At 67.7% G+C, this 57,671-nt stretch carries 47 protein-coding genes and 1 tRNA gene (1 of these 48 running past the window's edge); 30 read left to right on the top strand and 18 right to left on the bottom strand.

Going from position 1 to position 57,671, the window contains the following annotated elements:
* A protein-coding gene (locus ABD115_RS15275) for a TRAP transporter large permease subunit (RefSeq protein WP_343962440.1) crosses the window boundary here: on the top strand, positions 1-512 show its 3' portion. 817 nt of this gene lie to the left of the window's left edge; only the last 512 of its 1,329 coding nucleotides appear in the window; its start codon lies off the left edge, out of view; its stop codon occupies positions 510-512.
* A gap of 182 nt (positions 513-694) precedes the next feature.
* On the opposite strand, the gene ABD115_RS15270 is transcribed toward ABD115_RS15275, so the two are convergent.
* Together ABD115_RS15270 and ABD115_RS15265 are read right to left on the bottom strand one after the other, a co-directional pair.
* Positions 695-1,492, bottom strand: coding sequence for a response regulator transcription factor (locus ABD115_RS15270; RefSeq protein WP_343962437.1), 798 nt, complete (start codon positions 1,490-1,492; stop codon positions 695-697).
* Complete coding sequence (locus ABD115_RS15265; RefSeq protein WP_343962435.1) at positions 1,489-2,718, bottom strand: ATP-binding protein; 1,230 nt, start codon at positions 2,716-2,718, stop codon at positions 1,489-1,491. The genes ABD115_RS15270 and ABD115_RS15265 overlap by 4 nt, the downstream gene beginning before the upstream one ends.
* 179 nt (positions 2,719-2,897) lie before the next feature.
* On the opposite strand from ABD115_RS15265, the gene ABD115_RS15260 reads away from it, so the two are divergent.
* Genes ABD115_RS15260 through ABD115_RS15250 form a run of 3 tightly spaced genes read left to right on the top strand, consistent with a single transcriptional unit; the run spans position 2,898 to position 6,137 of the window.
* Positions 2,898-3,920: a tripartite tricarboxylate transporter substrate binding protein gene (locus ABD115_RS15260; protein WP_343962433.1), complete on the top strand. Its 1,023-nt coding sequence runs from the start codon at positions 2,898-2,900 to the stop codon at positions 3,918-3,920.
* Positions 3,917-4,576 (top strand): tripartite tricarboxylate transporter TctB family protein, encoded by a 660-nt coding sequence (locus tag ABD115_RS15255; RefSeq protein ID WP_343962431.1) that lies wholly within the window; start codon positions 3,917-3,919, stop codon positions 4,574-4,576. Before ABD115_RS15260 ends, ABD115_RS15255 begins: the two co-directional genes overlap by 4 nt.
* Position 4,577: 1 nt before the next feature.
* On the top strand, positions 4,578-6,137 hold the full coding sequence (locus tag ABD115_RS15250; RefSeq protein WP_343962429.1) for a tripartite tricarboxylate transporter permease: 1,560 nt from the start codon (positions 4,578-4,580) through the stop codon (positions 6,135-6,137).
* A 168-nt stretch (positions 6,138-6,305) separates the two neighbouring features.
* On the opposite strand, the gene ABD115_RS15245 is transcribed toward ABD115_RS15250, so the two are convergent.
* Positions 6,306-6,983 carry a TetR/AcrR family transcriptional regulator gene (locus ABD115_RS15245; protein WP_343962427.1) on the bottom strand — a complete coding sequence of 226 codons (678 nt, stop codon included), beginning with the start codon at positions 6,981-6,983 and terminating at the stop codon, positions 6,306-6,308.
* A 183-nt stretch (positions 6,984-7,166) separates the two neighbouring features.
* Here ABD115_RS15245 and ABD115_RS15240 point away from each other — a divergent pair, with 183 nt between their 5' ends.
* Positions 7,167-8,921, top strand: a complete 1,755-nt coding sequence (locus ABD115_RS15240) for an acyl-CoA dehydrogenase family protein (protein WP_343962425.1) — start codon at positions 7,167-7,169, stop codon at positions 8,919-8,921.
* 904 nt (positions 8,922-9,825) lie between these two features.
* Here the strand turns inward: ABD115_RS15240 and ABD115_RS15235 are convergent.
* Positions 9,826-10,740, bottom strand: coding sequence for a LysR family transcriptional regulator (locus tag ABD115_RS15235; RefSeq protein WP_343962423.1), 915 nt, complete (start codon positions 10,738-10,740; stop codon positions 9,826-9,828).
* A 123-nt stretch (positions 10,741-10,863) separates the two neighbouring features.
* Here ABD115_RS15235 and ABD115_RS15230 point away from each other — a divergent pair, with 123 nt between their 5' ends.
* Positions 10,864-12,384 (top strand): aminotransferase class I/II-fold pyridoxal phosphate-dependent enzyme, encoded by a 1,521-nt coding sequence (locus ABD115_RS15230; RefSeq protein ID WP_343962420.1) that lies wholly within the window; start codon positions 10,864-10,866, stop codon positions 12,382-12,384.
* A gap of 179 nt (positions 12,385-12,563) precedes the next feature.
* Here ABD115_RS15230 and ABD115_RS15225 read toward each other — a convergent pair whose 3' ends face one another.
* Positions 12,564-12,806: a hypothetical protein gene (locus ABD115_RS15225; protein WP_343962418.1), complete on the bottom strand. Its 243-nt coding sequence runs from the start codon at positions 12,804-12,806 to the stop codon at positions 12,564-12,566.
* A gap of 94 nt (positions 12,807-12,900) precedes the next feature.
* Here ABD115_RS15225 and ABD115_RS15220 point away from each other — a divergent pair, with 94 nt between their 5' ends.
* Together ABD115_RS15220 and ABD115_RS15215 are read left to right on the top strand one after the other, a co-directional pair.
* A complete protein-coding gene (locus ABD115_RS15220; protein WP_343962416.1) occupies positions 12,901-14,664 on the top strand; it encodes a DUF885 domain-containing protein in 1,764 nt (587 codons plus the stop codon).
* Positions 14,665-14,690: 26 nt separating this feature from the next.
* Positions 14,691-16,142, top strand: a complete 1,452-nt coding sequence (locus tag ABD115_RS15215) for a purine-cytosine permease family protein (RefSeq protein WP_343962414.1) — start codon at positions 14,691-14,693, stop codon at positions 16,140-16,142.
* Here ABD115_RS15215 and ABD115_RS15210 read toward each other — a convergent pair.
* From ABD115_RS15210 to ABD115_RS15200, 3 genes are all read right to left on the bottom strand, one after another.
* Positions 16,121-16,612: a hypothetical protein gene (locus ABD115_RS15210; protein WP_343962412.1), complete on the bottom strand. Its 492-nt coding sequence runs from the start codon at positions 16,610-16,612 to the stop codon at positions 16,121-16,123. The genes ABD115_RS15215 and ABD115_RS15210 overlap by 22 nt on opposite strands.
* Before the next feature lie 29 nt (positions 16,613-16,641).
* Complete coding sequence (locus ABD115_RS15205; protein WP_343962410.1) at positions 16,642-17,439, bottom strand: DUF4190 domain-containing protein; 798 nt, start codon at positions 17,437-17,439, stop codon at positions 16,642-16,644.
* 384 nt (positions 17,440-17,823) lie between these two features.
* The gene (locus tag ABD115_RS15200; protein WP_343962408.1) at positions 17,824-19,365 is read right to left on the bottom strand and encodes a DEAD/DEAH box helicase; all 1,542 of its coding nucleotides are present in this window, start codon (positions 19,363-19,365) and stop codon (positions 17,824-17,826) included.
* A gap of 239 nt (positions 19,366-19,604) precedes the next feature.
* Here ABD115_RS15200 and ABD115_RS15195 point away from each other — a divergent pair, with 239 nt between their 5' ends.
* Entirely contained in the window at positions 19,605-23,528 is a 3,924-nt protein-coding gene (locus tag ABD115_RS15195; RefSeq protein ID WP_343962406.1) for a TM0106 family RecB-like putative nuclease, read from the top strand.
* Between the two features lie 9 nt (positions 23,529-23,537).
* On the top strand, positions 23,538-24,917 hold the full coding sequence (locus tag ABD115_RS15190) for a pyridoxal phosphate-dependent aminotransferase (RefSeq protein WP_343962404.1): 1,380 nt from the start codon (positions 23,538-23,540) through the stop codon (positions 24,915-24,917).
* A 285-nt stretch (positions 24,918-25,202) separates the two neighbouring features.
* On the opposite strand, the gene ABD115_RS15185 is transcribed toward ABD115_RS15190, so the two are convergent.
* Both ABD115_RS15185 and ald read right to left on the bottom strand, forming a co-directional pair.
* Positions 25,203-25,736 (bottom strand): hypothetical protein, encoded by a 534-nt coding sequence (locus ABD115_RS15185; RefSeq protein ID WP_343962402.1) that lies wholly within the window; start codon positions 25,734-25,736, stop codon positions 25,203-25,205.
* A 71-nt stretch (positions 25,737-25,807) separates the two neighbouring features.
* Positions 25,808-26,935, bottom strand: coding sequence for an alanine dehydrogenase (gene ald, locus ABD115_RS15180; RefSeq protein WP_141885581.1), 1,128 nt, complete (start codon positions 26,933-26,935; stop codon positions 25,808-25,810).
* A 195-nt stretch (positions 26,936-27,130) separates the two neighbouring features.
* Between ald and ABD115_RS15175 the strand changes: the two genes are divergently transcribed.
* Entirely contained in the window at positions 27,131-27,613 is a 483-nt protein-coding gene (locus ABD115_RS15175; protein WP_343962400.1) for an Lrp/AsnC family transcriptional regulator, read from the top strand.
* 190 nt (positions 27,614-27,803) lie between these two features.
* Positions 27,804-28,385, top strand: a complete 582-nt coding sequence (locus ABD115_RS15170; protein ID WP_343962398.1) for an isochorismatase family protein — start codon at positions 27,804-27,806, stop codon at positions 28,383-28,385.
* Between the two features lie 23 nt (positions 28,386-28,408).
* Here ABD115_RS15170 and ABD115_RS15165 read toward each other — a convergent pair whose 3' ends face one another.
* From ABD115_RS15165 to ABD115_RS15150, 4 genes are all read right to left on the bottom strand, one after another.
* Positions 28,409-29,887 (bottom strand): amino acid permease, encoded by a 1,479-nt coding sequence (locus tag ABD115_RS15165; RefSeq protein ID WP_343962396.1) that lies wholly within the window; start codon positions 29,885-29,887, stop codon positions 28,409-28,411.
* 197 nt (positions 29,888-30,084) lie between these two features.
* Entirely contained in the window at positions 30,085-31,821 is a 1,737-nt protein-coding gene (locus ABD115_RS15160) for a cation:proton antiporter (RefSeq protein WP_343962394.1), read from the bottom strand.
* A 104-nt stretch (positions 31,822-31,925) separates the two neighbouring features.
* Positions 31,926-33,236: a winged helix DNA-binding domain-containing protein gene (locus ABD115_RS15155; RefSeq protein WP_343962392.1), complete on the bottom strand. Its 1,311-nt coding sequence runs from the start codon at positions 33,234-33,236 to the stop codon at positions 31,926-31,928.
* A gap of 3 nt (positions 33,237-33,239) precedes the next feature.
* Positions 33,240-34,328: an NADH:flavin oxidoreductase/NADH oxidase gene (locus ABD115_RS15150; RefSeq protein WP_343962390.1), complete on the bottom strand. Its 1,089-nt coding sequence runs from the start codon at positions 34,326-34,328 to the stop codon at positions 33,240-33,242.
* 182 nt (positions 34,329-34,510) lie between these two features.
* Between ABD115_RS15150 and ABD115_RS15145 the strand changes: the two genes are divergently transcribed.
* The 5 genes from ABD115_RS15145 (at position 34,511) to ABD115_RS15125 (ending at position 40,722) form a co-directional block, all read left to right on the top strand.
* The gene (locus ABD115_RS15145) at positions 34,511-35,902 is read left to right on the top strand and encodes a DUF2130 domain-containing protein (protein WP_343962388.1); all 1,392 of its coding nucleotides are present in this window, start codon (positions 34,511-34,513) and stop codon (positions 35,900-35,902) included.
* Positions 35,903-35,955: 53 nt separating this feature from the next.
* Entirely contained in the window at positions 35,956-38,538 is a 2,583-nt protein-coding gene (locus ABD115_RS15140; RefSeq protein WP_382389511.1) for a DEAD/DEAH box helicase, read from the top strand.
* 74 nt (positions 38,539-38,612) lie between these two features.
* Positions 38,613-39,305, top strand: coding sequence for a deoxyribose-phosphate aldolase (gene deoC / locus ABD115_RS15135; RefSeq protein WP_343962385.1), 693 nt, complete (start codon positions 38,613-38,615; stop codon positions 39,303-39,305).
* A gap of 51 nt (positions 39,306-39,356) precedes the next feature.
* Complete coding sequence (locus ABD115_RS15130) at positions 39,357-39,908, top strand: GNAT family N-acetyltransferase (protein ID WP_343962383.1); 552 nt, start codon at positions 39,357-39,359, stop codon at positions 39,906-39,908.
* Entirely contained in the window at positions 39,901-40,722 is an 822-nt protein-coding gene (locus ABD115_RS15125) for a DNA alkylation repair protein (RefSeq protein ID WP_343962381.1), read from the top strand. Before ABD115_RS15130 ends, ABD115_RS15125 begins: the two co-directional genes overlap by 8 nt.
* Positions 40,723-40,774: 52 nt before the next feature.
* On the opposite strand, the gene ABD115_RS15120 is transcribed toward ABD115_RS15125, so the two are convergent.
* The 4 genes from ABD115_RS15120 to ABD115_RS15105 all read right to left on the bottom strand — a co-directional run bounded on the left by ABD115_RS15120 (position 40,775) and on the right by ABD115_RS15105 (position 44,821).
* The gene (locus tag ABD115_RS15120) at positions 40,775-41,557 is read right to left on the bottom strand and encodes an IclR family transcriptional regulator (protein WP_343962379.1); all 783 of its coding nucleotides are present in this window, start codon (positions 41,555-41,557) and stop codon (positions 40,775-40,777) included.
* Between the two features lie 117 nt (positions 41,558-41,674).
* Complete coding sequence (locus ABD115_RS15115) at positions 41,675-42,058, bottom strand: GntR family transcriptional regulator (RefSeq protein ID WP_343962377.1); 384 nt, start codon at positions 42,056-42,058, stop codon at positions 41,675-41,677.
* Positions 42,059-42,230: 172 nt separating this feature from the next.
* The gene (locus ABD115_RS15110; RefSeq protein WP_343962375.1) at positions 42,231-43,658 is read right to left on the bottom strand and encodes an APC family permease; all 1,428 of its coding nucleotides are present in this window, start codon (positions 43,656-43,658) and stop codon (positions 42,231-42,233) included.
* 50 nt (positions 43,659-43,708) lie between these two features.
* Entirely contained in the window at positions 43,709-44,821 is a 1,113-nt protein-coding gene (locus ABD115_RS15105; protein WP_343962373.1) for an alcohol dehydrogenase catalytic domain-containing protein, read from the bottom strand.
* Positions 44,822-44,960: 139 nt separating this feature from the next.
* Between ABD115_RS15105 and ABD115_RS15100 the strand changes: the two genes are divergently transcribed.
* The 13 genes from ABD115_RS15100 (at position 44,961) to ABD115_RS15040 (ending at position 57,524) form a co-directional block, all read left to right on the top strand.
* Positions 44,961-46,403, top strand: a complete 1,443-nt coding sequence (locus ABD115_RS15100; RefSeq protein WP_343962371.1) for a PucR family transcriptional regulator — start codon at positions 44,961-44,963, stop codon at positions 46,401-46,403.
* 19 nt (positions 46,404-46,422) lie between these two features.
* A complete protein-coding gene (locus tag ABD115_RS15095) occupies positions 46,423-47,382 on the top strand; it encodes a Ppx/GppA phosphatase family protein (protein WP_343962369.1) in 960 nt (319 codons plus the stop codon).
* A 200-nt stretch (positions 47,383-47,582) separates the two neighbouring features.
* The gene (locus tag ABD115_RS15090; protein WP_343962366.1) at positions 47,583-47,822 is read left to right on the top strand and encodes an SAV_915 family protein; all 240 of its coding nucleotides are present in this window, start codon (positions 47,583-47,585) and stop codon (positions 47,820-47,822) included.
* Positions 47,819-48,115 (top strand): hypothetical protein, encoded by a 297-nt coding sequence (locus ABD115_RS15085; protein WP_343962364.1) that lies wholly within the window; start codon positions 47,819-47,821, stop codon positions 48,113-48,115. The genes ABD115_RS15090 and ABD115_RS15085 overlap by 4 nt, the downstream gene beginning before the upstream one ends.
* The gene (locus tag ABD115_RS15080; RefSeq protein ID WP_343962362.1) at positions 48,112-49,242 is read left to right on the top strand and encodes a hypothetical protein; all 1,131 of its coding nucleotides are present in this window, start codon (positions 48,112-48,114) and stop codon (positions 49,240-49,242) included. Before ABD115_RS15085 ends, ABD115_RS15080 begins: the two co-directional genes overlap by 4 nt.
* 346 nt (positions 49,243-49,588) lie before the next feature.
* A complete protein-coding gene (locus tag ABD115_RS15075; RefSeq protein ID WP_343962360.1) occupies positions 49,589-49,993 on the top strand; it encodes a hypothetical protein in 405 nt (134 codons plus the stop codon).
* A gap of 259 nt (positions 49,994-50,252) precedes the next feature.
* Positions 50,253-51,356, top strand: a complete 1,104-nt coding sequence (locus ABD115_RS15070) for a BMP family lipoprotein (protein ID WP_343962358.1) — start codon at positions 50,253-50,255, stop codon at positions 51,354-51,356.
* A gap of 120 nt (positions 51,357-51,476) precedes the next feature.
* The gene (locus ABD115_RS15065) at positions 51,477-52,991 is read left to right on the top strand and encodes an ABC transporter ATP-binding protein (protein ID WP_343962356.1); all 1,515 of its coding nucleotides are present in this window, start codon (positions 51,477-51,479) and stop codon (positions 52,989-52,991) included.
* A complete protein-coding gene (locus tag ABD115_RS15060; protein ID WP_343962354.1) occupies positions 52,988-54,244 on the top strand; it encodes an ABC transporter permease in 1,257 nt (418 codons plus the stop codon). The genes ABD115_RS15065 and ABD115_RS15060 overlap by 4 nt, the downstream gene beginning before the upstream one ends.
* Entirely contained in the window at positions 54,241-55,530 is a 1,290-nt protein-coding gene (locus ABD115_RS15055) for an ABC transporter permease (RefSeq protein ID WP_343962352.1), read from the top strand. The genes ABD115_RS15060 and ABD115_RS15055 overlap by 4 nt, the downstream gene beginning before the upstream one ends.
* Positions 55,531-55,534: 4 nt before the next feature.
* On the top strand, positions 55,535-55,960 hold the full coding sequence (locus ABD115_RS15050) for a cytidine deaminase (protein ID WP_343962350.1): 426 nt from the start codon (positions 55,535-55,537) through the stop codon (positions 55,958-55,960).
* A 56-nt stretch (positions 55,961-56,016) separates the two neighbouring features.
* On the top strand, positions 56,017-57,321 hold the full coding sequence (locus ABD115_RS15045) for a thymidine phosphorylase (RefSeq protein ID WP_343962347.1): 1,305 nt from the start codon (positions 56,017-56,019) through the stop codon (positions 57,319-57,321).
* 131 nt (positions 57,322-57,452) lie between these two features.
* Positions 57,453-57,524, top strand: a tRNA-Gln gene (locus ABD115_RS15040).
* Positions 57,525-57,671: the final 147 nt, after the last annotated feature.

Below are 57,671 nucleotides of genomic sequence, written 5' to 3'. Positions count from 1 at the left end.
TCTATCTCGTGCAGCGCCGCATGACGTTTAAAGACGTCGCGGTGCAGGCGTTCGAGGGCATCACCAGCATGGGCTACGTCATCGTGCTGTTCGTGCTCGCGTTCATGGTGCAGCAGATCAACATGGATCTGCTGCTCGCAGACTGGGTCATCGGCGCGACCGAGCCCATCATGAACGGTGCGCTGCTGCCGGCAATCGTGTTTCTCGTGTGCGGGCTCTACGCCTACGCAACGGGCGCGTTCTGGGATCTCGCCGCGGTTATCACACCCGTCGTGCTGCCGCTCGCGATCGCCGTTGGCGTTGACCCCGTGCTCGCGGGGGCCGCGGTGTTCTCTGGGGCTGCCCTCGGCTCGACCACGTGCCTCTACGGCGACGGCATGATTCTCGCGTCGAAGTCGGTCGGCGTGAAGCCGCTGAACCTCATGCTGTCGATTCTGCCCTACGCTGGCCTCGCAGCTGCGCTCTCGTTCGCCGCCTACCTCATCGCGGGCTACGTCTCGTTCGGAGGGTAGTAGGCGGGCCGGTCGCGGATCCGCCCCGCCGCGCCGCGCCCGGCCCCGCGCCAGCCTCGCGCTCAACTTTCTGCACGTAACGCGCGTTTACGCCGCGCCATAACGCGCGTTACGTGCAGAAAGTTTCGGGGTGCGGGCGACCCCGCCCCGGGGCACCGCGCACCCCGGGGCGGGGTCGCGGGCTACGGCGCTGGCGCCGGCACGAGCCGGTACAGCACCTCGGGCCTGCCGCGCTTGCCGTAGCGATGCGAGATGTCGATCGCGCCGGCCGCGACGAGATAGTCGAGATATCGCCTGGCGGTCGCCACCGACACCGTGCACTCGGCAGCGAGCGCGGCAGCGGTGAGGGGCATCACCGGGTCGAGCGCTCCAACGATCTCATCGAGCGTCACGCGGGAGATCCCCTTCGGCAGCGTGGCGCCAGCAGCGCGCGCAGCCCCGGCCGCACGCCACGACGCGCGGGGCTCCGACGACGCCCGGGCCGCTTGCCCCGCCTGCACCTGCACGCGGCCGGTCGAGAGGAGCTGATCGATCTCGCCCTGCGCGAGCGGCACCTCGCGCAGCTCCGGCGTGTGAGCCCGAGATCGGGCCAGGTCGCTCCGGTAGACCTGCAGCCTGCCCGCGAGCGCATCCTCGGTGAACGGTTTCACGAGGTAGCCGACGATGTGCCCGGCGAGCGCCTGGCGCACGGTAACGCGATCTTGCGACGAGCTGATGACGAGCACATCGGGGGAGTCTGGCCCGAGCGTGCGCACCCGGTTGAGTACCTCAACGCCGCTGATGTCGGGGAGCCGCATGTCGAGGAGCACAAGGTCGACCCCGCCGCGCACGATGACCTCGACCGCGGCGCGCCCCGTGCCGACCGCGCCGACGACCGTGAAGCCCGGGGCGTCTGCGAGAAACCTGCTGTGCAGCTTCCGCGCGCCAGCGTCGTCGTCGACGATGAGCACGCGGGTATCAGCCGCGATGGGGGTCGTCATCGCACCTCCATGTCGAAGCGAAACCGCGCGCCGCCGGCCGCCGCTCGGCCCAGCTCGATGGTGCCGTCACGGCTGGTGACGGTGCGGCGCACGAGGTCGAGGCCGATGCCGCGCCCGATGCCCGTCGCGTCGACCTTTGTGGAGACACCCCGGGTGAACACCCGCTCAAACTCGGTCGCGGGAATGCCGCCGCCGTCGTCCGAGACCTCCCCGAAGAACCTACCGTCGCGCTCGGTGAGCTTGCAGTGCACGACAGAGGCGCCGGCTTCCCCGGCATTGCGACACAGATTTGCGAGCACGAGCATCACCTCCTCATCGACCTCGCTTGACACCGAAACCTCGGCCTCGAGCCGTGCGCCGTGCGCGCTGAGCTCGGCGCGGAGGGCGTCAAGGGTCGCCCGCAGCAGCGGCTGTTCGCGCAGCCCCTCACCGTGGGCCGACGAGGATACAGGGGCGATGCTCTCGATGTACCCGAGCGCGTCTGCGGTATCGCCGTGCGAGACGAGGCCGTGCAACACGTGCAGCCGGGTCATGAACTCGTGCGACTGCTCCTGCAGCGCCGCCGCGGTGCGCCGGAGCCCCTCGTGCTCGCGGGCCGCGTCGTCGAGCCTGCGAAACCTTCGTTCGAGCAGCGCCGCGATGCTCGAGCTGGCGAGGGTGCCGACGACGAGCGCTCCGAGCGCCCACGGCAGCAGCTGCCTGAGCGCCTCGGAGGAGTCGGCAGCTATTCGGCTCTCAAGAATGCCGACCGACAGCGCGCCGATGATCTCGCCCTCTGCGTCGCGCACGGGCACCTTTGCGCGCAGCGTGCGCCCGATCGTGCCGGTCTCGGTGCCCAAGAACGTCTCCCCGGCGAGCACCGCTGAATAGTCGGTGGAGAGCACCTGGCCGCGGCGGCTCGGAGTGGGGTGGGTGGCGCGCACGCCGCGTTCGTCAGAAATCACGACGTAGTCGACCCCGGCTGCGCGTTCGATGACGTCGGCGAGGGGCTGCAGCTCCGCGGTCGCCGCGGAGATGTCGGTGTGTACGAGCGCGAGCGCGGTGCGAACCTGCGACAGCTCGGCGAGACTGAGGGCGACACTCGAGACTCGCTCACCGGTCGTCTCACGGATGCTGCGCTCCTGCACCGCATACGCGATCGCAGTGGTGAGCGCGACGGCGGCGACGACGATCACCGTCGGCAGAAAGAGCATCACGAGCCGCATGCTCTTGGCTGTGCGCTTCATCGCCACAGTCGCTACCTCCTTGTTGACGACTCAGTCTAAACCGAGGCGGGATTGCCTGGACACGCGCGCCGTGAGCATCAAAGAGGTTAAATGCGCCCGGTGCCCAGGCCAGCTCGAGACGCTGCCACAGTGAGTGCGAGTCATGGCACACCGCCACCCTCACAAAGGAGTGAACACCAGTGGAAGAACCTGCCAGCGCGGCACCGCCGCGCACACCCCCAAAGCGCTCGCGGCTCGTCTCGCGCGTGGTCGCCGGAGCCGTCGCGGCCTGCGCCATCGGCGTCGCAGCATTCGGATCGATCAGCTCGGCCTCCGCGGGCGGGGACATCACCTCGTCGCTCACCATCGTCGCCCCGGCCGCCGCCGGCGGCGGCTGGGACACCGTCGCGCGCGAGATGCAGCAGGCGCAGCGCGCGAACGGCCTCACCGCCAACGTGCAGGTCGTGAACATGCCGGGAGCCGGCGGCACGATCGCGCTCGGCAACCTGACCCGAATGGAGGGCCGCGCGAACACGATGCTCGTCGGCGGCACCGGCCTGCTCGCGGCAACCATTCAGTACGATTCGGCGGCCACCCTTGACGACGTGACGCCGCTCGCGGTGCTCTTCGACGAGTACGACGTCTTGGTCGTGCCGGCCGATTCGCCGTACGAGACCCTCGACGACCTCGTCGCGGCGTGGCAGGCCGACCCGAAGTCGGTGCCCTGGACGGGCGGCGGGTCGTTCGACCAGCTCGTCGTCACCGACCTCGCGCTCGCCGCCGGCATTGACCCAATCGACACGACCTACATCTCGTCTGACGGTGGCGGTGAGGCCGTCGCGGCCCTCCTCAATGGCACCGCGCAGGCCGCTGCGGGCGGCTACCCCGACAACATTGACCAGATCGAGTCGGGCCGGCTGCGCGCCCTGGCCCTCATCGCCGAGGAGCCTGTTGACGGTATCGACATTCCGACAGCGCGCGAGCAGGGGTACGACGTGACGCTCGCGAACTGGCGCATGCTCGCGGCCCCCGCAGCGATCACCGAGGAGGAGACGGCGCAGCTCACGGCGCTCATCGAGGACTCGGTTGCGACGCCCGAGTGGCAGGCCGCGGTCGGTCGCTACCACTGGAGCGAACACTTCATCGTCGGCGCAAACGTCGCCGAGTTTTTGACCACCGAGCGCGATCGCATTGCGCGGCTCTACGAGGAGATGGGGCAATGAGCTATTCGAACAATCCGACCGCGATGTCGGCGGTGATCGGCGAGGAGATCGTGCTCGCGGGCGGGGCAGATCGGCGCACGGAGCTGCTCAAGCAGCTCATCATGCCGGCGCTGCTCCTCGCCTTCGCGGGCTACCTCGCGATCGGGATGCTGACGATGCGGGTGCCAGAGGGCACCGCGTTTCCCGGGCCGAAGTTCTTCCCGGCGCTCATCGCGAGCGGCATGACGCTGTTTGCGATCCTGCTCGCGGTGCAGGCGGTGCGCGCGCACCGCGCTTCCGCCGCGCTCGCGCGGGCCGAGGCGCTCCGCGGGCTCGACGAGGGGGAGGCGGGGGTCGTGGCGGATCAGACAGCCCCCGGATCCGCCACCGCCACCGGCGACCCCGCGCACGCCGAGCCGGCGCGCAGGGTGGGCGTCGACTGGCGCTCGCTCGCCTGGGTGATCGGCTCGTTCCTCGCCTTCGCACTCGTGCTCCCCACCCTCGGCTGGATCATCGCGGCCGGGCTGCTGTTCTGGGGAGTGGCTCGCGGGTTTGGCGCAGGCAAGCCGCTCACCAGTCTCATCGTCGGGTTCACGCTGAGCTCGTTCGTTTACATCGCATTCGACATGGTGCTCGGGATGTCGCTCCCGTCGGGCATCTTGGGCTGGGGGTTCTGACATGGAAACGCTTCAACTTCTGCTCGACGGTTTTGCCGGCGCGCTCAGCTGGCAGAACCTGCTCTGGGTGCTCATCGGCTGCCTCCTTGGTACCGCTGTCGGCGTGCTGCCTGGCCTCGGCTCCTCGATGGCCGTCGCGCTGCTGTTGCCGGTGACGTTCTCGCTCGAACCCACTGCGGCCTTCATCATGTTCGCTGGCGTCTACTTCGGCGGGCTGTTCGGCGACTCAACCATGGGCATCCTCATGAACACGCCGGGCCAGGCGTCGGCGATCGCGTCGACGTTCGAGGGGCACAAGATGGCGCTCAACGGGCGGGCCGCGCAGGCGCTCGCCACTGCGGCAATTGGTGCGTTCATCGGCGGTTTCGTCGCTTCGATCGTCGTCGTCTTCCTCGCCCCGGTGCTCGCCGACTTCTCGACCAGGTTCGGGCCGGCGGAGTTCTTCGCGCTCGCGGTGTTCGCCTTCGCCGCGACCTCATCGGTCGTGACCGACAGTGCGGTGCGGGGGCTCGCGGCGCTGTTCATCGGGCTCGGGATCGCGGTCATCGGCATCGACGGCGTCTCGGGTGCCCCGCGCTTCACCATGGACTCTCCAAACTTGTTCGACGGGATCTCGCTCGTCACCGTGACCGTGGCAGTCCTCGCGCTCGGCGAGGTGATCTACGTCGCCTGCCTCGAACGGCACGTCACCGGCGGCAAGATCATTCGCCCGAAGGGTCGGCCGTGGCTGTCGCGCGCCGAGATGCGAGAGGCGGCGCCCGCGTGGGCGCGCGGCACCGCGATCGGGCTGCCGTTCGGCATTATCCCGGCCGGCGGATCCGAGATCCCCACCTTCCTCGCCTACGGCGTCGAGAAGCGGCTCGACGCGCGCCGCTCGCGGCCGAAGTTCGGCACGGGCGCGATCCGCGGGCTCGCTGCCCCCGAGGCGGCTGGCAACTCGACGACCGGCATGGCGATGGGCGCGCTGCTCGCGCTCGGGCTGCCAATCTCCGCGACCGCCGCGATCATGCTCGCCGCCTTCCGGCAGTACGGGCTACAGCCGGGGCCGCTGCTGTTCGAGCGCGCGCCTGAACTTGTGTGGGCGCTGCTTGCGAGCTTCTTCATCGCGATGATCATGCTGCTGATCTTGAACCTGCCGTTCGCGATGCTGTGGGCCAAGCTGCTGCTCATCCCGCGGCCGTACCTCTACGCGGGCATCACCGTGTTCTGCGCGTTCGGCATCTACGCGACGTCGGGTTCGGTGTTCGACCTGCTCATGCTGCTCGGCATCGGCATCGTTGGGTTCCTCATGCGGGCGCTCGACTTCCCGATCGCGCCGCTCATCATCGGCATGGTGCTCGGGCCGCTCGCAGAGACGAGCCTGCGCGATGCGACCATGAGCGCCGGCGGTGACTTCTCGGTGCTCGTGCAGGGGCCGATCGTGCTCACCCTCTACGCGCTGCTCGTACTCGTGCTCGGGTTCGCCATTCGTGGGCGGGTTCGTGCGCGCCGGGAGGCGCGCCTGGCTGCGGGCCTGGCTGCGGGTGCCTCGGTGCGCGCTGAGGCTCGCAGCGAGGTGTGAACCGAGGTGTGAACTTTCTGCGCGTAACGCGCGTTATGGGAGCGCTATAACGCGCGTTACCCGCAGAGAGTTGGGGTGCAGGTGCCGGTGCACCCGCACCCCCGGGGCGCGGGGTGCGGGGCGCGGGGTGCGGGGCGCGGGGTGCGGGGCGCGGGGTGTGGGCCCGGGTTAGCCAAGCTGGTCGGTGATCGCGCGCAGCACGTCGTCGGGGGAGGCCCCGGCCTCGAATGCCGCAACGACGACCCGCGAGGCCCCGGCCTCGCCGCCGAACCAGGGGGCAAACTTCGCGAGCAGCGCCGTCAGCTCGCGGGTCAGCCCGCCGAATGCGTGGTCGTCGCCGAGCTTCATCCAGCGGCGCAGCGCGGCGTTGTGCACGGCGACGACAGCGGCGGCTACGGCGATCGGCCCCCAGTCGGGGGTGCCAGGGGCTGCGACCCTGGCGAGGTAGCGCTGAAACATGCGCTCGTAGCGGTGCGTGATGACGAGCTCGCGCTCTCGCAGCAGAGGCGTGCTGCGCAGCAGCTGGGCCCGCATTCGGGCGGTCACGGGGTCGCGGGTGAGCACGCGCGATACCTCGAGGGTGCCGCGGGCGATGGTCTCGGAGGCCGTGAGATCTGAGGTGTCGAGCTGCTCCTGCAGCTGGCTGAGGGCGAGGTCGTGGTCGGCGAACACGACATCCTCTTTGCTGCCGAAGCGGCGAAAGAACGTGCTGCGGCTCATGCCGATCGCGTCGGCGAGGCTGCTCGTGGTGGTCTGCTCGTAGCCATGCTCGGTGAGGTAGCGCACGGCGGTAGCCTGCGGCGATGCTGGCGCGTCGGGGGCAGAGGCTGCAGTGCTGGTGGTCATGGGTGCAAGTTAGCACACGCATGAAACCCGGTGCCGCATATGTTTGCGAGTCACGGCGGAGAATCGCGGCCAGTGAGGCGCATCCCTGACCTTGATTTGAGACTGAGTCTCAGGCATACTCGTGGTGACGCGCGGCAAAGCTTCGAGCCGCGCCCGAGTACGACCAACGATGGAGTGTCGAGTATGGCTATCGCGAATTTTGCCCCCCAGACCGTTGCCGACGCGGGCACCTACGTGCCCCCGGTTGCGGAGTACGCCTTTCTGCTCAAGGAGGCGTTCGGCACCGACGTTGTCGCTCGTGCGACCGGCGGCGCCCTCAGCGCCGACGACGCCGGCGACGCGCTCGAGGCTGCGGGGGAGTTCGCAGCCGAGGTGTTCGCGCCGCTCGACAGGGTCGGCGACCAGGTCGGTGCGCAGCTCGTCGACGGCGGCGTGCGCACCCCCGACGGGTTCAAGGAGGCGTACAAGGCGTTCGCCGAGGCCGGCTGGGTCTCCGCCTCCGTGTCCGAGGAAGCGGGCGGCGACGGCCTGCCCGGCTCGGTCACCGCGGCGCTGTCGGAGTTCTGGAATGCGTCGAACGCGGCGTTCGCTCTCTGCCCAGGGCTCAGCCACGGCGCTATTAGTGCGCTGCAGAAGAACGGCTCAGCGGAACTGCGTTCCAGCTACCTGCCGAAGCTCGTGAGCGGCGAGTGGACGGGCACGATGAACCTCACCGAGCCGCAGGCCGGCAGCGACCTCGGCGCGGTGCGCACGATGGCCCGCGACAACGGCGACGGCAGCTGGGCGGTCAGCGGCCAGAAGATCTTCATCACCTGGGGCGACCACGACGTCGCCGACAACATCGTGCACCTCGTGCTCGCCCGCACCGAGGGCGCTCCCGAGGGCCACCGTGGGCTGTCGCTGTTCCTCGTGCCGAAGTTCAAGCTCGATGCGAACGGCGCCCCCGGCGAGCGCAACTCGGTCGTGACGGTCGGCCTCGAGCACAAGCTCGGCATTCACGCGTCACCGACCTGCGTGCTGCAGTTTGAGGATGCCACCGGCTACCTTGTCGGCGAGCTGCACCAGGGGCTCATCGGCATGTTCGTGATGATGAACGAGGCCCGCGTCGGCATCGGGGTGCAGGGCCTCGGCGTGGCTGATCGCGCGTACCAGCGCGCCTTTGCCTACGCGCACACCCGGCTGCAGGGCTCGGTGCTCGGGCTGCCCGAGGGCACGCCGATCGCCGGGCACCCCGACGTGCGCCGCCTGCTCGTGTCGATGTCGAGCCGCATCTCGGCGATGCGCGCATTCTCGGTGCTCGTTGGTGACGTGCACGATCGTGCTGAGTCCGACGGCACCGGCGCGCTCGCCGAGCTCTTCGTGCCGATCCTCAAGTCGTGGCTCACCGAGCAGGCCGTGCACGTGTCCTCCGACGCCGTGCAGGTGCACGGTGGCATGGGCTTCATCGAAGAGACGGGCGCTGCGCAGCACTTCCGCGACTCGCGCATCCTCCCGATCTACGAGGGCACCACCGCGATCCAGTCGAACGACCTTGTCGGCCGTAAGGTGCTCCGCGACAAGGGCGAGACCGTGTCGCAGGTGTTCGCGCTGATTCGCGAGCATCTCGCCGCGCTGACCGCGACCGGCAACGACGTCGCCAAGCGGCTCGCGGAGCGCACCGAGCGCGCGGTCGCCGCGGCCGAGCGCGCGACGCAGGCGCTCCTTGGCTTCGGTGCGAGCCCGCGCGACGCGTTTGCGGTGTCGGTGCCGTTCCAGGAGCTGCTCGCGACGCTCGTCGGCGGGTGGATGCACGCGACGATCGTGAACGCTGTGCTCGCGCACACCGAGGTTTCGGCAGACGACGAGCGACGGCTTCTCGAGGCCGACTTCTACAGCGCCCACCACCTCGCGCGGGTGCACGCGCTCGCTGAGACGGTCGCGGCTGGCGAGATCGGCTAGCCGAGGGTCGCGTCGGTCGCGGCGGATCGCCGGGCCGGGTACGCGGGAGACCGCGGGGTGCGCGCTAGGCGGTACCCCGCGGCCTCCCTGTTTCGTCGGCCGGTGCTCAGGCGCCGCGCCGCCGCGACAGGCCGCGGGCCAGGAGCGCAGCCCCGGCGGCGCCGGCGACGAGCGCTCCGATTGCCGCGTAGCCCGGGGCGCCGAGGGCACCGGTGCGCGCGAGGGCGTCGGGGAGCTCCGCAGTCGCGCTCGTGCCCGCTGGAGCGGCCTGGAGGCTGCCCGGCGTGGAGATGCGTGGCTGTTGGCGTGGACACCTTCAACCTCACTCAGAGACCTGACACGAGAACAGTCGCTTCCAGATTGTCGCTGGGTTGCCTAGCGCAAGGTGCTCCGCGGGGACTGTGACACAGCATGCTCCGCGCGGATCGTTCCAATTGCGATCCACACTCCAAGCCATGTCAACCCTGCCAAGCAGGCAAAGGGCCACAACGGTGGAGGCGAAATCGCGATTGCCACCGCTGTGCCGAAGAGCCCGTAGCTGCTAATGATGAGCGCCTTGGCGGCTGCCCTCTGTCCGGTCAGCCAGGACCGCTCGGAACGTACAAGGATCCGAGTTCGAAGCCCGGCCCAGCCGTTGCGCCTCAATGTACCGTGTCTGCTAGCCCGTCCCATCCAAAGCATGAAAAAACCAGCAATCACGGCTCCACCGACTATGGCAATCTGTGTGACGACTCCAGCCATGTGGCCCTCCGTTCGCTGCAACTCTAGGTCGCAAGCCACTTACGGGCAAGGCGGGCGTCGACCCAATCCACCTGGTGCTGGCGCCGTGCTCGGTCCGCCGACAGTTCTCTTTTGGGTGGGGCTGCGTTGGAAATAAGGGGCCGCTGTTCGCTCGGAATCGAACCTAGTCGAGCGCGCTGATCGAGCGGCGCACCGCCTCGGCGAGCTGGCGCACGGCGGCGCTGGGGCCGCCCGCGCCCGCGGGGGCCGCGAGAATGAGCTCGCGGGTGAACCGTTCGTCGGCAATCGGCCGCAGCACGACGCCCTCGGGCACGCTGCTGCGCATGAGTGTCGGCACGAGCGCGACCCCCATGTTGGCGGCGATGAGCCCGAGCACCACGGCGTAGTCGTCGGTGCGCACCGGCACCTTCAGCTTCACCTGGGTGCTGTCGAAGAGCTCGCGCACCAGGTCGTCGAGCGTGTCGCCCGGGGTGGATCCCATGACCCAGTTTTCCTCCCCGAGTCGCAGCAGCGTCTGGGCATCGAATTCTTCGACGCCCGCGAGCTCGTGGTGCGCTGGCAGCGCGAGCAGCATCGGGTCGGTGAAGACGTGGGTGGTGTGCACCTCGGAGCGCAGCGGCAGCTCGTAGCCGCCGGCGGCGTAGACGAGTGCGGCGTCGAGGGTGTGCTGGTTGACCCCGCCGACGAGCGGCATCACTTCGGCGAGCGTGGCGTCGAGCTCGATTCCAAGCTCCGTGAGTCGCGCGGCAATGCCGGGGAGAATGCGCGCGGCAGCGGTCGGAAAGATGCCGAAGCGCAGCCGCACGTGGCCGAGCTGCGCGAGGTCGCGCACGTCGGTGAGCGTGCGGTCGGCGAGCCCGAGAATCTCCTCGCCGCGCTCGAGCATGAGCAGCCCAGCGTTCGTGAGCTTCGAGCCCCTGCTGCTGCGAGAGGTGAGCTCGGTGCCGACGAGCCTGTCGAGGTTCTTCAGGTGGTAGTCGACCGTCGGCTGGCTCCAGCCGAGGCGGGTGGCGGCGCGGGCGACCGAGCCCTCGGCTGCGACGGCGCTGAGGGCCTGTAACTGGCGAAGATCGATCACATTGGCTCCCGGAATAGCTGAGGGTGAGGTGCGCGAACGCGCCCGTTGCTCCATAGACTATCTGACCCTAGGGAGGCGAGTCTGGGGTTCACTCAGGCGCGCGGCGGGGCCACTATGGAGGGTATGCCTATCGAGAATCACGTGACCCAGCAAGACGCCCCCTACGCAGCCGCGCTCCAGCGCTACGCTGACGCCGGGCCGCAGAGTCTCATGGTGCCCGGCCACGCCTGCGCGCCCGCAAACGGCGGCGCCCACCTCGCGAAGGTGTTCGGCGATCGGGCAGTGCAGCTCGACGTTCCGCTCATGCTCGACGGCATCGATCTCGGGCCGGGCTCACCGCTCGCGCAGTCGCTCGTGCTCGCGGCCGAGGCGTGGGGCGCGCGGCGCACCTGGTTTCTCACGAACGGGGCATCGCAGGGCAACCGCACCGCGGCGTTCGCGGTGCGCGGGCTCGGGGAGCGCGTGCTCATGCAGCGCAGCTCGCACTCGAGCTTCACCGACGGCGTGCTGCTCGCGGGCCTGATTCCGGCGTTCGTCGCGCCCAACGTTGACCACGATCACGGCATTGCCCACGGCCTCACCCCCGAGCGGCTCGAGGAGGCGCTCGCGACCGAGGCCGAAGCGGGCCGCGCGGTGCAGAGCGTGTATGTCGTCTCACCAAGCTACTTCGGCTCGACCGCCGATGTCGCCGGCCTCGCGCGGGTTGCGCACGACCACGGCGCGGCGCTCATTGTTGACGGCGCCTGGGGCGCTCACTTCGGTTTCCACGAGGATCTGCCGGAGTCGCCCGTTCGCCTCGGGGCGGATCTCGTGATCTCGAGCACCCACAAGCTTGCCGGCTCGTTCACGCAATCAGCGATGCTCCATCTCGGTGAGACCGAGTTTGCCGAGCGTCTCGAGCCGCTCGTGAACCGGTCGTACACGATGACAGCCTCGACGTCGGCCAGCGCGCTGCTCATGGGGTCGCTCGATGCGGCCAGGCATGCGCTCATGAACGGCAAGGAACAGATCGGGCGCTCGATCGAGCTTGCCGAGGAGTTCCGCGAGCGGCTGCGCGCGACCGAGCACTTCACCGTCATCAGCGACGACTTCGGAGACTTCCCAGACATTGTGAGCGTTGACCCGCTCCGCGTGCCGATTGACGTGTCACGCATCGGGCAGAGCGGCCACTGGGTGCGAGATCGCATGATTTCTGATTACGGCGTGTACTTCGAGATGTCGACGGCGACGACCATCGTAGCCGTCATCGGGGCACTCGCGACGCCTGACCTTGACCGGGTCATGGCGGGGCTCGACGAGGTCGCGCAGGAGGCGCTGTCGAACAGGGCGGGGGCCAGCGAACTCGTAGCCTTCCCTGAACTGCCCGAGGCAGGCACCCTGCGCATGCTCCCGCGCGCCGCGTTCTTCGCAGAGAGCGTCGTGATGACGGCGCACCAGGCGATCGGTCAGATTTCGGCAGACACCCTCGCCGCCTACCCGCCGGGTATTCCGAACCTCGTGCCCGGCGAAGAGATCACCGAAGAGACGGTGACCTTCTTGCAGGCGGTTGCCGCCTCGCCGACAGGGTACGTGCGCGGTGCGGTCGATCCGCTTGTGGCGACCTTCCGCGTGGTGCGCGACCCGCTCACCGCGAGCGCGAACTAGCTTCTCGGGCGGCACGGGCCCGCTTGCGCGTCGGGAAGCCTCGCAAGCCGGCTCGGCCGCTGGGAATCTGTCGATTCGGTTGCGCGGCGACCCTGGTCACAGGCCACGAAGCTGGCCCCGGGTACACGAAACGGGCGGGTGCGGCATCAGCCGGCACCCGCCCGTTTCGTGTGTGAGGGCTAGGCCTTCTTCTTGCTCTTCTCGAAGAGGTTGCCGACGAGCGTCGAGGTCAGCAGAATGACACCGAGCAGCACCACGCCGACGATCGAGATCGCGATGACGTCGACCGGCTGGCCTGCCGCCGAGAACGGGGCGTGCGTGTCGACCTTCTCGACGCCCTCAGACGCGAACGCGGGCGCGCTCACCAGAACGGTCGCGACTGCGACAGATACGGCGGTGGCGATGCGGGTGCGGATCTTCACTGTGTCTCCTCAGAAATCTGTGAGCGCGCGGCTACGTGCAGCGCACCCTCCTATTCTGCCCTATTTTCTGGCCGCGCGTGGCTATGCTGAGCATATGAGTCTCGAACGCGAAACGACCCCCATTGACCAGATCGCCGAAGATTGGGTTGACACGCTCACCGAGCTCGACCCGATTACCGGCAGTTACATCGGGCGCGAGAGCGCCCACGCGCGGCTCAACGACTTCTCGCCCGAGGGTGGGGAGCAGGTCGCCCAAGCGATGCGTGCGACGCTTGCCGAGCTGCGCGGGGCGACGCCGGTCGACGAGGTGGATCGGGTCACGCAGCTCGACCTCGCCGCAGAGCTCGAGCTGTCGCTCGCCCGTCACGAGGCCGGAGAGGGCCTGCGCGACCTCAACGTCATCGAGTCACCAAGCCAGCAGGTGCGCGACACGTTCGACATGATGCCGAGCGAGACCGAGGCAGACTGGGCAAACATTGCGGCGCGCATGGCCGCAGTGCCCGAAGCGATGCGCTCGTACCGCGCATCTCTCGATGCCGGCATTCGGCGCGGGCTCGTGCCCTCGATTCGCCAGGTGCGCGAGGTCGCGGCCCAGCTGCGCCGCACTGCAGGCATGTCGCCGCTCATGCGGCCCCGAGGCGGCGCGGGCCGCACCGCTGGCGCCGCTGCCGACGTCGAGTCGCCGAAGGGCTTCTTCACCGAACTCGCTGCCCGCGCGGTCGACACAGTTCCCGCTTCCCTTGGATCTGACCTTGCGAACGCCGCGGCGGAGGCCTCCGAGGCGTACGCGGGGCTCGCGAACTTCCTCGACACCGCGCTGTCGGCGCACGCCGTCGAGGCCGACGCGTTCGGTCGCGAGCGCTACGAACTCGCGTCAGAGGTGTTTCTGGGCGCGAAGGTCGACCTCGACGAGACGTACGAGTGGGGCATCGAAGAGCTCGCTCGCATGGTTGATGAGCAGGAACGCATCGCGGGTGAGATTCTCGGCGAGAAGCCGCGCAAGGGAATAGTCGCCGACGCGATCGCGAAGCTCGAGCAAGACCCGGCGCGCAAGCTCCACGGCACCGATGCGCTGCAGCGGTGGATGCAGGAGACCAGCGATCGAGCGGTGCGCGAACTGGGGGAGACGCAGTTCGATATTCCCGCAGAGATTCGCACCCTCGAGTGCATGATCGCGCCAACGCAAGAGGGCGGCATCTACTACACGGGGCCGTCGAGCGACTTCTCGCGCCCCGGCCGAATGTGGTGGTCGGTGCCCGAGGGCGTCACCGAGTTCGACACGTGGCGCGAGCTCACCACGGTCTATCACGAGGGCGTCCCGGGCCACCACCTGCAGATTGGCCAGGCCGTCGTGAACAGCGGCACCCTCAATGAGTGGCGCAGGCAGCTCGCGGGCTCCTCCGGTAACGCCGAGGGCTGGGCGCTCTACGCGGAGCGACTGATGGAGCAGCTCGGCTACCTCGACGACCCGGCAGATCGCCTCGGCATGCTCGACGGACAGCGCATGCGCGCGGCCCGAGTGGTGCTCGACATCGGCGTGCACCTCGGCAAGCAGCGACCCGACGGCGGCGGAGTATGGGACGGCGAGTACGCGTTCGAGTTCATGCGCGACAACGTGAACATGAACGACAGCTTCGTGCGCTTCGAGGTGCTGCGCTACCTTGGCTGGGCGGGGCAGGCGCCGTCGTACAAGATCGGGCAGCGTATCTGGGAAGATCTCCGGGACGAGGCAAAGGGCCGGGCCGAGGCAGGCGGCGGCACCTTCGACATTCGTGACTTCCACCGCGATGCGCTGAAGCTCGGCGTCACCCGCCTGGACACGCTGCAGGCCGTGATGCGGGGCGAACTCAGCGACTAAACTGAGCGCAACATAGGGAGGCCACAGTGTCTAACGAAGTGCCCACACCATCGCTCATAGAGCGCACTGGCATCGAAATCGTGCCCGAGGGTGCCCGCACCGCGAAGCCGCGAGACCTGTTTTGGCCGTGGTTCGCCGCGAACGTGTCGGTGTTCGGCATGTCATACGGCTCGTTCGTGCTCGGCTTCGGCATCTCGTTCTGGCAGGCGACGGCGGTGTCTGTCGTCGGAATCGTCGTGTCGTTCTTCCTCTGCGGCGTGATCGCAATCGCGGGCAAGCGCGGCTCGGCGCCGACGATGGTGCTCTCGCGCGCCGCGTTCGGCGTGCACGGCCAGAAGGTGCCAGGCATCATCTCGTGGCTCACCTCGATCGGCTGGGAGACGTTTCTCGCGATCATGGCGGTGCTCGCGACCGCGACGGTTATCACGCAGCTCGGCGGCGACGGGGGAGTCGCGGTGAAGCTCATCGCGACGATCGTGGTCGCCGCGCTCATCGTGGTTGCCTCGGTGCTCGGGTACCACACGATCATGAAGATGCAGTCAATTCTGACGTGGATCACGGGGGCCGTGACGATCCTCTACATCATTCTCGCGGCCCCGCACATCGACCTGGCAGCTGTCACGGCGATCCCGGCCGGCAGCACGGGCCAGGTCGTCGGCGCGCTCGTGATGGTGATGACGGGATTCGGCCTCGGGTGGATCAATATCGCAGCCGACTGGTCGCGCTACCAGCGCCGCGACGCCTCTGACGGCTCGATCATTCTGTGGAACACGATTGGTGGCGCGCTCGCCCCCGTGATTCTCGTGATCTTCGGCCTGTTGCTCGCGGGCTCAGACCCCGCGCTGATGGAGGCGGTCGGGGCGGATCCGATTGGTGCGCTCGCGACCATCTTGCCGGTGTGGGTGCTCATTCCGTTTCTGCTGACAGCCGTGCTCGCGCTCGTGTCTGGTGCCGTGCTCGGCATCTACTCGTCTGGGCTGACGCTCCTGAGCCTTGGGATTCGCATGCCGCGCCCGGCCGCGGCGGGCATCGATGGCATCATTCTCACGCTCGGCACGATCTGGGTGGTGTTCTTCGCCGAGGGGTTCCTCGGGCCGTTCCAGAGCTTCCTCATCACCCTCGGTGTGCCGCTCGCCGCATGGGCCGGCATTCTTATCGCCGACATTCTGCGGCGCAAGCGCGACTACGACGAGGTCGGGCTGTTCGACGCCCGAGGGCGCTACGGCGCGTGGGATTGGACGGCGGTCGGCATCTTCGTCGTCGCCTCCGTCATCGGTTGGGGCTTCGTCACCAACGGCTTCGCCGCAGACGCGCCGTGGAACAACTGGCAGGGCTACCTGCTCGGCCTCATCGGCGGCAAAGAGGGTGACTGGGCGTACGCGAACCTCGGCGTCTTCTTCGCGCTCGTGCTCTCGTTTGTCGTCGCGTGGTTCGCGCGCGCCGGCAAGATCAGGCGTCAGGAGGCGATCGGCGCGTAGGTCGGGCCAGGGATGGTGCCCTGGCCGGTGGCTGGGCCGGTTCCTGGCGCGGTTCCTGGGGTCGGCCACGCAGGTTGCCGGGGCGGGCTGAGCTGCGTGCCGACTGCGAGCATAACGAGCATGAGGGCGTAGTAGGCCTCTCTGCCGATTGACAAGTAGTCGAACCAGCCGAACCACAGTGGTGCGGTGATGCCTCCGAGCAGCACGATCGACGCGCACGCGATACCGGTTGCCCGGCGGCGCTGGATGCCGAACACCAGGAGCAGAATCGGCCAGGCATATCTCGCCGGGGCAAAGAGTGCCCAGATGATGCTTTCAACTGAGAAGCCATATATGGTCCACGGCGCGAGTTCCTCGAAGAGAAATGCGGCGCCCGAACTGGTACCGGCGGCGACAAGAAGCGTGACCCGCAACACAAGCCAGAGCGCGACGGTGGCCCAGCCGAGCCAAGTGAATGTCTTATGGTTCATGATGAGATTCCTTCTCGAGCGGAGTGCTGTCAGAAAGCGCTGAACGCGCTGAGAATCGCCACGAAATAGACAATGGCGAGCACGATGGATAGCCCGGTGACGATGCTCCCCACGATGACGGCGGTGAGCGCCATGCCGCGCCCCGACTGGCCGGTCACCCGAATCTGGCGCAGCGCGATTGCGCCCAACACGAGGCCCGCGACCGACGAGAACCAGACGGCGATGATCGCGGCCACTGCGAGGCCGTTGCTCGTGGCCTGGGGCAGTGCAGCGGGGGTAAAGGCCGGGGCAGTCGGCTGCGCGCCGAGTGCAACGCTCGCTGAGCCTGCGAGTGAGGGCGCCACCCCGTGCTGTTGCGCGACGAGTTGTTGGGCCCGCTGCTGAACCTGGAGCTGCGCTGCCTGGTGCTGCACGATGCGCGCGGTGCGGCGCTCCTCGGCAAGCGCCCGTACCTCGGGGTTTGGTGGGCTGAGCTGGTAGGCGGCCGCGAGACAGATGGCGACGAAGCAGTATTGAGCGAGATACGGGAAGTCCATGAGTGGCTGTGCGAGAAATGACCCGTAGTACCAGTACAGGGGGCTTTGGGTGAGCGCGAACAGCAGTATGTAGATGGCGGTACCCGCAAAGACGACCCCCGCGGTTCGCCTCCGCTTGAGCGCGATTATCAGGAGTGCGATGCCAAACCCGAACTCGAAGACGTACGCCGAGAACGCGATGAGCGGCGGAGCTATCGGGTCGTACATCCACCGGAAGGCTCCGTGCACGAGAAACGCGACGGTGACGATGCATGCGATCCACGCGCCCGAGACTAAGACGGCTCTGTTCATTGCATTCCTTGGGTGTGGTCGCACGGGCGTTTCCGTTGGGCGGGCCAGGGGGCTTCTGAGCTGCAGCGTTGGCCAGCACACTCACGGGCTCGGAGCGCTCCAGACGGCGCGCTCGAACTCACCTCATACTGGCGCGCCTGTGCGCGGTGCGCCCACCTTCCGGGCCCGAACCGGAAAACCCGGAATCTCGCGCGCGATCGAAGTCGGTGTTCTGCTGCGCGAAAGCAGCCCGCACTTGACCGTGCGCAGCCTGGCCAGCGTAGTCGGCCGGGCGGGTCGGGCGAGGGCTACGTGAGCCTGGCTCGCTCGGGAATGCGAAATGCCCCTGCAAGAACAGGGGCATTTCGTGAACTGGGTTCCCGTGAAGGGAGCCGTCAGGAGTGGCTACGCGCTGCGCTGACCACCCTGGCGACCCTGGCCGCCGCGCTGGCCGCTGGGGCGACCGCCCTGACCACCCTGGCCGCCTTGGCCACCGCGCTGACCGCCCGGGCGCCCGCCCTGACCGCCGCGTGAACCGCCGCCACCCTGGCCGCCGCCCTGGCGCGGCTGGCCTCCGCCCTGGCCTGCCTGACCGCCGCCACCGCCGCGGCGCGAACGCTTGCGCTTTGCGTTCGCTCCGGTCGACGAGCCACTGCCCGCGGGGTTGTGGCCTGCGGCGCGCTGCTGGGCTGCCTGTGCCTCGGCGCGACGCGCTTCGATAGCCTTCGGATCCTGCCTCGGCGCGACCTCGCCGATGAGATCGAGCACCTCACGGTTGACGTTCTTCGCCATCGGATCCACCTGGAGCGGCGTCACGTTGATCTTCGCGGCGCGCATGAGCGTGCGCATCTCGCCGCGCTGCTCGGGCAGCACGATCGTGACGACGTCGCCCTCGTTGCCGGCGCGAGCGGTGCGGCCCGAGCGGTGCAGGTACGCCTTGTGCTCAACGGGCGGGTCGATGTGCACGACAAGATCCACACCGTCGACGTGCACGCCGCGGGCGGCAACATCGGTCGCGACGAGCACGAGCGCCTCGCCCGAAACGAACTCGGCGAGGTTGCGATCGCGCGCGTTCTGCGACAGGTTGCCCTGCAGCTCGACGGCGGGAATGCCCGCCGCGGTGAGCTGCTTCGCGAGCTTCTTCGCCTGGTGCTTCATGCGCGTGAACATGATGCGGCGGGTGTTGCCGCTCGCGAGCGCCTCGATGAGCGCATCCTTCTGCCCCTTGCCAGACACCTCGAAGATGTGGTGCGTGAGCTGCGGCACGGGCGACTCTGCCGAGTCGACCGAGTGGCGCACGGGATCGTGCAGATACTTCTTCACGATGTTGTCGACGCCGTTATCAAGCGTCGCGCTGAAGAGCAGCCGCTGGCCCTGCTTCGGCGTCTGGTTCATGATGCGCGTGACGACGGGGAGAAAACCCATGTCTGCCATGTGATCGGCCTCGTCGAGCACGGTGATCTCGACGCCGTCGAGGGTGAGCAGCTTCTGCTTGAGGAGATCATCGAGGCGGCCAGGGGCCGCGACGACAATGTCGACGCCTGCCTCGAGCGCGGCCTCTTGGCGACGCTGCGGCACGCCGCCGAAGATGGTGGTGACCTTCAGCCCGACCGGGTCGGCGAGCATCTTTAGTGTCTCGGCGATCTGTGTGACGAGCTCGCGGGTCGGGGCGAGAATGATGGCGCGTGGCCGCGACGGCCTGCGCTTCTTTGCGGCCTCGCCCGCCGCGATGCCTGCCTCGCCGCCGGCGAGGTTCGCTGCGATCGGGATGCCGAACGCAATGGTTTTGCCCGACCCAGTGCGGCCGCGACCGAGTACGTCGCGACCCTTCAGGGTGTCGGGGAGGGTGTCGCGCTGAATCGGGAAGGGCTCGGTCTTCCCGTTTTTTTCGAGCGCATGGGCAATGGGAGCTGGCACGCCAAGATCGGCGAAAGTCTGAGTGGTCACGCGGTGTTTGGTACTTCCTGCGTTGGTATATGTCATGGGGAAGTGTTCCCCGGAACTGCCAGTCTACTTGGCGCCGCTGTGGGCTCGCCGCTTCGGGGGTAAACGGGGCCGAAGATTGCTCAGAATACGTCGAATGTCGGCGGTGCGCGATAGCGTCGGAGTGCCAGCGCAGCAGGGTCGCCACGACAGACCGGCACTGCATATCGGCACGGCAGACCGCCACGACAGTAGGGAGCAGCATGTTCGTTCGAGAGACAGCGGCAGGGCCGCTACTCGTGACCAGCGCGAGCGACCTCACCGCGGCGAACAACTGCGAATTCGCCTTCCTGCGACGCGTAGACGCGAAGCTCGGCCGCGACATCGCCGTTCCGGCCGACGACGACGCGATGCTCGCGCGGGCAGGCGGCCTCGGCGACGAACACGAAGTGCGCGTGCTCGGCGAGCTGCGCGAGCAATACGGCGCCGGGGTACTCGGGAGCGCGGGCGGGGTGGTCGAGATCTCACGGCCGGCATCGATGGCGCCAGAGGCGCTGTCGGCGGTCGCCGACGACACCCTCGGTGCACTCCGCGGCGGCGCGAAGATTGTGTTTCAGGCGACGTTCTTCGACCCCGAGCAGCGGCCGGCGGGGGCACCGGGAGCTGGTGCTGGTGAGCCGGGTGCTGGTGCTGGTGCTGGTGCTGGTGCTGGTGCTGGCTCGCCGGCGATCGCGTTTCTCGGCTTCGCCGATTTTCTCGAGCTGCGCGACGACGGCAGCTACGAGGTGCAAGACACGAAGCTGGCGAGGCGGGCCAAGGTCACCGCGCTGATGCAGCTCGCGGCATACGCCGAACAGCTCGAGCGGCTCGGGGTGCCCGTCGCGAGCGAGGCGACGCTCATTCTCGGCTCTGGCGAGCGCACCTCGCACAGTATTGCCGATATCGCGCCAGTATTTCGGCGCCGGCGCGCGCGGCTCCACGAGCTGCTGCTCGCGAGATTCGCCGAGGTCGGCGGCGATGGGCGGCGCGAGAGCGCAGCGGCTGTGGCCTGGGGCGCCCCGGGAATAGTCGCCTGCGGTCGCTGCGAGGTGTGCGAGCCCGAGATCGTGCGCACCCGCGACCCGCTGCTCATCGCCGGGCTGTACCCGCGGCAGCGCACGGCGCTGATCGCGGCTGGCCTCGGCACGATCGACGCCGTAGCGGCGGCGCTGCCCGGGGTCGAAGCGGGCACGGTTACCGTGCCGGGGCTCACCGCCCCTGTGCTCGAACGGCTTGCGGTGCAGGCGGCCGTGCAGGTTGAGAGCGAAGCAGGTGCGCGCGGCGACTCGCCCGCGGATCCGCCACGACTGAGCGTGCGCGTCGTCGCACCTGCGACCCTCGCCGCCCTGCCCGAGCCAGACCCGGGCGACCTCTTCTTTGACTTCGAGGGCGACCCGTTTTATCGCGAGAGCGACGGTGGGCGCGCTGCCGGCGCGAAATGGAACCTCGACTATCTCTTCGGCTTTGTCGACGCGCGCGAGGAGTTCACTGCGATCTGGGCGCACAGCCTCGCCGAAGAACGCGAGGCGCTCAAACGGTTCATCGCGCTCGTCGCAGAGCGCCGGCGCGCCCACCCCGGCATGCGTATTTACCACTACGCGAGCTACGAGCGCACCCACCTGCTCTCGATCGCCGCGCGGCACGGTGTGTGCGAGGCCGAGGTCGACCAGCTGCTCCGCGAACACGTGCTCGTCGACCTCTACCCGATCGTGAGGCAGGCACTCAGGGTGGGCTCACGCTCGTACTCCATCAAAAAGCTCGAACCGCTGTACATGGGTGACGAGGTGCGGGCCGAAGACGGGGTGGTGAGCGGCGCCCAATCGGTCGTCGAGTACGCCGAAGCGAGCGCGCAGCTTCGCGCAGCAGACCCGGCCACGCGCGCCGCCGGGCAGCGCAGGCTCGACGACATCGCCGACTACAACCGCTACGACTGCGTGTCGACGCTGCGGCTGCGCGACTGGCTGCTCGGCATTGCCCGCGAGCACGGGGTGCCGCCGGCCTCGCCGTCGCTCCTCGACATCGCAGAGGAGCCCGTCGCAGAGCCGAGCCGTGTCGGCACACAGCTGTTCGAGCTAGCCGAGCAGGCCGCCGAACCCGCCTCGCGCACTGCGCTACGCCTCGCCGCGAGCGCGATCGACTACCACCAACGCGAGCAGAAATCGTTCTGGTGGGCCCACTTCGCGCGCCTCGTCGACCCGGTAGAAGACTGGGCCGACACCCGCGACGTCGTCACGGTCGACGCCGCCACGAGCGCGGTGCTCGAAGACTGGCACCGGCCGCCGCGCGCCCGCGTGGAGCGCAGGCGCCTCCGGCTGCGCGGCACTGTCGCGCCGGGGAGCACGCTGAAGCCAGGCACCCAGATGTTCGCGCTCTACGACTACCCGGCACCCTTTCCGCAGTGGGGCGGGGCGCCGGGGGCCCGCGCTGCGCGCTCGGTCGACGTCATTGAACGGCACCCCGACGGCGTCACTATTGAGGAGCGGCTACCGAACGACGGGGCCCCGTTTGACGCCCTCCCCGTCGCGATCACGCCGGGGCAGCCGCCCCCGGCCGGGCGGCAGAAGAGCGCGATCGAGGAGTGGGGCAGCGCGCTCGTTAACGCGGCCAGGCTCGGGGAGCCCATCGCCGACCCCGTGTACGAGCTGCTCACCCGCGCACGCCCCCGGGTCGCAGACCTCGAGGGGCTCGTCGCCCCCGAATCTGCCGCTGCGCTGGCCGCAGCTCCCACGGCTGGCGGCGGCGAAGAGACCAGCACCATCGGTGCCGTCATCGCCAGCCTGCGTGGTCTCGACCGCGCGGCACTGGCGGTGCAGGGCCCGCCAGGCACGGGCAAAACCTATCTTGCCGCTCGCGTGATTCGCACACTCGTTGAACGCGACGGCTGGCGCATCGGCGTCGTCGCGCAGTCGCACAAGGTCGTCGAAAACGTGCTCGAGGGCGTCGTGTCGGCCGGGCTTGACCCGCGCCTTGTCGCCAAGGTGCCGCAGGGTGGCAAGCTCGCCCCGGGAGTCGATGCGCCAGGCTACACGGTGCTCGAGCGCGACGGCCACGCGCGGTTCATCGACGGGCTCGCTGGCCGCGGTGCGGTGATGGGAGGTACCGCGTGGGATTTCGCGAACGAGAACCGCTTCGCACGGCGCAGCCTCGACCTGCTCGTCATCGACGAGGCCGGCCAGTTCTCGCTCGCGCCGACAATCGCCGCCTCAGTCGCCGCGCGGCGAATCCTGCTGCTCGGCGACCAGCAGCAGCTGCCGCAGGTATCGCAGGGCTCCCACCCAGAGCCGGTCGACCAGGCCGCGCTGGCGTGGCTGCTCGACGGGCGCGACACCATGCCCACCGACCTCGGCTACTTTCTTGCCGAGACGCGCCGCATGCACCCCGCGCTTGCCGAGGTCGTCTCCGAGCTGTCGTATGCCGGCCGGTTGCACGCGCACCCGAGCACCCTCGAACGGTCTGTGATTGGGGCTGGCGGGGGTAGCGTACGAGACGGTGAGGCTGGTGGGGCCGTGCCGGTTGGGGCGGATCGGCCCGGCCTGGTTGGGACTCGCGTGGTTGGGGCCGATGGGCCCGGTCTGGTTGGGACCCGCGTGGTTGGGGCCGATGGGCCCGGCCTGCACTGGCGGCCCGTCGAGCACACGGGCAACTCGACCCAGTCTCCCGAAGAAGCGGCGGCGGTCGTGCACGCGGTTCGCGAGATTCTTGGCGCCGGCGGGCAGGCTGTCGACGCAAGCGGCGGCGGCCAACCCGCTGGCGCACGCCTGCGTGAACGCGGCCGGGATGGCGCGGCAACCGAGCGGGCGCTGACGGAGCGCGACATCATCGTTGTCGCGGCCTACAACGCCCAGGTCGAGTGCGTCGCCGAGGCGCTCGCGGCCGCGGGGTTTGGGGGTGTGCCCGTTGGCACTGTCGATCGGTTCCAGGGGCAAGAGGCCGTCATCTCGCTCGTCACACTTGCTGCCTCGAGCCCCGAAGACGTGCCGCGCGGGCTCGAGTTTCTGCTCATGCGTAACCGGTTGAACGTGGCGATCAGCCGAGCACAGTGGGCGGCGTACCTGTTCTCGTCGCCCGGGCTCGGCGACGGGCTCCCGAGCACCGCAGAGGGGCTATCAGCGCTTTCGGGCTATCTTCGCCTCACCGAGCACGGGTAACGTGGAGTCATGGTACAGGTTCCAGGCCCATTCAAGACGCCGCCGTCGCTCAAGCTCGACCCGAAGCCGCTCGCCGAGGTGCCGGCGCGGGCTCTGTCTGCCGAGGGCGCTGACGCTGGTGGGGGCGCTGCCGGTGGGGGCACTGCGGGTGGGGGCGCTGCCGGTGGGGGCACTGCGGGTGGGGGCGCTGCTGGTGGGGGCGCTGCCGGTGGGCGGCCCGGTGCCGCGCCCGCTCGCCCGGCATCGCGCAGATCAGAGATTCCCGTATTCGAGGTGATGCAGATCACCGACGAGGTCGCGCGCCGCCGCCACGCCGGCCACGACGTGGTCTCGCTCTGCGCGGGGGAGCCTAGCGCACGCCCGGCGCCCGGCACGCTGCAGCCGGCCGGCTACACGGGGCCACTCGGTACGACGCCGCTGCGCGAGGCAATCGCCGGGCACTATCGCGACTGGTACGGGGTGGAGATCGACCCGGGGCGGGTAGCCGTCACGACCGGCTCGTCAGGCGCGTTTCAGCTCGTGTTTCTCACCGCGTTTGACCAGGGAGACCGGGTCGCGCTCGTGAGCCCCGGCTACCCGGCATACAAGAATATTCTCTCGGCACTCGGGGTCGAGGTCGTCGAGATCGCGACGGGGCCAGACACCCGCTACCAACCGACACCCGAGTTGCTTGAAGCAGCGGCGCGGGAGCGCGGCGACCTCGCCGGCGTTATCGTTGCCTCGCCCGCGAACCCGACGGGCACGATGCTCGGTCGCGCCGAGCTGCAGGCGCTCGTCGACTGGTGCGCGAGGCACGGTGCCCGGTTTATTAGCGACGAGATCTACCACGGAATCTCGTACGCCGAGCCTGGGCCAGACCAGCGCGGCGTCAGCGCTGTCGAACTGCACGGCGACGCGATCGTCATCAACTCGTTCTCGAAGTACTGGGGCATGACGGGGTGGCGGCTCGGCTGGGCGCTGCTGCCCGAGGACCTGGTGGCGCCCTTTGAGGCGCTCGCCTCGAACTTTGCGCTCTCGCCCCCGGCGCCCGCCCAGGAGCTGGCGATGCGGGCCTTCTCTGCCGAAACCTACGGGGAGCGCGACGGCGTTGTTGCCGGGTTTGCCAGAGCCCGGGCACTCATTCTTGATGCGGCACCGGCGCTGGGCTGGGGCACCGCGGCGCCGTCTGACGGGGCGTTCTACTACTACTCAGAGCTCGGCCCGCAGCTCGAGCGCTTCGGCGATTCGTCGAGCTACGCGCGGGCACTGCTTGAGGGTGCCGACGTTGCGGTGGTGCCTGGAGGCGACTTCGACCCTGTCGCCGGGCACCGCGCGGTGCGGCTGTCGTTTGCCGCGGGCGAGGCTGCGGTTGCCGAGGCGCTCGAGCGCATTATCCGCTTCCAGGCGTAGGCAGGCTCGCCCCGAGCCCCCGAGCCCCCGAGCCCCGGGGTCTGCACAAGATAGGTAATCTGCAGCAGATAGGCCCGAGACCAAGGTGTCGGGCCTGTCTTGGGCTGATCCCGGGGTTCGTGCAGATGCCCGGGGGTCGGGCCGAGGCGCGGGGTCTGCGCTAGATAGGCAAACTGCGGTAGATAGGCCCGAGATCGAGGCGTCGGGGCTGTCTTGGGCTGATCTCAGGGTTTGTGCAGATGCCCGGGGGTCGGGCCGAGCCCAAGCCCCGAGCCCCAGCAGCCCCTACTTCACCCGCAGCGGCGTGCCCGCGGTAATTCCGAGCCTGGCCTGCAGCGCCTCGGTCACGACGCCGGCGGTTCGGGGCTCGCTCACCGGCCCCGGGCCAGCCCCGAGCGCAGCGACCACGGCGGCGGCACCGGGCACATCGACCTCGATCGAGGTGATTGCAGAGGCAAGCGGGCCCTCGAGGGCCGCGACGGCGCGCGAGATCGCGGAGCGTACAGCTCGCGTCAGCGCCTCGATGTCGTTCGCTTCGATGGGCTCGCCCGAGTCGACGGGAAGCGAACCGCCGACGGTGCGCGCCCTGGCGAGTTCGACCTCGCTGCGGGTGTACGTCACACCGTCGCCGGTGACAACCTCGGCGATGGCTGTCGCCCCCTCTGGTGAGGTCACGAGCCGCACGAAGACGTCGAGCTCGTTTGAGGTTGACACGGGGCCAGATGCCGCGCCGGCGAACGGCAGCGGAATGCCCGAAGGGGCGTCACCGTGACCGTGCTGGTCAGGTGACGCCCCTCCGAAGGTGAACTTAAGATCCATGAGATCTAGCGTACTCCTCTGCGGCTGCGCGAGAACGCGGCGAGGCCGCAACGAGAACGCAACGAGAGTGCTTACGCGTTGGCAGCAAGCACCTCGTCGACCGACTTGAACGGCAGCTCGGGGAACGCGTCTACGACACCCTTGAAAGTGATGACGCCGTCGTGTGCGTTGAGGCCCTTTGCGAGCGCCTCGTCGGCTGCGAGTGCCTTGACCCAGCCCTTGTCGGCGAGAGCGACGACGTAGGGGAGCGTTGCGTTGGTGAGCGCAGCGGTCGAGGTCTCGGGCACAGCGCCGGGCATGTTCGCCACGCAGTAGTAGATCGAGTTGTGCACCGGGAAGGTGGGGTCGTCGTGCGTGGTGGGGCGCGAGTTCTCGAAGCAGCCGCCCTGGTCGATCGCGATGTCGACGAGCACGGAGCCGGCCTTCATCTGCGCGACCATCTCGTCGGTGACGAGCTTCGGAGCCTTCTCACCCGGGATGAGCACGGAGCCGATCACGAGATCGGCGTCCTTCAGCGCCTCGGTGATGTTGTGCGCGTTCGAGGTGCGGGTCTGGATGCGACCGTTGAACTCGTCTTCCAGCTGCTTGAGGCGGGGGATCGCGATGTCGATCACGGTGACCTCAGCGCCCATGCCGTAGGCGATGCGCGCGGCCTGCTCGCCTGCAGCGCCGCCGCCGATGACGACGACCTTGCCGCGGCGGGTAGCGGTGACGCCGCCGAGGAGGATGCCGCGGCCGCCGTTTGCCTTCATGAGCGAGTAGGCGCCGACCTGCACCGAGAGTCGCCCTGCGACCTCAGACATGGGGGCGAGCAGCGGCAGGCCGCGGTTCGCGAGCTGCACGGTCTCGTACGCGATCGCGGTGGTGCCGGAGTTCACGACTGCCTCGCTGAGCGTCTTGTCGGCTGCGAGGTGCAGGTAGGTGAAGAGCACCTGATCCTTGCGCATCTTGTCGTACTCCGATGCGATGGGCTCCTTGACCTTCAAGATCATGTCGCTCTCGGCCCACACCTGGTCGGCGGAGGGGACGATCGTGGCACCGGCTGCGACGTACTCGTCGTCGGTGATCGCTGAGCCGAGGCCGGCGCCGGCCTGCACGAGAACCTCGTGGCCGCGTCGCTTGAGCTCGAAGACGCCCGCCTGCGTGATGGCGACGCGGTTCTCGTTGTTCTTGATTTCGGTGGGAATACCGACGCGCATGATCTTCTCCAAATAGATGCGTAACGGGTGTGATGGCATCGCGGTATCCGTTGAAGTTCGCCCCCACAGGGGTCGAAACCGCGGATGTGACGCGATAGACTTGAAGTATATTCGATATCCGCAGAGATTTGGTGAATTCTCTTCGGAATCAGTTGTTACGCTTGTCTTGCACGAAGTGGAAGAGGGAATTTACGCATGGAATCGAAGAATCTGCGCCCCGAAAGCGATCTTGATGCCGTCGACCGCAAGATCATGGAGGAGCTGCAGGCGAACGGCCGCATGACAAACGCCGAGCTCGCCGAGCGCGTCGGCGTCGCGGCTTCCACGTGCATCGCGCGGGTGCGCAACCTCGTTTCTCGGCGCGTCATCACGGGGTTCACCGCCGCGGTGGATCCGCGGGCCATGGGGCTCGATCTGCAGGTGTTGGTGAGCGTTACTGTTCGGTCTGGGGCGCGCCAGCGCATCGCCGAGATGAGCGAGGAGCTGCGTGCCCTGCCAGAGGTCATGCAGCTGTTCTTCCTCGGCGGCGTCGAAGACTTCATCATTCACCTCGCCGCGCGTGACTCCGATCACGTGCGTGACTTCGTCATGGAGAACCTCTCCGCCCACCCCGCGGTCTCATCAACGCGCACGAGCATCGTGTTCAGCCACCACCAAAACCCGGTGCGCCAGGCCTGAGGTCCCGCGGCGCCATCGGGGGAGCCGCCGTCGCTTCGCAGTGCGAATCCGAAGCGGATCCGTAACATCAGCCCGCGTTGGCATTTGGGCGAGGCCCCCGCGTAGGCTGGGGGCAGGTCGTCGCGGATCCGCCGCCGACCGCGAAGCCAGGCCCGCCGTACCAACGGCGGCGAGTGAGGGGTGGGTCGCCGTGTCTCGTGCGCTAATGATTGTCGATGTGCAGAACGATTTCACCGAGGGCGGCGCGCTCGGCGTCGCTGGCGGAGCCGCGATCGCGCGCGGCGTGACGACACTGCTGCGCGACGAGCGGGCCGCCGAACAGTACGCGCTCGTGATCGCCTCGCGCGACTGGCATGACGCCGACGGCGACAACGGAGGGCACTTCGCCGCGCCAGGCAGCGAGCCCGACTTCGCGGGCACCTGGCCAGCGCACTGCGTCGCTGGCACCGTTGGCGCGCAGTATCACCCCGAGCTCGACATCGACCGCATCGACGTGCACGTGCGCAAGGGCATGGGCGAACCGGCCTACTCCGCGTTCGAGGGGGTCGCCGGCGACGGGAGGGCGCTCGCCGACGTGCTGCGTGAGGCCGGCGTGACCGAGCTCGACGTCGTTGGTATTGCAACCGACTACTGCGTGCGCGCCTCAGCCCTCGACGCCCAAGAAGCAGGGCTGCGCGTGCGCGTGCGAGGTGATCTCATCGCGGGCGTGGCACCCGACACCTCGGTCGCGGCGATCAAAGAACTCGCTGCTGCTGGCATCGAAATTCTCTAGCGTCGCGTCGCGGGCTTCCTGACCTACTCGGCGGCCCGGGGCGCCGCGGTAGTAGCTTCGTCGGCGTCTGGTGCATCGACCTCAGGGAGCTCGACCGCCGCGGTGAGGGGCTGACCCTGCTTGATGAGCCGCCGTTTGGTGACCTGCCATAGCACCGCGAGAAACACGAACCAGACCGGCGTGAACAGTAGCGGTAGCCGGGTATCAGCGGCGAGCAGGAGCGTCACGAGAATGAAGGCGAAGAACGCGAGCACGAGCCACGGCGTGACCCTGGCGACCGGGGTACGAAACGCTGAGCGCGCGTGCCGCTCGGGGTGCAGCCTGAGGTAGCGAATGAAGCTGATCGCAATCATGCTCCACACGAACAGAATGAACGTCGATGCGACCGAGGTGACGAAGGTGAACGCCTCGATGACCCCGTCGCCGAGCAGCAGAATCGGAATGACCGAGAGCACGAACACCGTGGAGAAGAACACTGCTCGCCTCGGCACTCCGCGTGAATCTGTGAGCCCGAAGGTGCGCGGCGCGTGGCCGTCGCGCGCCAGCGAGTACATCATGCGGGTGCCCGAATAAAACCCGGAGTTTGCGCTCGAGGCGGCGGAGGTGAGCACGACGAGGTTGATTGCGAAGGCCGCTGCGCCAAAGCCCGCGTACGCGAATGTGGTGACGAATGGGCTTACCTTGGGGTCGAGCTTGTCCCATGGGGTGACCGCCATGATCACGGTGAGCGCGCCGATGTAGAAGATGAGCACGCGCACGACGATGGAGTTGATCGCGCGCGGCAGGTTGTGCTGAGGGTTCTTCGTCTCGGCAGCAGCCGTGCCGACGAGCTCGACACCGATGAACGAGAAGATGCCGAGCTGGAAGCCGAGCAAGAACCCGCTCGCGCCGAAGGGGAACAGCCCGCCGTTCTCCCACAGGTGGGTGATGCTCGAGGTCGTTCCGGTGTCGGGGTTTGTGAACCCGGTGACGAGTAGCACCGCGCCAGTCACGATCAGGGCGAGAATCGCCACGATCTTCACGAGCGAGAACCAGAACTCGAACTCGCCGAAGAACTTCACGGGTTGCAGGTTGAGCAGCACGAGCACGATCGCCGTCACGAGGGCAGGCACCCAGCTCGGAATCTCGGCGTTGATGTACGCGACGTAGCCCGTGATCGCGATGATGTCGGCGATGCAGATGACGATCCACGTCACCCAGTACGTCCACGATACGAAGAACCCCGCCCAGGGGCCGATGAGGTCTTTGGCGATGTCGCCGAAGGTCTTGTAGTTCAGGTTCGACAGCAGCAGCTCGCCGAGCGCCCGCATGAGCAGAAACATCATGCAGCCGATCACCGCGTAGATAAACAGCACCGACGGGCCCGTCAGGCTGATGACCTTGCCAGAACCGAGGAAGAGGCCGGTGCCGACCGCGCCACCGATCGCGATGAGCTGCAGGTGCCGGTTGGAGAGCCCGCGTTCGAGTTCGACTGAGTGATCTGCGGGGGCCGACTGGGCCATTGCTGCGAGTCCGTTTCTCTGAGGGAATGGAGGGCGAGACCGCGCGTTCGCCGTGCTCTCGCGCGGCGCCGCGGACACGCACAAACGCGACCGCATCGAAAGAGAAACCAATCAACTCCGACGGGCCGCGCGTGGCAAAACCCTATCAACCGGCCGCCGCGCTCTGGGGGCGGCTTAAGGCAACCTTGAGCTTTCGGTTACTCGCCGGTGTATGGCGATATGCGCGCCTCCTGGGCATCGAGCGCGAGGCCCGCGGCGTGCAGTGCTTTCGAGCTATAGCGGCCGATCGCCCGCTCTTCGAGCAGCGTCGCTCGCTGTGCCTCGAGGGCGATGCGGGTGAGCCGCAGGTAGGCCTCAGCCGGGGTCTCGGCCGAGGGGAGCTGCACCGCCCCCGTCTGGTGGAAGCGCAGCGCGAGCGGCCCGAGCGCTGCCTTCGTCGAGATCTTCGCACGCTGCACCACGGTCTCAGGGGTGAGCTCCCGATTCGGGTCTTCGCTCTCAACCGTGAGCTCGTCGTCGATCGCGCCGAGCCCCGCGTCAACGAGATCGTGGCTCAGCGCCTCGACCTCGGTATCGTTGACCCCCGATTTCACGCCGCGCGGCCACAGCCAGCGAATCACCGCCGGCAGGGTGAGCCCGTGCAGCAGCAGCGTCGCGACCGCGACGAGGAACGCGATGAGAATGATCTGGGGGCGATAGGGCACATCGGTCGAGATCGACTGCGCGGCCGCGAGCGTGACGACGCCGCGCATTGCGCTCCACGTGAGCACCACGCCGTCGCGCCACCCGAGCTGCTGCTCGATCTCGTGGTCGAGGTCGGCCTGTGCGCGATCTTTCATGAGCTGCAGGCGGCGCTGGGCGCGCTCATCGTTCGCACGCCCGTTCTTCGCGAGCCTCGCCTCGAGCCGCGTGAGCTCGTCGCCCTTGGCCTTGCGCCTGCGCGGCTCGCCCCGCATGAGGAACACGAGCGGCACCACAAACAGCGCCCGGCTCACGATGAGCAGCAGCACGAGCCCGCCCGCGATCAGCGCGACATGACCGAGGTGGAAGGTTGAATCGGTGACCTCGTTCACGAGCACGTGCAACTGCAGGCCCATGATGAGAAACACGCCGTTCTCGAGAATGAACTGCACGGTGCGCCAGTTCAGCCGCTCGTTCGTGCGCGCGACGGCGCTGAACCGCCGCACCGCGTGGTGCCCGGTGTAGAGCCCGGTGACGACGACCGACAGCACGCCCGAGGCGCCAATGACCTCTGCGGGAATAAACGCGACGAACGGCACAACGAACGAGACGAGCGTGTCGTGCACCGGGTTCGTCAGGCGCGCGCGGATCCACACCGTGAGAAAACCCATGAGCAGCCCGACGGCGATCGCGGCGACGACCGAGAACACGAACGCCCCCGCAGCCTCCCAGAACACGAAGCTGCCAGACACCGCCGCGAGCGCCGTGCGCAGCAGCACGAGCGAGGTGGCGTCGTTCACCAGGCTCTCGCCCTCGAGAATCGCCACGATGCGTTCTGGCAGGCCCAGCCGCTTGCCAATCGACGTCGCCGCCACGGCATCGGGCGGGCTGATCACGGCCCCAAGCGCGACCGCGGCCGGGAAGGGCAGCACCGGCACCGCGAGGTGCAGCAGCAGGCCAACGAGCAGCGCCGAGAGAATCACGAGGAGCACCGACAGGCCCGCGACTGGCCTGAGGTTGCGGCGAAAGTCGACGAACGGAACGTTCATCGCCGCGGAATACAGCAGGGGAGGCAGCACCCCGAGCAGAATGATCTCGGGGTTGACCTCGATGAGGGGCACGCCAGGCAGGTACCCGATGCCGATGCCAACGACAACGAGCACGAGCGGTGCGGCGACGCCAATGCGGCCGCTCACGAGTGAGACGCCCACGAGCACGACGACGGCGGCTACTGCGACTAGTGCTAGCTCCATTTGCCTAGTTTGCCATGCGCGGGGCGCAGGGCGCTCATGGGGTGGGGCGGTGCGCGCAGGTTGCCCGCCCAGTCGTGTGCCGGCAGCTGGCCTTGGAGCTATACCTAGGCCGCTGTGAGCTGCAGGTCGGGCTCTGGCTCACCGTAGAACACGGCTCGGCGCGCTGCCTCCGGGGCGAGTGCTGCGACGTCGATGCGTTCGCCCGCGAAGGGCGTCACCCTGAGCGCTGCCGTCTTCGGGTCGCGGCGCCACGTGCCAACGGCGCGCCCATCTCGCACAACGGTCGCAAGAAACATGCCGTTCTTGCCTGGAATGAGCGACCCGAGGTGCGCCGAGTCGAACTGCGGCGATCGCTCCGAGAAGCCGAGCAGGTGCTCGTCGAATGCGGGCAGCAGCTGCCAGCCGGTTGCTGCGCTCGCGGCGCCGTCGCCAGTTTCTGCGGCGGCGAGGGCCTCGGGCGAGAGCCAGAGGGCGCCGGCCGCGCCCGTCACTGCGGCCCTGCGCCCCTCGACGAGCTCACCGGCCTCGACGGCGAGGCTCAGCCCGCGGGCCGCGCTCGCCGCGGGCAGCATCGCCCAAGATGCAAGGTCTTTGCGGCTGACTGCGCCCCTGCCGCGCACATACCGGGTGGCGAACTCGACGAGTGCGGCGTCGCCCTCGAGCTCACGAGGCTCCCGAATCCACTCCGAGGCAAGCACGAGCCTCGGCTCGGGGTCTGCCGCAGCGCCAGCCGCCGCCGGTACCGGGCCAAACGTGGTGAGCCCCGTTTGGCAGAGCCACCAGATCAGGTGGTAACGCCAGTTGGGTTTCCAGTCGATGCCCGCCTCGGTCCAGACTTGCGAGAGGGCTGTGCGGTCGAGGCTGTTGCCGCCGGTGAGGGCAGCCACTGAGACCTCGGAGGCGTGCTCGAGCGCGGCATCGCTCATGCCGAGGAAGGCCCGCCTCTTCGGTGCGCCCGCGAGCACCCGCGGGTTGGTCAGGCGCTGCATCCACCCGATGTCGGCCGCCGGTACGAGGTGCACCGTGCCCCGCATCGGCCACGAGCGCACGACGGTGCCCGCGTTCAGCGCGGCGGTAACGTCGCCGGCGGTGAGGCCGGGCGCGCGCACGCCGAGGGCCCACTTTGACGAGCGCCAGTCTTGGCCCTGCACAGCGAACAGGTGCTCGACGAGGGCCCGGGCGCGCGCGGCGCTGGCCGCGCCCGCCAGGTCAGCCGCGTCGGCCGGGTCAGCCGCGCCCGCGGCGCCGGTCGCGCCGGTCGTGCCGGTCGTGCCGGTCGTGCCGGTCGTGCCGGTCGCGTCGGTCGTGCCCACCGTGCCGGTCGCGCCGGCCGCGTCGGCAAGCCAATTGCCGTCGAGCCCGAGCGCGCGCATGCGCACACGCAGCAGGGCGCTGTCATCGAGGGTGAGGCCCATGCGCTAGAACCGCGCCCGGTGGTACGCGGGCGGAACGAGGCCCGCAGCGGAAGGCGCCCGCAGCTCGGCAGCCCACTGCAGCGGCAGGTGCGGGTTCGCGAGTAGCGGCCGGCCAAGGTAAACGATGTCTGCCTGACCGGTCGCGAGAACCCCCTCGGCCTGTGCGGCGGAGGTGATTAACCCGACGGCGCCCGTCGGAAGGTGGCCGGCCTCGCGCACGCGTGCGGCGAGCGGCACCTGGTACGAGGGCCCAACGGGAATCGGCGCGGCCGGGGTGTTCCCAGCAGATGACAGGTGCACGAGGTCAGCCCCGTCTGCCGCGAGCCAGGCGCTCACGGTCGCGGCGTCTTCGACGTCGAAGCCGCCGTCGACCCACTCGGTGCCCGAGAGGCGCACGATGATGGGCAGTTCTGGGTGGCGGTGGCGGATCGCCTGAATCGCCTCACGGGTAAACCTTGCGCGGTGTTCGAGCGGGCCACCGTAGTCGTCTTCGCGCCTGTTCGAGAGCGGCGAAAGGAACTCCTGCAGCAGGTAGCCGTGGGCGGCGTGGATCTCCACCGCATCCATTCCAGCGCGCACCGCGCGGTCGGCCGCGTCGGCGAACGCCGTCACGAGCCCGGCGATCTCGGCCGTGGTGAGCGCCCGCGGCTCGGCGTAGCCCTCACCGAAGCTCACCGCCGACGGGGCGACGGTGGCCCAACCGCCAGCTTCGTGGGGCACCGAGCCGACGGGTTCGCCCGGCCAGTTCTTGAAGGTGCTCGCCTTGCGGCCGGCGTGGGCGAGCTGCACCGCGATCTTCGCGCCGTGAGCGTGCGCGATCGTTGCGAGCCGAGAGAAGGCGGCCTCCTGCTCGTCGTTCCACAACCCCAGGTCTTCGGGCGAGATGCGCCCCTCGGCGACAACCGCGGTCGCCTCGATGACCACGAGCCCGGCCCCGCCGCGCGCAAGCCCGCCGATGTGTTGCAGGTGCCAGTCGCGAGGAACGCCGTCGCGCTCGGCGACAGCGTACTGGCACATGGGCGCGACCCAGAGGCGGTTGCGCACCTCAAGACCGCGCAGCGTGTATGGCTGGAAGAGCAGTGGGTTCGGCATGGGTTAAGGCTAGCGAGTGGCACCGACATTCGCAGATGCCGTGCCGGCAGCGTGGTGCAACGCGCTGGCAGCCTGCTGGCAGCGTGCTCCTTTCGTGCTGGTGCCATCGGGCCGCCGCGCAGAAGTGTCGGTGGCCTGTGAGAGGCTTGGTTGCACCGCACAACCAGCAACCAGGAGGCTCGATGCGCGAGATCAAGTGCCCGCACTGCGGCAAAGCGTTCACCGTCGACGAGGCGGGTTACGCGGATATTCTCAAGCAGGTCAGAGACCGCGAGTTCGAGCAGCAGCTGCACGAGCGGCTCGAGCTCGCCGAGCAAGATAAGCAGAGTGCGCTCGAGCTGGCCAGTGCCGCGGCCGAGGGCAAGCTGCGCGAGGCCGCGGTAGAGAAAGATGCGACGATTCAGGGGCTCCGCGCGCAGCTCGAGGCGGGGGAGACCGCGCAGCGCCTCGCGGTCGCCGAAGCGCTTGGCGAGGTTGAGAAGCAGCGCGACGCACTGCAGACCGCGCTTGAACAGGCCAAACTCGATGCCCGTGCCGCGGTCGACCTTGCGGTTGCGAAGCTCGAGGCCGAGCAGCAGCGCGCCGCGGCCGAGAAAGACACCGAGATTCAGCGCTTGCGGTCTGAGATCGCGGCTGGGGAGACCGCGCAGCAGCTCGCCATCACAGAAGCGGTCGGCGCGGTGGCGCGTGAGCGCGACGAGCTGCACCGCGGCCTCGAACGCGCAGAGCTTGAAAAGCAGCTGTCTGAGCAGTCGTTGAAGGAGCGCTACGAAACGCAGCTGAAAGACCGCGACGATGCAATCGAGCGGCTGCGCGATTTGAAGGCGAGGCTGTCGACGAAGATGGTTGGAGAGACGCTCGAGCAGCACTGCGAAACTTCGTTCAACCAGATTCGGGCGACGGCGTTTCCCAACGCCTACTTCGAGAAAGACAACGACGCGAGCGGCGGCACGAAGGGCGACTACGTCTTCCGCGACAGCGCCGACGGCGTTGAGATCGTTTCGATCATGTTCGAGATGAAGAACGAGACCGACACGACCACGACGAAGCACCGCAACGAAGACTTCCTGAAAAAGCTCGACGACGATCGGCGTGCAAAAGGGTGCGAGTACGCAGTGCTCGTGTCGCTGCTCGAGCCAGAAAGCGAGCTGTACAATAGCGGTATTGTTGATGTGTCGCACCGCTTTCCGAAGATGTACGTGATTCGGCCGCAGTTTTTCATTCCGATGATCACGCTGCTCAGAAACGCAGCGCTCGGCTCGCTGCAGTACAAGACGGAGCTCGAGCTGGTGCGATCGCAAAACATCGACATCACCAACTTCGAAAGCGACCTCGATACGTTCAAGAACGCGTTTAGCAAGAACTTTGAGGTCGCGGAGCGCCAGTTTGGCGAGGCCATCGACCGCATAGACAAGTCGATCGCCGAGATGCAGAAGGTGAAAGACCTGCTCATGCGGTCGGGCAACAACCTGCGCCTTGCGAACAACAAGGCGCAAGACATGTCGATCAAGAAGCTGACGAGGTCGAACCCGACAATGCAGCAGCGATTCGCCGAGCTCGACGCCGACGAGTGACGCTCGCGGGCCGACTGACCCGACCCACACCTACCAACCGAGAGGGACACGCGATGAGTCTTGCGCGTCAATTAGACGATGCCGCCCGCGGCGGGGCCACCCCGTCGGCAGACGCGACCTTCGCGATGTTCGAGGAGTGGGTGTGGGAGGAGCGCGGCCTGCGACTCTACCCCGCGCAAGAAGAGGCTATCCTCGGCATGACGCTCGGGTCGAACGTCGTGCTCGCGACGCCGACCGGCACGGGCAAGTCGCTGGTCGCCCTCGGCGCGCACTTCGCTGCGCTCGCCGAGGGCCGGCGCACCGTCTACACGGCGCCGATCAAGGCGCTCGTGAGCGAGAAGTTCTTCGAGCTTGTCGCCGTGTTCGGGGCGGATCGGGTCGGCATGATCACCGGCGACACCGCGATCAACTCCGATGCCCCGATCATTTGCTGCACCGCCGAGATTCTCGCGAACCTCGCGCTGCGCGACCGCGACGCGAACGGGATCACGCAGGTCGTGATGGACGAGTTCCACTTCTACGCTGACCCCGATCGCGGGTGGGCCTGGCAGGTGCCGCTGCTGCTCATGGAGGACGCGCAGTTCCTGCTGATGTCTGCGACGCTCGGCGACGTCACCGAACTCGCCGACGACCTCACCAGGCGCACGGGGCGCGACACCGAGCTCGTGACCGGCGTCGAGCGCCCGGTGCCGCTTGATTTCAGCTACGCCGTCGCGCCGACGCACGAGGTGATCGAGCAGCTCGTCGAAGACCGCGAGACCCCCGCCTACCTCGTGCACTTCAACCAGTCGCACGCCGTCGAGCAAGCGCAGGCCCTCGCGAGCATCAAGCTCGTCGACCGCGCTGGCCGCGACGAGATCGCCGAGGCGATCGGCGCGTTCCGGTTCTCCGCTGGCTTCGGGCAGACGCTCTCGCGGCTCGTGCGCTCCGGCATCGGCGTGCATCACGCCGGCATGCTGCCGAAGTACCGCCGCCTCGTCGAACAGCTCGCGCAGCGGGGCCTGCTCAAGGTCATCTGCGGCACGGATACGCTGGGCGTTGGCATCAACGTGCCGATCCGCACCGTCGTCATCACCGCCCTCACGAAGTACGACGGCGAGAAGATGCGCCGGCTGTCGGCGCGCGAGTTCCACCAGATCGCCGGGCGTGCCGGGCGGGCCGGCTTCGACACCGAGGGCGACGTGATCGCGCTCGCGCCAGAATTCGAGGTCGAGAACGCGCGCGCCGCGGCGAAGGCTGCCGCGAAAGCGACCGGCGGCAAGAAGCCGAAACCGGCGAAGAAGAAGTCGCCCCCGCAGGGCTTCGTTGCCTGGACGGAGCAGACCCTCGACAAGCTCGTCGCCGCGTCGCCGGAGCCGCTCGTGAGCCGCATGCGCATCACGCACTCCATGGTGCTCGGCGTCATCGGGCGCGGCGAGGAATTCGAGGGCGACGCGCTCGACACGCTGCGCACGCTCGTGTTCGACAGCCACGAACCGCGCGCCGCGCAGTTCGCGCACGCCCGCACGGCGATCGAGATCTTCCGCACGCTCGTGCGCGGCGGCATCGTCGAGACCCACGTCGACGGTCGCGGCCAGCGGCTGCTGAGACTCACCGTCGAACTCCAGTCGAACTTTGCACTGAACCAGCCGCTGTCGCCGTTCGCGCTCGCCGCCCTCGAACTGCTCGACCCCGAATCGCCAACCTACGCGCTTGACGCGATCTCGGTGATCGAGGCCACCCTCGAAGACCCGCGCGCGATTGTGCGCGCGCAGGAGCATCGGGCCCGCGGCGAGGCGATCGGCCAGATGAAGGCCGACGGCATCGAGTACGACGAGCGCATGGAGCTGCTCGAGGAAATCACCTACCCGAAACCGCTCGCGGAGCTCCTTGGCGAGGCGTTTGAGGAGTACCTCAAGGAGGTGCCGTGGGCGCGCGATTACGAGCTGCGCCCGAAGTCGGTCGTGCGCGACATGATCGAGCGGGCCTTCGGGTTCCGCGACCTCGTGAACTACTACGGGCTCGGGCGAGCGGAGGGCGGCGTGCTGCGGTACCTCAGCGACGCCTACCGGGCGCTCGAGCGGACCGTGCCCGAGGCCGCGAAGACCGAAGAGCTCGACGAAATCATCGACTGGCTCGGCGAGCTCGTGCGCCAGGTCGACTCGAGCCTCATCGACGAGTGGACCGAGCTCGCAAACCCAGACGTCGCGGCCGAGCTTGCCGCGCGTCACGGCTCAGACGAGGCGGCCCTCGTCGGCCCGCCGCCGGCCCGCTCACTGCTCGCGAACGAACGGGCCTTCCTCGTGATGGTGCGAAACGCGCTCTTCCGCCGCGTGCAGGCCGCCGCCTTCGAGCACTACGACGAGCTCGAAACGCTCGACGCTGCGCACGGCTTTGGGGAGCAAAAGTGGCGCGAGGCCCTCGACGGCTACTACACCGAGTACGACGAGATTCGCGTCGACGCCGACGCGCGCTCGGCCGGGTTGCTCACCCTCGACCGGTCGAGTAGCGGCGATCGTGAGTGGGGCTTTCGGCAGGTGCTGCTCGACCCCGCGGGCGACCGCGACTGGGCAATCGAGGGCGAGATCGACCTTGCGGCCTCTGAGCTCGAGGGTGAGCCGGTCGTGCGAGTGACCCGGGTCGGCCCGACGGTGTAGCTGAGCCGACGCGGCGGGCTGCGAGTATGCCGCGCCGACTCGCGTGGGCAGCCCCGGGTATCTAGACTCAGACTATGACTTCCCAGGCACTCACCCCTGAACACTTCCTCGCGATCGCCGACCACACGCTGCTCGCGCCGCCGACGACCGCCGCAGAGCTCGACACCTTTCTCGACGGCGCTGCCGCGCTCGGAGTGAAGCGCGTCTGCGTGAGCCCGTCGCTCTTGCCCGTCGACAAGCGCGGTCTCGAGATCGTCACCGTCGTCGGGTTCCCATCTGGTGTGCACCACGCCGAGGTGAAGGCGTTTGAAGCGGCCCGCGCCGTCGCCGATGGCGCTGACGAGGTCGACATGGTCGTGAACCCCGGCCTCGTGCACGCGGGCGACTGGGCGGGCGTCGAGGCCGAGATTCGTGCCGTGCGCGATGCGTGCCCGGGCAGCGTGCTGAAAGTCATCATCGAGAGCGCGTCGCTCAGCGACGAGCAGATCGTCGGCTGCTGCAAGGCATCCGAGGCAGCTGGCGCAGACTTCGTGAAGACCTCGACCGGCTTCAACGTAGCTGGGGGCGCGAGCGCCCACGCAGTGAAGATCATGGCCAACACGGTCGGCGGTCGGCTCGGCGTGAAGGCGTCGGGAGGCATTCGCGACGCTGCGACCGCGCGCGAGCTCTGGGCAGCTGGGGCGACACGGTTCGGGGTCTCTGCGACGGGGGCAATCGTCGGCGCCTGGGATGCTGCCGCTGCGCCCTCCGAGGGCGCGAGCTACTGAGCTACTACGGCACCGTTCGGAGCTGTGGGCCGCAGCCCAGGGAGGAACACGATGAGTGAGCATCAGCAAGCACCTAGCGTGCTCATAGCCGAGGCCGAACGCTACCTCCCAGACGTGCACGGACTGATCGAGGCGGCCGCCGATGAGCTGTTTCGCGAACACTTCGGCGCGTTCCCCTGGAATGAAGCTGCGCCACCGCCACCACCACACGGAAAACCCGAGCGCCTGCTCGAGGCGACGCAGGGCGGTGCGGTCGTGGGGTTCGCGACGCTCATCGAGAGCGGAGAGTACCTTCACCTTGAACAGCTGTCGGTGAGCCCCGACGCTGCGCGTCGGGGTATCGGGCGCGCGCTCGTTGACGCAGCAATCGACACCGCGTGGCAGCACGGCTTCGCTGCGGTGACCCTCCGTACCTTCGCAGATGTGCCCTGGAACGCGCCGTTCTATGCCCGCCTCGGCTTCGCTGTGGTCGATGCTGCTCCGAGCGCCTTCCACGAGCGGCTTGTCGCTACCGAGGCCGCGCTCGGGTTGCTCGAGCACGGGCCGCGCGTGCACATGGTGCTCCGGCCGCCCATGGGCGTTCAGGCAGGTTCACATGAGTGAACGCTTCAGCGCCGACTACAGCGATGCCAATACCAGTGCGGCCGGCCGTAGGGGTGGCGACCAGCGAGATGTCGCTGCCCTCGTTGCCGCCATCGATGCCGGCCTGCGAGAACGCGCTACCGCCGACCGAGCCGAACGGGAGCGCGCGTACCTGAAGAGTGAGATTGAGCACTACGGGGTCACCGTGCCGCAGACGCGCGCCGCAGTGAAGGCTGCGCTCAAGGGGGTCGAACTCGGCCACGACGAGCTCATCGACTCGGCGACCCGGTTGTGGGAGAAGCCGGTGCACGAGCGGAGAGCCGCCGCCGCAGCACTGATCGAAGCGCGCAGCGCGTTGCTCGTGCCCGAAGATATCGTGCTGCTCGAACGGTTCTTGCGCGAATCTCGCACCTGGGCGCTCGTTGACGATATCTCGGCGTCAATCGTTGGGCCACTCGTGGAACGCACGGAGCATGGCGACAACGGTGGCGACGGCGCTCGCCTTGCAGCTGTGCTCGATCGCTGGGCCGACGACGGCGATTTCTGGATTCGTCGCTCCGCCCTGCTTGCCCACCTGATCCCACTTCGCGAGGGGCGGGGTGACTTTGAACGTTTCGGCAGGTACGCCGACGGCATGCTCGACGAGCGGGAGTTCTTCATCCGCAAGGCAATCGGGTGGGTCTTGCGCGATATGTCTCGCAAGCGCCCAGAAATGGTCTACAAGTGGATCGAGCAGCGCGCCGCCCGAGCTTCGGGGCTCACTGTGCGCGAGGCGATCCGCCGGCTCCCCGAGGCGCAGCAAGCCGCTGTGATCGCTGCCCGCGAATCGCGCTGACCCGCCGCGTCCGCAGGCCAGCCCTCGCAGCACCCAAACAGATCAGCGAGACCTAGCGCATGGCTCCGAGCAGCTCAGAGATTTCAGCTGCCGCCGCGACCGTGCGCGGGGCGAACTTCTCGATCGTGTCGTCGGGGTGCGCGACCACCAGCGACGAGATCGACAGGCTATAAGCTGGCTCGCCACGGTGGTTGAAGATTGCCGCCGACACGCACACCGTGCCAACCTCGTGCTCCTCGAGGTCGAGTGCGTAGCCGCGCTCGGCGATGTGCTCGAGCTCGGCGATAAGCTCCTCGATCGCGGTGAGGGTTGCGTCGGTGCGCGCCGGCAACCCGGTGCGCTCGGCGTAGTTCTGCACCTCGTCGATGGTTCGATGCGCGAGCACGGCCTTGCCGAGGCCCGTAGTGTGAAGCCACGCCGACCCGCCTGCGCGGGAGCGCACCCGGTACGGCCTCTGCGACTCGGCGCCGAAGAGATAGGCGACCTCTTCGTCGCCGGGCTCGCCGAGGTGCACGGTGCACTGAGTGGAGGCAGCGAGATCGGCAATAATCGGCTCAGCGAGGGCGACGACATCGAGTTCGGTGAGTGTGCGCCCAGCCAGGCGCGTGAACCGCGGCCCGGCACGAAAGCCGCGCTCTGCGTCGCCAGTGATGAAGCCAGAGGTCTTCAGCATCGCGAGAATGCGATGCACGGTCGACTTCGGAAGCTGAGCTGCGACAACAATATCGCTAAACCTCGTGTTGAGCAGTGCCGCTTCGAGCACCGCGAGCGTTTTCTCGCTCGCGGTTTGGGGCCGTTGGTGAAACTCTTCGGTTGTTGGGCTGAAGCCGTCCATCAACTCCCTTTCGCTAATCTTTCCACCCTAGCCCGCCGCGCTGGGCAGATGGGAAGACTGGCGGAGAAACGACACTTTCGTGTCGGTATTTGCCGCGACGACCCGGCTCGCTCTGCCCTATGCCCCGCCCGGCTCGTCAGCCTCATAGGCTTCGCCCAGCAGGGTGAGGGCCGCCGCGCGTTCGACCCCAAGCGCGGAGAACTCGCCGACGGCCCGCTGCGCGATCTGGCGCGCGGCCGCCGCGACAGGGTCGTCGCCGAGCGCGACGAAGGTGCCGGCCCGGCCCCGCCCCTCGACGACACCGGCGTCTTCCAGGGCGCGATACGCAGACGCGACGGTGTTCGTCGCGAGCCCGAGCTCGGCGGCAAGCCCCCGCACCGTCGGGAGCCGCTGGCCAGGCAACAGCTCGCCCGCGCTCACGGCGGCAATAACCGCACTGTGGAGCTGCCGAAACGGAGGAACTGCAGAGGCCGGGTCGATTTCGGGGGCAAAGCTCGTCATGCTGCCAGCCTAGGCGCACCCGCGCCGGTCGCATATGGCGCTTGTTGTCGCCAAGCGGGGGCTGAGGCGACAACAAGCGCCATATGGAGGCCGGCGGGGCCGGCGGGCCGAGTGGGGCCGGCGGGCAGGGCGGCGGGCCGGGCGGGCCAGGCCGGCCAGGCGGCCCGGCGCCCTACCCGATACCCGCCATCTCCTCGACGTGGGTCTTGCCGACCCGCCCGAGAACTGCGGGGCGGTTCTTCTTCACCCACCAGTAGCGCGAGAACGCGGCGAGCATCGTGACGATGAAAATGTACGGAATGACGTTGAGCGGGAACACGGGAACCGGGTACACGTTTGCGACGAACACGTAGGCCATCGCGACGACTGCGACAGTCGCCGTCACCCAGATCATGCGGTTCTTGATGCCCTCGCGCGTGGTGTACACGACGCCGGCGATCGCGACGAGCGAGTACGCCACCATGTATCCGTACGTGCCGTAGGTGTCGACCCACACGGTGATGTCCATCGGGTGGGTGCCGAGGAGCAGCAGCACGATGTCGAGCACGATCGCGGCGGGGCCAGCGATGAGCAGCACGCGGTGCGGGGTGAGGTGGGTCTCGTGGGTGCGGCCGAAGCGCTCGGGCACCATACCCTCCTTGCCCATCACGTAGATGATGCGGCCGACGACGTTGAGCGGCGCGACGACAACGGCGAAGAACGACGCGGCGACACCGAATACGAGAATCGGGGTGAACCAGCCAGGCATGTTCACCTTCTCGGCGACGGCCTGGAGCGGGCTTGCGACCTCGCCAAGCTCGTCGCCGAGCACCGCGATCTGCGTGTAGGCCGAGAAGACGTAGAGCACGCCGACCGCGACGGCGCTCCACATGATCGCGCGGGGAATCGCTTTCTTCGGGTCTTTTGCCTCGCGCCCGAGGGCATCGGCAGACGAGAAGCCGACGAAACCGAGGATGCCGAGCACCATGCCGGCAGCAACGCCCTGGAACGGCACGCCCTCGAACGAGAACTGCGTCGGATCCCACGCCGCGTCGCCGAGCACGATGAGCGCGGTCACGAGCAGCACGAGGATAATCGCGACCGAGAGCAGCTCGAGCACGAGCGAGATGCGCGCAGAAACGCGGATGCCGCGGATCGTGAAGAACGTCGCGCCGCCGCCGATGATCACCGCGAGCGCGATCAGCCACGGGGTCGAGCCCGCGGAGTCGATGCCGAAGATGACGAGCAGGTCAGACATGTACGACACGGCACCACCGAGCGAGCCGGCGGCGATACCCCAGGAGCCGATGAGCAGCGCAACGCCAGCGGCGAACGCGCCGGCAGGGCCGAGGCCCTGCGCAACGTAGGTGTACAGCGAGCCCGCGGAGGCGTGACGCTTCGCGAACATGCTGATGATGTAGCCGACACACAGGATCACGATCGTGGCGAGCACGAACGCGAACATGGTGCCGCTGCCCGCACCGAGGAAGATCGAGGCGGCGGTGAACGCGATGACCGCGCTCGGCGCGATGCTCGCAATCGCCTGGGCCGCGAGCTCGGGGCCAGACATCACCCCTTCGCGCAGGCCGGCGTCGACCTTCTGGGTTGTGGACTGAGACATGCAACTCTCCTTTGAGAAGTTTGGTACTGGAAAGGCGGGAAAGACGGGAACTACGGGATCAGCAGCGTGCGCAGCACCCCGCCAGCGGCGAGGTCGTCGAGCGCGTCTGCGGCGTCGTCGAGCGACCGGCGGCCCGAGATGAGCGGATCGAGCTTCAGCTGCCCATCCATGTAGCGGTCGACGAGCGCTGGAATGTCGATCGAGGGGCGCACCGAGCCGTAGTTCGACCCGAGGATGCGCTGGTCTGCCTCGGCGAGCACGAGCGGCTCGAACGACGCCTTCGCGCCCGTTGGCGGGAGCCCGACGATGACGGCAGCGCCGCCGAGGCCGAGCATCTGGATCGCCTGCTCGGTCGTGACCGTGCGGCCGATCGCGTCGAAGGCGTAGTCGACCCCGTCGGGGATGAGCTCGAACAGCTGCTCAACAGCGTTTCCCTCAGACGCGTCGATGCGGTCGGTCGCGCCGAACTGCATCGCCATGTCGGTCTTCTCTGGCACGACGTCGATCGCGATGATGCGCTCGGCGCCCGCGAGCTTCGCGCCCTGCACGACGTTCAGGCCGACGCCGCCGCAGCCGATCACCGCGACGATCGAGCCGGGCTCGACGGCTGCGGTGTTCATCACGGCGCCGACGCCAGTGGCGACCGCGCAGCCGACGACGGCGATGACGTCGAGCGGGGCGTCGTCGCGCACCTTGATGGCGCCAGACGCCGGCACGACGACCTCTTCTGCGAACGACGAGACGCCGAGGTAGTGGTGCAGCGACTCCGCCTCACCCTCCTCGCCCTCGATGCTCAGGCGCGAGGTGCCGTCAAACAGCGAACCCTTCGCGTTGATGACCTGGGCGACCTTCTGGCAGCGAGCCTCGTGGCCCTGCAGGCAGTAGCGGCACTCACCGCACGGTGGTACCCAGCTGAGCACGACGTGGTCGCCAACGGCGAGCGAGGTGACGCCCTCGCCGAGTTCGGTGACGACACCAGAGCCCTCGTGGCCCATGACCATCGGCGCGGGAGCCTCCCACTCGCCGCGCTTGACGTGCAGGTCGGAGTGGCAAACGCCGGCGGCGGCGATCTTCACCCGAACCTCGCCCGCTTTCGGCGGCGCGAGGGTCACATCGGCGACGGCGACGCGGGTGCCCGGCTCACGGAACACGACTGCTTTCATGTCTTCTCTCCTCCATTGGGGCGCGCACACACCGGCGCACTTGTTCGACTCAAGGAGTGTAAGGAGGTTCGCCGCGCAATGTCACTGCGCCAAATGTCGAAGCCGAGAGCCCGGGTTCGACATTTGGTACGATTCAGGCATGAGTTTTGACCTGCGAATGGTCGCGCGAGTCGTCGGCGGTAGCTACGTCGACCACGGCATCGCCGACCACACCGCGTGCGAGGGCCTCGCCCGGGTCGGCGACTACGTTGTCGTCGCGAGCGCGGAGTTCGCGACGCTCGTCACCGGGTCGGTCGCAGACCTCGACGAGCGGTTTGCGCAGGGGAGCGAGGCCGCCGCGGTCACAGCCCGCGCCGTGTTTGTCACTGACGAAGACACCCCGCGGCTGCGCAAAACGCTCGCCGCGCACGGCATGAGCGCGGTGCTCGGCGCGACGCTCGCGGGGGAGGCGCTGCACTGGCGGCTCGCCGCGATGCTCGCCGACGACCGCGCTGCGTCAGACAGGCTCGTCGCGGCGGGCACGCGCGTGCTCACGCAGGTGGCCAGGCGCGGGGGAGCAACCGCCGCGATGGCGGAGCTCGCCCACCGCATCGATGGTTGGGCCGTGTTGCTCGACGCGCACGGTCAGCTCATCGCGAGCGCGGGTGCCGGCCGGCTGCACCTCGATGATGCGAAGGCCGTCGCGCTTGGCACCCCGGTGCGGGTGCGCCACCCCGGGCTGCAAACCCACCAGGTCGGCTCAGACCTTGACTTCACGGGCTACCTCGTCGTGGCCTCCCGCTCGAGTGCGACGGGGCGGATCCGCGACCTCGCATCGCAGGCTGCGGCCCTGTTCGATCTCGTGCTCCGCACCCGCAACCCGTCGCTCACCGAGCACCTCGGGCGCGAGGCGCTCGTCGACATTCTTGAGGCGGGTGGGCAGGCCGCCGCGGCGCTCGTCGGGCGGTGGGGCGTGCGCGAGCGAGCGCTCACCGGGTTCGTGCTCGGCGCGCGCACCCGCACTGTCGATCTCGAGCGGCTGGTTGAGCGCTGGCTTGATGAGCTCGGCGCCGAGTATCTTTTCGTGGCGGATCCCGGCCGCGTGCGCGGCTTCCTGCCCGAACAGCTCGTGGGCGATCTCGTGGCCCGGGTCGCGGGCTTCGCGCAGCCCGGCGCGAACACGCTGCACTTGGGGGTCGGCGCCCCGGCGCCGGTCGACGCGCTCGGGCGGAGCGCCGTGCAGGCCAGGCAGGCATTTGATGCGGCGCTCGACGCGGGCCAGGCGGTGCAGCGCTACGCCGAGCTGCCGACCGTCGACTTCGTGCTCGACGCGATCTCGGGCGAGCAGCGCACCCAGCTCGGCGGCATTCTCGATGAGCTGCGCGACGAGCGCGGCGCGCACGGCGAGCTGTTGCAGGCGCTCCACGTGTTTCTCGCCGAGCACGGCGCGCACCGGGCGAGCGCGGCCCGCCTCGGCGTTCACCGGCAAACGCTCGTGAGCAGAATTCACCGCGTCGAGGAGCTCACGGGCCTGTCCATGAGTCGCCCCGACGATCGCGCCGCTGCCTGGCTCGCGCTGCGTGCGCTCGGTGAAGAGCTGTAGACGCAATAGAATCAGACGCATGCGACTCGGAGTCATCGACGTAGGTTCGAATACCGTTCATCTCCTCGTGGTTGACGCGCACCCCGGGGCAAGCCCCAACCCGTACCACTCGCAGCGCTCCACGCTGCGCCTGATGCGCTACCTCGACGACGATGGCGCGATCACCGAAGAGGGCGTCACCCGCATCATCGCGGCGATCGCCGAGGCCGTCGCAACCGTGCAAGAGATCGGTGTCGATGACCTGCTCGCGACCGCGACGTCTGCGATTCGCGAGGCCGCGAACGGCGAGGAGGTGCTCGCGCGCATCGAGCGCGAAACCGGGCTGAAGCTCGACGTGCTCTCCGGCGAAGACGAGGCGCGCATCACGATGCTCGCGGTGCGGCGCTGGCTTGGCTGGTCGGCCGGCGAGATTCTGCTGTTCGACATCGGTGGCGGCTCGTTCGAGATCGCGCAGGGGGCCGACGAATACCCCGACGTGCAGGTGTCGCTGCCGCTGGGTGCTGGGCGCTCGACGATCATGTATTTGCCCGAGGATCCGCCGACCGCCGAGGGCATTTCGCGGCTGCGCGCGCACGCCCGCGCCGAGTTTACCCAGGCGCGCAACGAGTTTTTCAAGGGCCGGCCGAAGCCGAAGCGTGTGGTTGGAACGTCGAAGACGATCCGCTCGCTCGCCAGGCTCATCGGCGGGCCACCTGACCCGGCGACCGGCGATCTCGCGGAGCTGCACTACGCGGGCCTGCGCGAGTGGGAGCCGACGCTGCGCGACATGCCTGGCTCGGTGCGCGAGTACCTGCCCGGCATCACTCCGGAGCGCGGCTACCAGATCATGGCGGGAGCCGTCGTACTGCGCACCGCGATGAAGGTGTTTGACGTGTCGACGCTCACGATCTCGCCGTGGGCGCTGCGCGAGGGCATCGTGCTGCGCTACATCGACGCGCTCGACGGGCGCGGCACCGACCCCGTTTCCGAGGACGGTTAGGGGAGCTGCGCCGTCAGTTTGTGCCGGGATGCGGGCGTTCCAGGTGTGATGTGTGTTTTGAACCTACCGGGTGTTAACGTGGCGATATGAGTTCACAAGCACCAGCAATGTTTGGAAAGGTGCAGGCGAATACCTCCAAGTTTCGCGCAGCCGATGCGACGGGTGACGCCAGAATCATTCCCCCCGTTCTGTAGCTGCCGATGCGTGGCGAAACCTCGGAGGGGCCGATTGCTGATGTGCGGGAGCTTCCGGATGGTCGGCCTGCGCTGGTCGCCTACACAGCACTTGACCGGCTCGCTGAGCAATGCGGTGAAAATCAGCCGTGGATGCTCGTTGCTATTGAATCGCTTGCAGAGATCAAAGAGCAGAACAAGTTCGACACTGTTGCGTTTGATCCGAAATTTGAGGCGCATCTTCGGGAGAATGGGCGGTTGCTGTGAGCGAGATTGCAGTTGACGGGGAGATGATTGCTGAACTCATCAAGAAGAACAGTGAGATCGCAAGGGAATCTGCCGATGCCCTTGGCGGGTTCTCGTCAAGCTTTGATGGTGGTTTGGCGAGCGGGGAGATTTCATTCATTACTCGACTGGCCGTTGAAGCCGCGCAGTTGGCCGTCGACGCGTCCCAGGCCCTCGGTGCTGTGGCTGGCGCCGCACTAGACGGACAACTAGTCGATGAATCGGCTGTCTCAGATGCTCTCGATAGCTTTTCGAAATCGGAGTTTGGCGAATGAGCATCGATGTGACGATTGAGGGCGACCCGAGTGGTGTATTCGAGCTTGCGACCTGGTTGGATAACAAGGTCTCAGTGCCGAGCAATGACTTGCAGCAGCGGTTAAAGAAGACTTCAGCTGAGTCAATTGAGTTTTGGAAAGGTCGGAGTGGGGAGGGCTTTCGCGACAGCACTGACGCGATCGCCGCAGCTGCAGATCCTGTGGATGTATATGCCGCCGACGCTGCAACAGTGTTTCGTGCCTACGCGCGCCGTATCGAGCGTGGGCGCCTTACATTCGCCGATTATCTGGACGAAGCAGCAACTGCGCGTTTGTTGGTGAATGGCAACCTCATCGACATGCCCGAGGCGCCGAAAACCTACATCTCCGCGCCAGGTGCACCGAACCCCTACGCGGTTGGCCCGAACGGGGAATGCGTAGACGTCATGACCGGTGAGGAATATGCAGAAGCGGGTCGAGTGTTTCAGCGGATCGGCGAGAAGGTGGAAGCCTGGTGGATCGATCTTGAGGACTGGATCATTGACCACATGGTTCCCCTCATTGCGCGCGCGACAGATTTTGATGCGCTTTCCGCGGCGTTCGAAACGCTCAAGAAGGGAAATGAAGCAATTAGAGGCTTCCCTGTCGCTCTTTCAGGGGCAGTATGGGCAGAGAACTTGACTGTCTTCGAACAACGCTTGAAGGAAGCGCAGGTGGCCCGGGATTCGCTGGCGGAGCGGCGGCGCTCCGGCAACAGGGCTGTGCGCATTCCGGCCCAGGGGACTGATGCCGCAAGGCTACGGGCTGAGGCCGATGCTCTTGCTAAGCAGGTCCGCTTCATGAAGACTGGGAAGCTTTTCCTCGGCGCCGGTGGAGGAGCGATCGAGGTAGTTGCGGCAAGCATCGAGATTGCGAACGGCGGGTCGTGGACGTCCGCGTCGATTGGCGCCGTTGGCTCGATTGGAGGCGGTGCGCTCGTTGGAGTTTTTTTCGCGTCTGTCGGCTTAGGTCCGGGCGTCGTGTTATCAGCGATCGTTCTTGGTGGGTGGGGCATCGGCGAGGGCTTGAAAGCGGGATGGGCCGCTTTGGTTCCGTTGGATGTTCGCGAGGCGATCGACGCAGGGGACTTTGACTATGTTTTCGGGTAAGTACGCCAGGCTGCGCTGCCAAGCGTACGGTTCAAGCCTAGAACTGCCAGAACGGTACAGGCCTATGTCAATCCGCAGACCAGGGATTTGGGTTGGGCTGTGTTTGCTCTTCGGCCTGTCCTTCGTTTTGGGGTTCATTCTCGATCCACCAATCAACGGTGCGAGAATCGCTTTGGCTGCTCTCTCGGCCTTTACTGTATGGGCGTTTCAAGGAGTTTTCGCAATGTCCCCCGGGCGGGTGCGCGTCGCTATCCAGGGAACGCTCCGGTTCATGTCTGGCTAGCTTCTGAGCCTTTGGTCATTGCTGTTTGCTGGAATCGTAGCCATTGCGGCTGGCGCGCTAGTCGTGACAGCATCCGCGCGAGTTCAAGGGCTTTCGTTCCGCGAGACGATCGTTCTTATCGCGATGCTCGTCTTAGTCGTGTACCCCTTCCACCGCGGGGTGCCTCCTGTTGGTATCGAGCTGCATACCGACGGAGTGCACACTGGAAAGGGGTTGTCGCGTCTCTTTCTGCCTTGGGACGAGCTGCTGCCCCCCGAGATTCATATGTTGAGCAAGAACCCGGTGCTGGGGCTCGCAGATACCTCCGGCGGTGCGTACATTGTGTACCCGATCTATTTCGGGTCTGACCCGGTGATCGTGGCCGAGGTGATCGAGTACTATCGCACGCACCCGGAAGATCGTCACCTGCTCGCGGATCCGCTCGCCGCCCTTGAGCGTGTTGTTGAGCTGGACGCGCCGCCGGCGTGAGTGCCCGGGGGAGCTGCCCCCTTGCGCCGCGGCGCCGATCGACTCGCTGAGGAGCGCACAGCACTTACCCGCGTTGCGGTTTCGCGCGACATTTGGGGGATGTGCGTAGCATTTGAGCGCAGTCGATGCGTTTTCATATCGGAATCGCAACCATTTATGGGAACGCGGTGCGTCTGGGGTCGGTGTGCTGTAGGAATACACTATTGAGTTAATAATCGCTCGCGGCTGGCGCGGGCGCTCATCCACGGGGGTTTATACATTGACCATCTCAACTACGAAGAAGATGCTCGGCGTCACCGCCGCAGCAGGCCTCGTGTTCGGCCTGGCTGCGTGTGGGCAGGCACCTGAAGCTGGCGGCGAAGGCGGCGGCGCAGAGGCAGTCGCGGGCTTCAAGCCCTGCATGGTCTCTGACGAGGGCGGCTTCGACGACAAGTCGTTCAACCAGCTCGGCTTCGAGGGCCTGACCAAGGCCGCAGATGAGCTCGAAGTAGAGCTCGGCAAGACCGAGTCGAAGAGCGCGAGCGACTACGCTGCGAACCTCAGCGGTCTCGTCGACTCGGGTTGCACCTTCATTGTCTCGGTGGGCTTCATGCTCTCGGAGCCGACGGTCAACGCCGCGAAGGCGAACCCCGACGTGCAGTTCGCAATCATTGATGACTGGGCTGACAACGACTTCGACGGCGAGACCGACGCACCGAACATCAAGCCCCTCGTGTTCGACACGGCTCAGGCCGCGTTCCTCGGCGGCTACGCCGCTGCAGCGAACTCCGAGACCGGCACCGTCGGCACCTTCGGCGGCGCGAAGATTCCGCCCGTCACGATCTTCATGGACGGCTTCCAGAAGGGCGTCGAGCACTTCAACTCCGAGAACGGCAAGGACGTCAAGGTTCTCGGCTGGGACTTCGATAAGCAAGACGGCCAGTTCACCGGCGAGTTCGCCGCGAACGACACCGCGAAGCAGATGGCGCAGGGCCTGCTCGATCAGGGCGCTGACGTGCTGCTGCCCGTCGGCGGCCCGATCTACCAGTCGGCTGGCGAGGCTATCCGCGACTCGGGTGGAACCGCGAAGCTCATGGGCGTCGACGCAAACGTCTACGACACCGACCCGAAGGTCCAGGACATCCTCCTCACCTCGATCATGAAGAGCATGGACGTTGCCGTGTACGACGCGGCGATGGAAGCAGCTCAGGGCAAGTTCAGCACCGATCCCTTCGTCGGCGTGCTCGAGAACGGCGGCGTCAGCCTCTCCTCGTTCAACGACTTCGAAGACAAGGTTCCCGCTGACCTCCAGGCCAAGCTCGACGAGATCAAGGCCGGCATCATCGACGGCTCGATCGACGCCGAGTCGCCCTCCTCGCCGTAAGGCAGTGTTATGGCGGGCCGGTGGGTGATCTTCGATCGCTCACCGGCCCGCCATCTTGGATTCACCCGGGGAAATGCCTATGCACTACCCCAGAGAAACGAACTTGGATAGATTGACGGCATGACCCTCGAACTGCGCGGGATCACGAAGCGATTCGGATCATTTACCGCGAACGACCGCATCTCGATCGAGGTGCGACCCGGAGAAATTCACGCCCTACTGGGCGAGAACGGCGCCGGCAAGTCCACTCTCATGAACGTGCTCTACGGGCTCTACCAGCCCGACGAGGGCGAGATCGTCGTCGACGGGGCGCCGCAGCACTTCCGCGGCCCCGGCGATGCGATGGCCGCGGGCATCGGCATGGTGCACCAGCACTTCATGCTCGTTCCGGTGTTCACCGTCGCGGAGAACGTGATGCTCGGCCACGAAGACACGAAATTCGCGGGCGCGCTCGATCTCGCGAGCGCGCGCGATCACGTGCGCGCGGTCGCGGAGCGCTTCGGGTTCGAGGTCGACCCCGACGCAGTGGTCGAAGACCTACCCGTTGGGGTACAGCAGCGCGTCGAGATCATCAAGGCGCTCTCGCGCGACGCGAAGGTGCTCGTATTCGACGAGCCGACCGCGGTGCTCACGCCGCAGGAGACCGATGAGCTCATGGAGATCATGCGGCAGCTGCGCAGCGACGGCACGGCCATCGTGTTCATCACGCACAAGCTGCGCGAGGTGCGCGAGGTCGCCGACCGCATCACCGTGATTCGCCACGGCAAGGTCGTCGCTGAGGCCTCTCCCGAGTCGTCGACGAACGAGCTGGCCTCGCTCATGGTCGGCCGCGCGGTCGAGCTCACCGTGCACAAAGACGCTCCGAAGCTCGGCGAGGGCGGCTTGAAGCTCACCGACGTCACCATCGCAGACAGCACGGGCCACATTGTCGTGGACCGCGTGAGCCTCGAGGTGCGGCCGGGCGAGATCCTCGCGATCGCGGGCGTGCAGGGCAACGGCCAGACCGAGCTCACCGAGTCGCTCGTAGGGCTGCAACAGCTCACCTCTGGCGACATTACGCTCAACGGGAAGTCGATCGCCGGCAAACCCGTGAAGCAGATTATTGATGACGGCGTTGGTTTTGTGCCGGAGGATCGCATCGAGGACGGCCTCGTCGGGGCCTTCTCGGTGGCTGAGAACCTCATGCTCAACCGCTCGAGCGACCCAGAATTCGTGCGGGCGGGCACGGTGCGCCGCGGCGTGCTGCACGATTTCGCTGTGTCGAAGATCTCGGAGTACGACATTCGCACCCAGGGCCCCGATGCTCCTGCCGGCAGCCTGTCTGGCGGCAACCAGCAGAAAGTCGTCATCGCCCGCGAGCTGAGCCGGCCCCTGAACCTGCTTGTCGCCTCGCAGCCGACGCGCGGCGTCGACGTCGGCTCGATCGAATTCATTCACACCCGCATTGTCGAGGCGCGTGACGCCGGCGTTCCGGTCGTACTCGTTTCGACCGAGCTCGACGAGGTCTCGGCCCTCGCCGACCGCATCGCCGTGATGTACAAGGGCACGATCATCGGCATCGTTCCCGGCAACGCCTCGCGCGAAACCCTCGGCCTGATGATGGCCGGCGAAACCCCCGAAGGAGTCGCGGCGTGAGCGCATCGACAATAGAGACGAACGGGCAGCCCGCCGGGTCGAAGCCCGAGGTCGCCGAGCGGCCGCCCCAGAACAAGCTCATCTCCGACCTGCTCTCGAGCTCCGTCACAACGACGGTGCTCGCGATCGTGCTGTCGATGCTCATCGGGGGCCTGCTCATCGCCTTCACCGACCCCAAGGTCATCGAGGCCTCCGGGTACTTCTTCCAGCGCCCCTCTGACACGTTCGTGGCGCTGTGGGACGCGATCGCCGGCGGCTATGCCGCGCTCTTTCGCGGCTCGATCTTCAACTACGACGCGCCGAGCTTCCTGCGGGCGATCAAGCCGCTGTCTGACACGCTGAACTTCGCGACCCCGCTCATCATGGCGGGCCTCGGCGTCGGCCTCGCGTTCCGCGTCGGCCTCTTCAACATCGGCGGCCGCGGCCAGATGCTCATGGGCTCCGCCGCGGCCGGCTTCGTGATGTTCGGGGTGGATCTCCCGCTCTTCGTGCACCTTCCGCTCGTTGTTATTGCGGGTATCGCGGGCGGCGTCATCTGGGGCGGCCTCGTCGGCTTTCTCAAGGCCCGCACCGGCGCGCACGAGGTGATCTTGACGATCATGCTGAACTTCGTCGCCTTCTACTTCATCGCCTGGCTACTGTCGACGCCCGGTTTGCTCATGCGCCCGGGCGGCAACCAGCCGATCTCGCCGGTGACGCCAGAGAGCGCGACGTTCCCGCTGCTCTTCGGCGCACCGCTGACGACCCACTGGGGCTTCATCGTCGCGCTGCTCGCTGCCGGCTTCGTCTGGTGGCTCATGGAGCGCTCGTCGCTCGGCTTTCGCATGCGCGCCGTTGGTGAGAACCCGCACGCGGCCCGCGCCTCGGGCATCAAGGTCGAGCGCATCATTTTCTACGCGATGGCGATCGCCGGCGGTCTCGCGGGTCTCGCGGGCGCGAACCAGATCGCCGGCACCATCACCACCGGCTTCGGCAGCCACATCGACGCAGGCATCGGCTTCGACGCGATCACCGTCGCGCTGCTCGGGCGCTCGCGGGCGTGGGGCGTCGTCGCCGCGGGCATCTTGTTCGGCGCACTGAAGGCGGGTAGCTTCACGATGCAGATCACCGAGAACATTCCCGTCGACATCGTGCTTGTCGTGCAGGCGCTCATCGTGCTGTTTATTGCGGCGCCGCCGCTCGTGCGCACAGTCTTTGGCATGAAGCGGTTCGACCGAGTGCGCGCACTCCAGCAGAAGGGGGCGTCGGCATGAGCGCGGTCCACGAACTCACGGGCACCCAGGTCGTCGTCGACAGCGCGGGGCTCGTGCGCAAGCGCAGCCTGAAGGCGCCGATCGCGTTCGCGGTCGTCGCGGTTATCGGCTTGATCCTCGCCTTCGTTGCTGGCCGCTCGGGTGAAAGCACGTACCGGCTGGGTGACCGCACCCAGTCGCTGCAGCTGCCCGATGTCGCGCTGCCAACCGCCGGCACCGTCATCGCGTGCGCGATGATCCTCGCCGCGATGGCCGCGCTGACCTTCGTCTTTGCCATGCAGTACAAGAAGATTCCGCTGTGGTTCACGGTGATCTTCGCGGTCGTCGGCATTTTCCTGTTCCTCACCTGGTCGGCAGCGGGCGGCATCGTCCCCGTGACGGGTCTGCTGTTCGGTGCGCTGTCGCTGTCGGTGCCGCTCATCTTCGGCGCCCTCGGCGGCGTCATCGGTGAGCGCGCGGGCGTCGTGAACGTCGCGATCGAGGCCCAGTTTCTGTTCGCCGCGTTCACGAGCGCGCTCGTCGCATCGATCACCGGCTCCTACGTCGCCGGCCTCCTTGGTGCCCTCGTCGCCGGTGCGCTCGTCGCCGCGATCCTCGCGGTGTTCTCGATCACCTACGTCGTCACCCAGGTGATCGTCGGCGTCGTGCTCAACGTGCTCATCACTGGCCTCACCAGCTTCCTGCACGGCGCGCTCATGCAGCCGAACGCGGCGACGCTGAACTCGCCGCCGCGCTTCCCGCGCTGGGCGATTCCGGGGCTCAGCGAGATCCCCGTACTCGGCCCGGTCTTCTTCAACCAGACCCTCATCGTGTACCTCGCGTACATCATCGTGCCGCTCGTCACGTGGGCGCTCTACCGGAGCCGTTGGGGCCTGCGCCTGCGCGCCGTCGGCGAGCACCCGCAGGCGGCAGACACCGTCGGCATCAAGGTGAACCCGACGAGGTTCTGGAACCTGCTGCTCGCGGGCGCGATCGCCGGCATCGGCGGCGCGTACTTCACGCTCGGCTCGGTCGGCGCGTTCGACAAGGAGATGGCCGGCGGCCTCGGCTTCATCGCCCTCGCCGCGGTCATCTTCGGCGGCTGGGATCCGTGGCGGGCGACGCTCGCGGCCCTGCTCTTCGGCTTCACGAAGAACCTCGAGACGCTGCTGAACAACCTCGGCTCGCCGATTCCCTCGGAGTTCATGTCGATGCTGCCGTACGTCGTGACGATCCTCGCGGTCGTCGGGTTCTCCGGGAAGTCGCGCGCGCCAGCCGCGAGCGGCAAGCCCTACGTGAAGGGATAGCGCCGTGACAGATTCGCGACCGGGCGAGGCGAACGCCATCGACTGGGGCTCGCTTCGCGCGGCCGCGGTCGCGGCGCTCGACCACGCCTACGTGCCGTACTCGAAGTACCCGGTGGGTGCGGCCGCGCTCACCGACGCGGGGCGAATCGTGTCGGGCTGTAACGTCGAGAACGCCTCATACGGGCTCACCCTCTGCGCCGAGTGCGCGCTCGTTGGCGACCTGCACATGGGCGGCGGCGGCAAGCTCGTCGCGTTCGTGTGCGTGAACGGCGCGGAAGAGACGATCATGCCGTGCGGGCGCTGCCGGCAGCTGCTCTACGAACACTCCGCCGAGGGCATGCTGCTCGAGACCGTCTCGGGTGTTCGCACGATCGACGAGGTGCTGCCCGACGCGTTCGGGCCGCGCGACCTCGAGCGAGTCGCCGAGTAACGCACCACCGGCGGGCGCGATCCGCCCCGCTTCGACCACCCACCGAGAGGACAATCATGAGTGTTGAGCCATTTGACGCCGTCGATGTGATTCGCGCAAAGCGTGACGGGGGACAGGTCCCCGAGCCTGCGCTGCGCTGGATGGTTGACGCCTACACCCGCGGCTACGTCTCCGACGCGCAGATGGCCTCGTTTGCGATGGCGATCTATCAGCGCGGCATGGTGCGCGACGAGATTCGGGTGCTCACCGACGCGATGATCAACTCGGGGGAGCGCATGAGCTTCGCCGGCCTCTCCAAACAGACCGTCGACAAGCACTCGACCGGCGGAGTCGGCGACAAGATCACGCTGCCGCTCGCGCCGCTCGTCGCGTCGTTCGGCGTTGCCGTGCCGCAGCTGTCGGGCCGCGGCCTCGGCCACACGGGCGGCACACTCGACAAGCTCGAGGCGATCCCTGGCTGGCGGGCGGCTCTCTCGAACGAAGAGATGTTCGCGCAGCTCGACGGTGACGTTGGCGCGGTAATCTGCGCCGCCGGGTCGGGCCTCGCCCCGGCAGACAAGAAGCTCTACGCCCTGCGCGACGTGACCGGCACGGTCGATTCGATCCCGCTCATCGCGTCGAGCATCATGTCGAAGAAGATCGCCGAGGGCACGGGCGCGCTCGTGCTCGACGTGAAGTTTGGCTCGGGCGCGTTCATGCAGGACTACGCGATGGCGCGCGAGCTCGCCGAGACGATGGTTGCGCTCGGCACCGATTCCGGCGTGAAGACGTCGGCGCTGCTCACCGACATGAACGTGCCGCTCGGCCTCACAATCGGCAACGCGAACGAGGTTCGCGAGTCTATCGAGGTGCTCGCCGGTGGTGGCCCGGCCGACGTGCGCGAGCTCACTATCGCGCTCGCGCAGGAGATGCTTGCGCTCGCGGGTCTGCCTGACGCCGACGTCGCGGGCGCGCTCGACCGCGGCCGGGCGATGGACTCCTGGCGGGCGATGATCGCGGCGCAGGGCGGCGACCCTGACGCGCCGCTGCCGGTCGCGCGCGAGGCCCACGTCGTCACGGCCCCCGTTTCTGGGGTGATGTCGAAGCTTGAGGGGCTTCCGTTCGGTATCGCGGCTTGGCGGCTCGGGGCGGGCCGTGCGCGCGCTGAGGATCCCGTCATCCACTCGGCAGGCATCGACCTGCACGCGAAGCCAGGCGATCAGGTGGTTGCTGGCCAGCCGCTGTTCACGCTCTCCGCCGAAGACGTTTCCCGGTTCCCGCGGGCGCTTGAGGCCCTCGACGGGGCCTGGGCCGTTGACGCCGAGGCCGCGCCAGGGGCTCACGCGCCCGGGCCGCTCGTACGCGAGCGCATCACGGGGTAGTGCGCGGTAGCGCGCGTCGGGGCGCGGCGCGCCCGGCGGCCGCGCGCCGCCGGGCCGGTTTTGAGTTCCGCGGGGAAACCCGCTAAAGTTAACTCTTGGTGCGGCGCTCGAAAGAGAGGCCAAAGCCACATTGGGATATGGTGTAATTGGCAACACTACGGTTTCTGGTACCGTCATTCTAGGTTCGAGTCCTGGTATCCCAGCGAAATAAAAGCCCCGGTCTTCCGGGGCTTTTTGCGTTGCGCCAAACGTTTCGGCGATGCTCGGCTTCGGCTTCGGCTGGGGCTATCGGCCAAAACGTGTGGATGGCGTTGGGCGTGTCTCACCCTCTCCCTGCCCAACCGCTGCGG

Origin of the sequence: Leucobacter albus (genome assembly GCF_039528015.1) — a bacterium.
GTDB classification, from domain to species: Bacteria; Actinomycetota; Actinomycetes; order Actinomycetales; family Microbacteriaceae; genus Leucobacter; species Leucobacter albus.
The sequence above is the reverse complement of the archived record's forward strand: the minus strand, read 5'-3'. Positions and strand labels throughout refer to the sequence as shown.

What these genes read in the sequence shown, in the direction of transcription:
- ABD115_RS15250 (WP_343962429.1), top strand. Translation starts at nt 4,578, where the DNA reads ATGGAAACGCTTCAACTTCTGCTCGACGGTTTTGCCGGCGCGCTCAGC.
- ABD115_RS15195 (WP_343962406.1), top strand. Translation starts at nt 19,605, where the DNA reads ATGTTCGTTCGAGAGACAGCGGCAGGGCCGCTACTCGTGACCAGCGCG.
- ABD115_RS15090 (WP_343962366.1), top strand. Translation starts at nt 47,583, where the DNA reads ATGCGTGGCGAAACCTCGGAGGGGCCGATTGCTGATGTGCGGGAGCTT.
- ABD115_RS15115 (WP_343962377.1), bottom strand. Translation starts at nt 42,058, where the DNA reads ATGACGAGCTTTGCCCCCGAAATCGACCCGGCCTCTGCAGTTCCTCCG.
- ABD115_RS15270 (WP_343962437.1), bottom strand. Translation starts at nt 1,492, where the DNA reads ATGACGACCCCCATCGCGGCTGATACCCGCGTGCTCATCGTCGACGAC.
- ABD115_RS15220 (WP_343962416.1), top strand. Translation starts at nt 12,901, where the DNA reads ATGAGTCTCGAACGCGAAACGACCCCCATTGACCAGATCGCCGAAGAT.
- ABD115_RS15240 (WP_343962425.1), top strand. Translation starts at nt 7,167, where the DNA reads ATGGCTATCGCGAATTTTGCCCCCCAGACCGTTGCCGACGCGGGCACC.
- ABD115_RS15145 (WP_343962388.1), top strand. Translation starts at nt 34,511, where the DNA reads ATGCGCGAGATCAAGTGCCCGCACTGCGGCAAAGCGTTCACCGTCGAC.
- ABD115_RS15045 (WP_343962347.1), top strand. Translation starts at nt 56,017, where the DNA reads ATGAGTGTTGAGCCATTTGACGCCGTCGATGTGATTCGCGCAAAGCGT.
- ABD115_RS15265 (WP_343962435.1), bottom strand. Translation starts at nt 2,718, where the DNA reads ATGAAGCGCACAGCCAAGAGCATGCGGCTCGTGATGCTCTTTCTGCCG.
- ABD115_RS15185 (WP_343962402.1), bottom strand. Translation starts at nt 25,736, where the DNA reads ATGGATCTTAAGTTCACCTTCGGAGGGGCGTCACCTGACCAGCACGGT.
- ABD115_RS15190 (WP_343962404.1), top strand. Translation starts at nt 23,538, where the DNA reads ATGGTACAGGTTCCAGGCCCATTCAAGACGCCGCCGTCGCTCAAGCTC.
- deoC (WP_343962385.1), top strand. Translation starts at nt 38,613, where the DNA reads ATGACTTCCCAGGCACTCACCCCTGAACACTTCCTCGCGATCGCCGAC.
- ABD115_RS15255 (WP_343962431.1), top strand. Translation starts at nt 3,917, where the DNA reads ATGAGCTATTCGAACAATCCGACCGCGATGTCGGCGGTGATCGGCGAG.
- ABD115_RS15080 (WP_343962362.1), top strand. Translation starts at nt 48,112, where the DNA reads ATGAGCATCGATGTGACGATTGAGGGCGACCCGAGTGGTGTATTCGAG.
- ABD115_RS15140 (WP_382389511.1), top strand. Translation starts at nt 35,956, where the DNA reads ATGAGTCTTGCGCGTCAATTAGACGATGCCGCCCGCGGCGGGGCCACC.
- ABD115_RS15100 (WP_343962371.1), top strand. Translation starts at nt 44,961, where the DNA reads ATGAGTTTTGACCTGCGAATGGTCGCGCGAGTCGTCGGCGGTAGCTAC.
- ABD115_RS15120 (WP_343962379.1), bottom strand. Translation starts at nt 41,557, where the DNA reads ATGGACGGCTTCAGCCCAACAACCGAAGAGTTTCACCAACGGCCCCAA.
- ABD115_RS15165 (WP_343962396.1), bottom strand. Translation starts at nt 29,887, where the DNA reads ATGGCCCAGTCGGCCCCCGCAGATCACTCAGTCGAACTCGAACGCGGG.
- ABD115_RS15155 (WP_343962392.1), bottom strand. Translation starts at nt 33,236, where the DNA reads ATGGGCCTCACCCTCGATGACAGCGCCCTGCTGCGTGTGCGCATGCGC.
- ABD115_RS15055 (WP_343962352.1), top strand. Translation starts at nt 54,241, where the DNA reads ATGAGCGCGGTCCACGAACTCACGGGCACCCAGGTCGTCGTCGACAGC.
- ABD115_RS15150 (WP_343962390.1), bottom strand. Translation starts at nt 34,328, where the DNA reads ATGCCGAACCCACTGCTCTTCCAGCCATACACGCTGCGCGGTCTTGAG.
- ABD115_RS15130 (WP_343962383.1), top strand. Translation starts at nt 39,357, where the DNA reads ATGAGTGAGCATCAGCAAGCACCTAGCGTGCTCATAGCCGAGGCCGAA.
- ABD115_RS15095 (WP_343962369.1), top strand. Translation starts at nt 46,423, where the DNA reads ATGCGACTCGGAGTCATCGACGTAGGTTCGAATACCGTTCATCTCCTC.
- ald (WP_141885581.1), bottom strand. Translation starts at nt 26,935, where the DNA reads ATGCGCGTCGGTATTCCCACCGAAATCAAGAACAACGAGAACCGCGTC.
- ABD115_RS15245 (WP_343962427.1), bottom strand. Translation starts at nt 6,983, where the DNA reads ATGACCACCAGCACTGCAGCCTCTGCCCCCGACGCGCCAGCATCGCCG.
- ABD115_RS15205 (WP_343962410.1), bottom strand. Translation starts at nt 17,439, where the DNA reads ATGAACAGAGCCGTCTTAGTCTCGGGCGCGTGGATCGCATGCATCGTC.
- ABD115_RS15105 (WP_343962373.1), bottom strand. Translation starts at nt 44,821, where the DNA reads ATGAAAGCAGTCGTGTTCCGTGAGCCGGGCACCCGCGTCGCCGTCGCC.
- ABD115_RS15065 (WP_343962356.1), top strand. Translation starts at nt 51,477, where the DNA reads ATGACCCTCGAACTGCGCGGGATCACGAAGCGATTCGGATCATTTACC.
- ABD115_RS15210 (WP_343962412.1), bottom strand. Translation starts at nt 16,612, where the DNA reads ATGAACCATAAGACATTCACTTGGCTCGGCTGGGCCACCGTCGCGCTC.
- ABD115_RS15125 (WP_343962381.1), top strand. Translation starts at nt 39,901, where the DNA reads ATGAGTGAACGCTTCAGCGCCGACTACAGCGATGCCAATACCAGTGCG.
- ABD115_RS15160 (WP_343962394.1), bottom strand. Translation starts at nt 31,821, where the DNA reads ATGGAGCTAGCACTAGTCGCAGTAGCCGCCGTCGTCGTGCTCGTGGGC.
- ABD115_RS15230 (WP_343962420.1), top strand. Translation starts at nt 10,864, where the DNA reads ATGCCTATCGAGAATCACGTGACCCAGCAAGACGCCCCCTACGCAGCC.
- ABD115_RS15175 (WP_343962400.1), top strand. Translation starts at nt 27,131, where the DNA reads ATGGAATCGAAGAATCTGCGCCCCGAAAGCGATCTTGATGCCGTCGAC.
- ABD115_RS15110 (WP_343962375.1), bottom strand. Translation starts at nt 43,658, where the DNA reads ATGTCTCAGTCCACAACCCAGAAGGTCGACGCCGGCCTGCGCGAAGGG.